Source organism: Aquilutibacter rugosus, from assembly GCF_036541335.1.
GTDB classification, from domain to species: domain Bacteria; phylum Pseudomonadota; class Gammaproteobacteria; order Xanthomonadales; family Xanthomonadaceae; genus Aquilutibacter; species Aquilutibacter rugosus.
Map to the genome: position 1 here is coordinate 452245 of NZ_JAZHBO010000002.1, position 57671 is coordinate 509915.

The following is a 57671-nucleotide window of genomic DNA, read 5'->3' on the forward strand; positions in this document are numbered from 1 at the left end:
CAAGGACGTGTTGCTGCTCGACGTGACCCCGCTGTCGCTGGGTATCGAAACGATGGGTGGTGTGTTCACCAAGATCATTGAAAAGAACACCACGATTCCGACCAAGGCTTCGCAAGTGTTTTCGACCGCCGCTGACAATCAGCCGGAAGTGACCGTGCACGTGCTGCAAGGTGAGCGCGAACAGGCCAAGTTCAACAAGTCGCTGGCTTCGTTCAACCTGTCCGGTATCGAACCGGCACCGCGTGGTATGCCGCAAATCGAAGTGACGTTTGACATTGACGCCAACGGCATCGTGCACGTAACTGCCAAGGACAAGAAGACCGGCAAGGAACAGAAGGTCGAGATCAAGGCCGGTTCGGGTCTGTCGGATGACGAAATCAAGAGCATGATTAGCGACGCCGAAGCCAACCGCGAAGAAGACCTCAAGTTCCAGGAACTGGTCGGCGCGCGTAACCAGGCCGACGCACTGGTGCACAGCGTCCGTCAGGTGATCTCGGAACAGGGTTCGAACCTGCAGGCTGATCTGCTGGGTCGTGCCGAAACCGCCATCGCCGATGTCGAAACGGCGATGAAGGGTGACGACAAGGCTCAGATCGAAGCCAAGTCGAAGCAACTCGAAACCGTGGCACAGGAACTGTTCCAGGCGACGCAGGCTGCTGCCGGTGCCGCTGAAGGTGCGGGCGATGCGGCCTCGGCCGGCGATGACGTGGTGGACGCCGAGTTCACTGAAGTCAAGGACGACAACAATAAGGCGTAATAACCGCGCATGAGCAAGCGAGATTACTACGAGGTCTTGGGCGTCTCCAAGGGCGCCTCAGAGACTGAACTCAAGACCGCGTATCGCCGCTGTGCAATGAAGCATCACCCGGACCGCAATCCGGGTGATGCTGTTGCCGATGCCAATTTCAAGGAGTGCAAAGAGGCATACGAAGTGCTCTCCGACGCATCGAAACGTCAGGCCTATGATGCCCACGGTCATGCGGCCTTTGAGCACGGTGCAGGTGGCTTTGGCGGCGCGGGCGGTTTTGGCGGCGCCGATTTCGGCGACATCTTTGGCGACTTGTTCGGCAACATCTTCGGTCAGGGCGGCTCGCGTGGGCCGGTTCGCGGTCAGGATCTAGGCTTTCGTCTGAACTTAACGCTCGAGGAAGCCATCAACGGTGTCGAGCGTGAAATCGAAGTGCCGAGCATGCAGTCCTGTGATCCGTGCAACGGCTCGGGTTCGGCCGACGGCAAGATCGAGACCTGTTCGCAATGCGCCGGTCGCGGTCAGGTCATCATGCAGCGCGGTCCGTTCCGCATGCAGCAACCGTGCCCGTCATGTGGCGGCAGCGGCAAATCCATCGTCACGCCGTGCAATGAATGTCATGGTCAAGGTCGCGTCCGTAAGGTCAAGACGCTCAAGGTCAATGTGCCGGCAGGTGTTGACGATGGCGATCGCATTCGTCTAGCAGGCGAGGGCGAGGCCGGTCCGCAAGGTGCGCCTCCGGGCGATCTGCTGGTCGAGGTCGCGGTCCGCAAGCACGATGTGTTCCAGCGCGATGGCGATGATCTGCACTGCGAGGTGCCGATTCGTATTTCGCAGGCCGCGTTGGGCGATGTGATCACGATCCCGACGCTCGATGGCCGTGCCGAACTGCGGATTCCCGCAGAAACGCAAACGGGCAAGATTTTCCGTCTGCGCGAAAAGGGCGTGAAGTCGGTGCGTTCGTATCACAAGGGCGATTTGTATTGCCATGTGGTCGTCGAAACGCCGATCAATCTGACACCGGAGCAGCGCGAATTGCTGGAGAAATTCGAGGCGACGTTTGTCGGTGAAGAGGCGGCTCGACGCCATTCGCCCAAGTCCTCGACGCTGATTGACGGGGTCAAGGGCATCTGGGATCGCATGACGTCCTAACCTGACTTATGCTGTAGAGCATGAGCTCAAACCCTGCTAACGATCTCCAAGTCGATCGTCCAATTCGAGTCCTGATTCACGGTGCCTCCGGGCGTATGGGTCAGGCCTTGCTGCGTCTGCTGCCCGAGTTTCCTTCGCTGCAGTTGGTCGCAACCCCGGGGCGCGGTGAACTGTCTGCGGCGGCTGATTTTGATGTCGCCGTGGACTTCTCCCTGCCCGAAGCGCTACCGCCCCTGCTGCAGCGTTGTCGCGAGCAGGGCGCTGCTCTGGTGACCGGCACCACCGGCCTCGATGCCTCGGCTCGGCAGGCGCTGGAATCGCTCGCTGCACAGGTGCCGGTGCTATGGGCCAGCAATTTCTCGTTGGGCGTTGCCGTGATGGATCGCCTGGTCGAGGAGGCCTCGGCGGTGCTGACGCCGGCCGGATGGCAGTGCGACATCATCGAACAGCATCATATTCACAAGAAAGATGCGCCGAGCGGCACGGCGCTGACGCTGGGTGCCTCTGCAGAGCGTGCCGGCGCCGAAGTCCGCTACGCGGCACTGAGGGCAGGGGACATCGTCGGCGAACACACGGTGCAATTTGCCGGAGTCGGCGAGCGCATCGAACTGATTCATCGTGCAAGCAGCCGCGATATTTTTGCTCGCGGCGCTCTGTGGTGCGCAACGCGCGTGGCCGTGGCGCCCGCCGGAATGCATACGATTCGCAGCCTGTTATTTCCGGCCTAGAGTGCCCAAAAACGGGCTGTGCACCATAGCGATTTGCAGGCGCTTCCTGTAGAATCGTTTCTCGCCTCCATCCGATTGCCGCACTGCCATCCGGTCGTGTGGCCGATGGTACAGGCGGTTGCCGCAGCCAGGTGCCGCCCAACCCCCGCAGTCCACATTTCAAGGCGATTTCCGTGACCGAACCCGCAATCCTAGCGCTCGAAGATGGCACCATTTTCGAGGGCGTTTCCGTAGGCGCCGCCGGACTTTCCACCGGTGAAGTCGTGTTCAATACCGCATTGACCGGGTATCAGGAGGTGGTAACGGATCCGTCCTATGCGCGCCAACTGGTGACGCTGACTTATCCGCATATCGGCAATACGGGTTGCACCCCGCAAGATGACGAAGCCGCCAGCATCTGGGCCTCAGGCCTGATCGTCCGCGATGTACCGCGTCTGCACAGCAACTACCGCGCCACCACGCCGCTGCCCGAGTGGCTTCGGCAAAACGGCGTCGTCGCCATCGCTGATATTGATACCCGCAAGCTGACGCGCATTCTGCGTGACAAGGGCGCCCAGAACGGTGCGCTGATGGCCGGCCCGGGTGCCAACGCCGACGAGGCCTTGGCCGCCGCCCGTAACTTCCCCGGCCTTAAGGGCATGGACCTGGCCAAGGTGGTGACCACCCAGTCGCAGTATTCCTGGACCGAGGGCAGCCTCGATCTGGATACCGATGAGTTTGCCCAGAGCCCCGGCACCTATCATGTGGTCGCGTATGACTTTGGCGTCAAGACCAATATCCTGCGCATGCTGGCCGATCGCGGTTGCCGCCTGACGGTAGTGCCGGCGACTACGCCTGCTGGCGATGTGCTGGCCATGAATCCCGATGGCGTGTTCCTGTCCAACGGTCCCGGCGATCCGGAGCCTTGCGATTACGCCATCGCTGCCATTCGTGAATTGCTGAGTGCGCGCGTGCCGTTGTTCGGTATCTGCCTGGGTCACCAGCTGCTGGGTCTGGCCAGCGGCGCCAAGACCATGAAAATGCCGCATGGCCATCACGGTGCGAACCACCCGGTGCAGGATCTGGCAAACGGCCGCGTCATGATCACTTCGCAAAACCACGGTTTCTGCATTGATGAAAGCACCTTGCCTGCAGAGATCGAAGTGACGCATCGTTCACTATTCGACGGCACCAATCAGGGCATTGCACTGACGCAGGCACCGGCTTTCAGTTTCCAAGGCCACCCCGAAGCCAGCCCCGGTCCGCACGATGTGGCAGGTCTATTTGATCGCTTTATCGAAATCATCCAAACCCACAAGCAAGGACGCTAACTCCCTATGATCCGGATCTCCGTCAAATCGCTGGCTGCTGTGCTGCTGGGCCTTTTGTTGCCGCTGGTAACGGCGATTGCCGCGCCGCGCATCCCGATTGGCGATTTCTTTAAGGATCCGGAATTCACGGGCGTCTCGATGTCGCCGACGGGTGAGTACATCACGGTCGCAACGCCGGTCAACAACCGCACCGTGCTGGCTTCATTCCGTGTTGCGGACATGAAGAAAATGGCGGGCTGGGAGTTCGGTGATCGCAGCCACGTCGATCGCGTGGTGTGGGTTGGCGACGATCGCTTCATCATGTACGTGAGCTACAAGGAAGGCCGCTACGATCTCGAAGGTCAGGGCGGCGTGGCCTTTGCCGCCAATGTCGACGGCAGTCAGCGCATCGAAATCGGCAATGGCATTTATTACAACATCGTGGACACCACGCCCGATGATCCCAAGACCATTCTGGTCGAACGTTCCGCCCCCGATGCGTTCCTGTCCAAGTTGAACGTTTACACGGGCAATGTCGTGCCGGTCGCTACGGCTCCGTTGCGTCCGGGGCGCTTTCTGGTAGATGGCTCGCAGAATGTCCGCTTTGCCGTCGGCAACAAAGATGGCACGCGTACCTATACGCTCAAGCGCGAGAACGGCACCTGGAAAGAAATTGCATCGTCCGAAATGGGCGAAGGCGCCGCTACGCCGGTCCGCCTAACGGCCGATGGCCAGCATGCGTACTTTCTGATCAGCGATAAGGGCGAGCCCGATCGGGTCGTGCTGCGCAACATGGCCGACGGTAAGGATGAAGTGCTGATCCCGTCGCAAACGGTTGACCCCGACGGGTTTGTCCGTAGTGCAGACCGCAAGGAAATCCTGATGGCGCACTACAGCGACGGGCTGCCGGAATACAAGTTCATCAACAAGAACCATCCGGAATCCAAGACCTACGCCAGCCTGATCAACAGCTTTCCGGACAAGGCCGTGTCGTTCGGTGGCATTAGCCGCGATGGCCGTCGCGTGTTGTTCACCACCTACAGCGATACCGATCCGGGTTCGTACTATCTGTTCGACCGCGACACCGGCAAGGCCACCTTCCTGCTGAGCTCGATGGAGTGGATTCGCCCGGAAACCATGGCCGAGTCCACGCCGATCTCGTACAAGGCCCGTGACGGTGAAATCATTCACGGCTATCTGACCATGCCGCGCGGTGTGGAGCATCGCAATCTGCCGCTGATCATGCATCCGCACGGCGGCCCGCACGGTCCGCGTGACAACTGGGGCTTTGATCCCGAGGTCCAGTACCTGGCCAATCTCGGCTATGCGGTTCTGCAGCCGAACTTCCGCGGTTCGGGCGGCTACGGCAATGCCTTCGAACGCAAGGGCTACCGTCAATGGGGCCTGAAAATGATCGATGACATGACCGACGGCGTGCGTTGGGCTGTCGCTCAAGGCTTTGCCGATCCCAAGCGTGTCTGCTCCTACGGTGCCTCGTACGGCGGATACGCGGCGTTGCAGTCGGTAGTGCGTGAGCCCGACATGTACAAATGTGCCATCGGCTATGTTGGTGTCTACAACATGGATCTGTGGCTGCAGGACAGCGATGTCGCAGATCGCAAGGCCGGGCGTGCGTATCAGCGTCGTGTGTTCCCCGAAGACCGCGCCTCACGCAACGCACAGTCGGCGGGCTACAACATTGATCGCATCAAGGTGCCAGTCATGCTGGTCCACGGTTTCGAGGACAAGCGCGTACCTGTATCGCAATACGAGTTCCTGAAAAAGGAACTCGAAAAGGCCGGCAAGCCGGCCGAGGTGACCATCGTGGAACGCAAGGAAGGCCACGGCTTCTATGCCTACGATGCTCAAATTAATCTGTACACCAAGATGGCGGCCTTTTTGCGCAAGCATTTGGGCGCAACCGCCAGCAACCCGTAATCAGCACATTATTCGGAATCGAGATGCCAAAGCGTACTGACCTAAAGACCATCCTGATCATCGGCGCCGGTCCGATTGTGATCGGACAGGCCTGCGAATTTGACTATTCGGGTGCCCAAGCCTGTAAGGCGCTGCGCGACGAGGGCTATCGTGTGGTGCTGGTCAACAGCAATCCCGCGACCATCATGACCGACCCGGAGATGGCCGACGCCGTCTATATCGAGCCGATCAACTGGCAGACGGTCGAAAAAATCATTGCCAAGGAGCGCCCCGATGCGTTGCTGCCGACCATGGGCGGACAGACCGCGCTGAACTGCGCACTGGACCTGGCCGATAACGGCGTTCTCGAAAAGTACTCGGTCGAACTGATCGGCGCCTCGCGCGACGCCATTCGCATGGCCGAAGATCGTGAACTGTTCCGCGTTGCCATGCAGGACATTGGTCTTGACTGTCCCAAGGCCGAAGTTGCACGCACCTACGAAGAGGCCGTCGTCATCCAGGCCAAGGTCGGCTATCCGACCATCATTCGCCCTTCGTTTACCTTAGGCGGCACCGGTGGCGGTATCGCTTACAACAAGGAAGAATTCGAAGAGATTGCCAACCGCGGTCTCGAACTGTCTCCGGTTTCGGAGATTCTGGTCGAAGAGTCCGTTCTTGGCTGGAAGGAATTCGAGATGGAAGTGGTTCGCGACACAGCGGATAACTGCATCATCGTCTGCTCCATTGAAAACTTTGACGCCATGGGCGTGCATACCGGCGACTCGATCACTGTTGCCCCGGCGCAAACCCTGACCGACAAGGAATATCAGCGCCTGCGCGATGCTTCGATCGCCGTGCTGCGCAAGATCGGTGTGGATACCGGCGGCTCCAACGTCCAGTTCGGTATCAATCCGCGCAACGGTCGCGTCGTCGTGATCGAAATGAATCCGCGGGTCTCGCGTTCGTCGGCACTGGCATCGAAGGCCACCGGTTTCCCGATCGCCAAGATCGCTGCCAAGCTCGCAGTGGGTTACACGCTCGATGAGCTGCGCAATGAGATCACCGGTGGTGCCACGCCGGCCTCGTTCGAGCCGTCCATCGACTACGTCGTCACCAAGATTCCGCGCTTTGCGTTCGAGAAATTCCCGCAGGCCGATGCGCGTCTGACCACGCAAATGAAGTCGGTAGGCGAGGTGATGGCCATGGGTCGCACCTTCCAGGAATCGCTGCAAAAGGCGCTGCGCGGCCTTGAAATCGGCAAGGTCGGACTCGACCCCACCGGTTTGGATATTGAGAGCGATGAAGATCTCGACGAACTGAAGTACGAACTGAAGGCACCGGGTCCCGAACGGATCTTCTACATCGCCGATGCATTCCGCTCCGGCATGGACATGGAAACGGTTCATCGTCACAGCTCGGTCGATCCGTGGTTCCTGGATCAGATCGAAGGCATCATCGAGGTTGAGCGCGATCTCGAATCTCAAGGACTGGCCAACATGGACTCCCGCCGCATGCGTCAGCTCAAGCGCATGGGCTTCTCCGATGCACGCATCGCGCAGCTGACCCGTTCCGATGAGACCGCAGTGCGTACTTTGCGTCACGCGCTCAACGTGCGTCCTGTGTACAAGCGTGTCGACTCCTGCGCCGCCGAATTTGCGACCGCGACGGCATACATGTATTCGACCTATGAGGACGAATGCGAGTCCGCGCCGACCGATCGCCGCAAAATCATGGTGCTCGGCGGCGGACCGAACCGCATCGGCCAGGGCATTGAGTTCGACTACTGCTGTGTGCATGCGGCCTTGGCGCTGCGCGAAGACGGCTTTGAAACCATCATGGTCAACTGCAATCCCGAGACCGTGTCCACCGACTACGACACCTCGGATCGTCTGTACTTTGAGCCGCTGACGCTCGAAGACGTGCTCGAAATTGCCCATCTCGAAAAGCCCTACGGCGTGATCGTGCAGTACGGCGGTCAAACGCCGCTCAAGTTGGCCAAGGCACTTGAGGCCAATGGCGTGCCGGTGATCGGCACCTCGCCGGACAGTATCGATCTGGCCGAAGACCGCGAACGCTTCCAGCAGTTGGTCAATGAGCTGGGTCTGGCACAACCGCTGAACCGCACCGCTCGCAACCCCGAAGACGCACTGAACCTCGCTTCGCAGATTGGCTATCCGCTGGTCGTACGTCCTTCGTACGTGCTCGGTGGCCGTGCGATGGAAATCGTGCATTCCGATGCCGATCTGACGCGTTACATCCGCGATGCTGTGCAAGTCTCCAACGATTCACCGGTGCTGCTTGATCGCTTCCTGGACAATGCCGTCGAGGTCGACGTAGACGTCATTGCCGACAAGGATGGCAATGTGCTGATCGGCGGCGTGATGGAACATATCGAAGAAGCGGGTGTGCACTCGGGCGACTCGTCGTGTTCGCTGCCGCCGTATTCGCTGTCTCCTGAAGTGCAGGCCAAGTTGCGTGAGCAAGTCGTGGCATTGGCCAAGGCGCTCAACGTTGTCGGTCTGATGAACACTCAGTTCGCCGTGACCTTTGATGAGCAAGGCAAGGACACGGTCTATCTGATCGAAGTCAATCCGCGCGCGTCGCGCACCGTGCCGTATGTGTCCAAGGCCACCGGTCTGTCGCTGGCCAAGATTGCCGCACGCTGCATGGCCGGTATGACTCTGGCCGAGCAGGGTACCAAGCGCGAAGTCGTACCGCCGTATTACTCGGTGAAGGAGGCGATCTTCCCGTTTGCCAAATTCCAGAACGTGGATCCGATTCTGGGCCCGGAAATGCGTTCGACCGGTGAGGTCATGGGCGTGGGTGATTCCTTCCCCGCGGCGATTGCACGCGCGCAGGAAGCCGCCGGAATCCGTGCCATTCCTGCGACCGGTAAGGTGTTCATCTCGGTTCGCGACCCGGACAAGCAGCGCGTGTTGCCGATTGCCGCCAAGTTGGCCGAAAAGGGCTACGATCTGGTCGCAACCGAAGGCACTCGCGAGGTTCTGGTCAAAGCCGGTCTGCCCTGCGAGCACGTCAACAAAGTGACCGAAGGCCGTCCGCACATCGTGGATCTGATCAAGAACGAAGAGATCGTGTACATCATCAATACGACCGAGGGCCGCATGGCCATCAACGATTCGTTCTCGATCCGTCGTGAGGCGCTGCAGCACCGTGTGACCTATTCCACGACCGTGAACGGTGCGCGCGCTTTTGTTGATGCGATGGAGTTCCGCGGAACCGGTTCCGTGTATTCACTGCAGGAACTGCACAAGCAGCTGCATACGCCGGCGTAACCCTAATTTTTCAATACTGATAACACAGGGTGCGTTTGGCGCCCGGGAGATGATTTGCCATGGCACAAGTGCCAATTACTGCCAAGGGCGCGCAACGTTTGCGCGCCGAACTCGAAGAACTGAAGTCCGTCCAGCGTCCGGCGATCATCGCCGCGATTGCAGAGGCACGTGAGCACGGCGATCTCAAGGAAAACGCCGAGTATCATGCCGCCCGCGAACAGCAGGGCTTTGTCGAGGGGCGCATCAAGCAGCTCGAAGGCGATCTGTCGCACGCGCAAATCATTGATACCGCCACTTTGAATGCCGGTAGCCGGGTTGTTTTTGGCGCCCATGTTGAGCTCATTGATATGGACTCTGACGAAACGACCAAGTACCAGATCGTTGGCGATCTCGAGGCCGACATCAAGAACGGACTGATCGCCGTGTCTTCGCCGGTAGCGCGTGCGCTGATCGGCAAGAACGAGGGCGATGCCGTCACCATCACCGTGCCGGGCGGTACGCGCGAATTCGAGATCACACAGGTTAGCTACGGCGACTGATATGTGGACCGTGCTGCTGCCACCCACTGATGTCATGCACGGCGAGTTCTCACCACGCATGCAGCAGCGGCAGCGTCGCGGTCAACGCCGTCCGTTCTACGGCTGGCTGCGAACCGCAGATCACCCGCACCCGCTGCCCGAAGCCAACTGGCCTGTCATTGCGGGCGGTCTGCTGCGTGACGAGGGGATTCACGCTCAGCCCGGCGATCGCTGGCTGCGACTGGATCCGTCGAGCGCCACGGTGGACATCAACGGGATTCGCTTGCTCGCCTTCGGCGAGATGATGCGTCTGTCAGCTGACGAGCATTTGGGTTTGCGTGCAGCGCTGCAGGACCTGGTGCGTGATGCGGGCTTTGAGCTGCATTGGTCGCAACCCGAGCGCGCCTATCTGTTGGCAGGGTCCGAAGCGCCCGCAAGTGTCGAGATGATTCCGACGGCCGAAATTCTCGGCGAGGATCTGCTCGAGTATCTGCCCGGTGACGGTCGCAGCCAGGATTCGCGTCGCTGGCGACTGTATCTGACGGACTGGCAAATGCAGTTGCATGAGCATCCGGTCAATCAACGTCGGCGCCGGAATGGCCTTCCTGCGGTGAATTTACTTTGGCCCTGGGAACAGCAGCAGACCTCGTTGAATGCGGTATTGCACGAGCCCTTGCCGTTGATGTCACCCGATGCCGACTGGCGGGCGGTGTGGACCTGGGCCGGCGGGCAAGCGGGCGAGCGTCCGACCGCTGCGGAGCTGGTAGCCGGTGGTGTGCAGCCGGGTTTGGTGGATCTACGGGATCTTCGACGGGCGGCCAGCCTTGAACGCGATTGGTTGGTGCCACTGCTCGAGGCAGGGTCCGGTCGTCTGCGCTTGGTGAGTGCCGAGCAGTCCATACGCCTTGGCCGGTTCGACCGCTTTAAAGTCTGGCGCTAACTGCATTTTGCGCGGGGTTTATAGGCGCATCTGTTAAACTACTTGATTCTATTTTTTGTATTGCGTGACATGATCGAGTTGAATCCTGTCCGTCAGCGAATTGCCGATCTGCGTGAGCGGACGGAATCGCTGAGGGGGTACCTTTGACTTCGACAGCAAAGTCGAACGTCTAGAAGAAGTCAATCGCGAACTGGAGAGCCCCGATGTCTGGAATGACGCCGAACGGGCCCAGTCGCTGGGTCGTGAGCGTGCCTCGCTCGATCGGGTCGTCAGCGGCCTGAACGAACTGAGAGACGGTTTGAACGGCGCGGACGAGTTGCTTGAACTGGCCGAAATGGAATCCGACGAGGACACCGCACTGGCCGTCGTTGATGATCTCGATCGATTCACCAAGCACATCGAGCAGCTCGAGTTCCGCCGCATGTTCAGCGGCGAAATGGACTCCGCCAATGCCTTCGTTGATATCCAGGCCGGCGCCGGCGGTACCGAGGCACAGGATTGGGCCGAAATTCTGCTGCGCATGTATCTGCGCTGGGGCGAATCGCGCGGCTGGAAGGTCGAGCTGATGGAAGCCTCGGGCGGTGACGTGGCCGGCATCAAGTCCGCAACGCTCCGTGTCGAAGGCGAGTACGCCTACGGTTGGCTAAAGACAGAGACCGGTGTGCATCGTCTGGTCCGCAAGTCGCCGTTCGATAGCGACAACCGTCGCCATACCTCGTTTACTTCGCTGTTTGTCTCACCCGAGATCGACGACAAAATCGAGATTGACATCAACCCGGCCGACCTTAAGACGGACGTTTATCGCGCTTCGGGTGCTGGCGGTCAGCACGTTAATAAAACCGAATCGGCAGTGCGGATCACGCACATCCCCAGTGGCATCGTGGTGGCCTGTCAGACCGAACGTTCGCAGCACGCTAACCGCGATCGCGCCATGAAAATGCTGGCGGCCAAGTTGTACGAAATGGAACTGCTCAAGCGCAGCGCAGAAAAAGACGCGCTCGAGGCCACCAAGTCCGATATCGGCTGGGGCTCGCAGATCCGTAACTATGTTTTAGACCAATCGCGCATCAAGGATCTGCGTACCGGCATCGAACGCACGGATACGCAAAAGGTTCTCGATGGCGATCTCGATGAATTTGTCGAAGCCAGCCTGAAAATGGGCCTCGATGTCGGCTCCAAGCGCCCGGACCAGCTATGACCAGTAACTCTGAAACCAATGACAACCGCCCGGCAGCCGCTGCCGATGAGAACCAGCTGATCGCCGAGCGCCGTCGCAAGTTGGGCGAGCTGCGCGAGCAGGGCGTGGCCTTCCCCAATGATTTCCGTCGTGAGGATTACGCCGGCGATCTGCAGGCGCAGTATGCGGACGTCGAACAATGGTCCGCAGAGGCTCTGGAGCAGCAGGCACATCGTGTGCAACTGGCCGGCCGTATGTTACTCAAGCGCGTAATGGGCAAAGCCAGCTTTGCACAGATTCGCGATGAGAGCGGCCCGATCCAGCTGTTCCTGCAAGCCAATGCACTGGGCGATGCCTACACGGCATTCAAAACCTGGGACGTCGGGGATATTGTCGCAGCCGAGGGCGTACTGACCCGCACCAAGACCGGCGAACTGTCAGTCAAGGTCGACAGCCTGCGTCTGCTGACCAAGTCGCTGCGTCCCTTGCCGGATAAGTTCCATGGCCTGAGCGACGTGGAACAGCGCTACCGTCAGCGTTATGTCGATCTGATCGTCACGCCCGAAGCGCGCGATGTCTTTATCAAACGTTCGCAGATCATCCGGGCGATGCGCGAATGGCTTGATACCCGACGCTTCCTCGAGGTCGAGACGCCGATGATGCATTACATCCCCGGTGGCGCGACGGCCAAGCCCTTTACCACCCACCACAATGCGCTGGATCTCGATCTGTACCTGCGCGTCGCGCCGGAACTGTACCTGAAGCGCCTCGTCGTGGGCGGTATGGAGCGCGTCTACGAGATCAATCGCAACTTCCGTAACGAGGGCGTCTCGACTCGCCACAACCCCGAGTTCACCATGATGGAACTGTACGAGGCCTATGCCACGTACAACGAGATCATGGACCTCACCGAAAACCTGATGCGCGATGTGGCGCAGTCGGTGTTCGGCGATACGCAAGTGGAGTGGGAGGGTCGCAGCATTGACTTGGGTCCCAAGTTCCGCCGTTGGTCCATGATCGACGCCGTGCTCGAGCTCAACCCCGAGATCCATGCCGATGACATCCGCAACGCCGAGGCGATGCGCGCTCACTGCGCTCGCCTGGGCATCAAGGTCAAGCCGGGCTACGGTTGGGGCAAGCTGCTGCTGGAGATCTTCGAAGCCACAGTCGAGGAAACGCTGATCCAGCCGACCTTCATTACGGAACACCCGGTCGAAGTGTCGCCGTTGGCTCGCGCTCGCGATCACGATCCGGAAGTCACCGATCGCTTCGAACTGTTTATCGGCGGCAAGGAAATGGCTAACGGTTTCTCCGAGCTCAACGATCCCGAAGATCAGGCCGCGCGTTTCATGGCCCAAGTCGATGCCAAGGATGCCGGTGATGATGAGGCGATGCACTTCGATGCCGATTATATTCGTGCACTCGAGGTCGGTTTGCCGCCGACGGGTGGCCTGGGTATCGGTATTGATCGCTTTGTGATGCTGCTGACCGGCTCTGCATCCATTCGCGATGTACTGCTGTTCCCGTACATGCGTCCGCAAGCCGGTTAAGACCGGATCTCGACCGCAAGACCAAAGAAAAACCGCCCGATGGAATCGGGCGGTTTTTTTACAGGCCAGACAGGCTTGCGAGCGCGCGGGTTACTGCTTAGCCAGTTCGCGCTCACGCAGCTCACGGTGCAGAATCTTGCCGACGTTGGTCTTGGGCAGTTCGGTCACGAACTCGACATGACGTGGACGCTTGTAGCCCGTCAGACTGCCGTGCGCGTATTCCTTGACTTGTGCCTCGGTTATCGAAGGATCCTTACGGACCACAAAGAGCTTGACCGCCTCGCCGGAATGCTCATCTGGCACGCCGATTGCAGCCGCTTCGAGAATGCCGGGCATCGCGACCATCACGCCTTCGATTTCATTCGGGTATACATTGAAACCGGAGACCAGAATCATGTCCTTTTTACGGTCAACGATATAGAAGTAGCCTGCTTCGTCCATGCGGGCAATATCTCCCGTACGCAGCCAGCCGTCGGCCGACAGTACCTTTGCAGTTTCTTCCGGACGTTGCCAGTATTCCTTCATGACCTGAGGGCCCTTAATGCAGAGCTCACCCGGGTTGCCGGTAGGAACCTCATTGCCTTCCTCATCGATGATGCGGGCGTCGGTCGAAGGAATGGGCAAGCCAATAGCGCCGTTGTATTCGGCCAGCGTGACCGGATTGATCACTGCAGCCGGCGAGGTTTCGGTCAGACCGTAGGCTTCGACTAGCGTGCAGCCCGTGGTCTTCTTCCAGCGTTCTGCTACGGCGCGCTGCACGGCCATGCCCCCGCCCAGGCTGATATGCAGTCGTGAGAAATCGAGCTCGCTGAAACCGGCCGTATTCAGCAGTCCGTTGAACAGTGTGTTCACGCCGGTGATTGCGGTGAAGTTGGATTTCTTCAGTTCTTTAATAAAGCCCGGCATATCGCGCGGATTGGTGATCATCCAGTTCAGACCGCCGAACTTCATAAATACCAGGCTGTTCGCCGTCAGTGCAAAGATGTGATACAGCGGCAAGGCGGTGATGATGATTTCCTTGCCCATTTCGACATTCCGTCCGACCCAGGCCGACGCCTGTTGCATATTGGCGATCATGTTGCGATGGGTCAGCACAGCACCTTTGGCCACACCGGTAGTGCCGCCGGTGTACTGCAGGAAAGCAGTGTCACCGTGTTCAACCTTCGGGCGCGAACAGTTCTGTGCTTTTCCGGCCGCCAGTGCATCGTTAAAACGAATCGCACCCGGGATCGAGTAGGCCGGCACCATCTTCTTGATGCGTTTGACGACGAAGTTGACGATGGGTCGCTTCAGGCCGCTGAGCTGATCACCAAGACCCGACGTGATGATGTGCGGTACCTTGAGTTCTTTCAGCACCGTCTCTACCGTGGCACCAAAGTTGTCCAGCACTACAACGGCTTTAGCACCCGAGTCCTGCAGCTGATGCTTGAGTTCGCGCGGCGTATATAGCGGGTTGGTATTGACCACTACCAGACCGGCACGCAAGGCACCGAACAGCGCAATCGGATACTGCAGACAGTTCGGCATCATCAGCACGATGCGATCGCCTTTCTTCAACCCGAGCTTGCACTCCAGAAACGCAGCAAACTGCGCTACCCGCTGATCCAGTTCCGTATAGGTAAGCGTTGTACCCATGTTGTGGAAGGCCGGACGGTCTGCGTAGTTGCGTACCGCCTCATCGAATACATCGTTGACGCTGCTGAACTCATTGAGATCAATTTCAGCGGGGACGCCTTCCGGATAACTGGAAAGCCAAGGTTTAGAGTCCGTCATAATGCGGGGCTGTTCCTTGCAGGAGAAAGTGGATTTTCGGCCGAATTCGACACGTATTGCAGTGAGATTACGGTACCCGTCCGCATTTATCAACAGTTAACATACGGGCTTGTACAGCGTTGCAACGCAACATTTACGCGCGTGATGCGAGTTGCCGCAGGACATATTGCAGAATGCCGCCATGACGGAAGTACTCGACTTCCTTTGGTGTCAGCAGCAGTACCTGCGCCGGAAACTGCACGGTCTCACCTGAAGCCCGCGTCGCGGTCACCGTGACCCGGTTGGCAGTGCCATCACCCAGGCCAATGATGTCGATGCGTTCGCTGCCATCAAGCTGATACGTGTCGGCTGTGGCGCCATCGGCAAACTGCAGCGGCAACACGCCCATGCCCACCAGGTTGGAACGGTGGATGCGCTCAAACGACTCGGCGAGTACTGCTTTGACGCCTAGCAGATTCGTTCCCTTAGCAGCCCAGTCGCGTGATGAGCCCGTACCGTATTCCTTGCCGGCAATGACCACTAGCGGCGTACCGGTCTCGCGATACCGGGTGGCCGCATCAAAGATGGCCATCGCAGTGCCTTTGTTATCGTCGCCGTAGAACAGGGTGTTGCCACCTTCTGCGCCGCCCATCATGCGATTGCGCAAGCGGATGTTGGCAAAGGTGCCGCGCACCATGACCTCATCGTTGCCGCGTCGTGAGCCGTACGAGTTGAAGTCGGTCGGCGCCACGCCACGCTCCTGCAGGTAGCGGCCTGCCGGTGAATCGGCTTTGATATTACCGGCCGGCGAAATGTGGTCGGTGGTGATGCTATCGCCGAACAGACCAAGGATTCGTGCGCCCTGAATATCCTGCACCGGATCGGTTTCCATGCGCATGCCCGCAAAATACGGCGGGTTCTTGATATAGGTGGAATTGGCATCCCAGGCAAAGCGTTCGCTAGTGGGCGAGGCGATGTCATTCCAGCGCGCGTCTCCCTTGAACACATCGGCATAGTTGCCGCGGAACATGCCGGAGTTGATGGTATCGCGGATGAGTGCATCGATCTCCGCCGACGTTGGCCACAGATCACGCAGATAGACCGGTTGACCGTCGGCATCGGTGGCAATCGCATCCTTGGTCAAATCAATATCAATCGTGCCGGCAATGGCATAAGCCACAACCAGCGGCGGCGAGGCCAGATAATTGAGCTTGACCTCAGGGTGGATGCGGCCTTCGAAATTGCGGTTACCCGAGAGCACACCGGCGACGGCCAGATCGTTCTCGGCAATGGCGCGTGACACTGCATCGGGCAAGGGACCGGAGTTGCCGATACAGGTGGTGCAGCCATAGCCGACCAGGTAGAAGCCCAGTGCCTCAAGCTCGGTCAGCAGGCCGGCTTTGGTCAGATAGTCCGTGACGACTTTGGAGCCGGGGGCCAATGAGGTCTTGACCCACGGTTTGGCCTTGATGCCCAGGCGATGAGCATTGCGTGCGACCAGGCCCGCCGCCAGCATCACTGCAGGGTTCGAGGTGTTGGTGCAGGAGGTAATGGCTGCAATGACCACAGCGCCATCGCCAATGTCGGTCTCAACGCCGTTGATGGTCAGGCGACTGCGCGGTGGCTTGGCGAGATGATTACTTTGCGGTTGGGCACCGCCTTCGTCGAGCAGTGTTTCGGAGTCGCAGCTCTTGTCCTTACGGACGGCGGTATGGGCGCCGACGTTATCAAGGAAATTCTGCTGCATCGCCGATAGCGCAACACGGTCCTGCGGACGCTTTGGCCCTGCCAACGATGGCTCGACCGTGCTCATATCAAGCGACAAGGTGGCTGAGTATTGCGCAGCCTGCATCCCCGGTTCATGCCACAGACCTTGCGCGCGTGCGTACGCTTCGACAAATTCGATGTGTTCGGAATCGCGGCCCGAGGTTTTCAGATAGGCGATGGCTTCGGCATCGATCGGGAAGATGCCGCAGGTGGCGCCGTATTCCGGAGCCATATTGGCAATGGTGGCGCGATCAGCCAAGGGCAGATGCTGCAGACCGTCACCGAAGAACTCAACGAATTTGCCGACCACGCCGTGGGCGCGCAACATCTGCGTGACCGTCAGTACCAGGTCGGTGGCGGTCGTGCCTTCGCGCAATTGACCGCGCAGTTCAAAGCCAACCACTTGCGGGATCAGCATGGAGGAGGGCTGTCCGAGCATGGCGGCCTCGGCCTCAATACCGCCGACGCCCCAGCCCAGCACGCCAATGCCGTTAATCATCGTGGTGTGCGAATCGGTGCCGAACACGGTATCCGGGAAGGCCAGCGTGGTGCCGTTGACCTCACGGCGCATGATGACGCGGGCCAGATACTCAAGATTGACCTGGTGCACGATGCCGGTCTCGGGCGGCACCACCTTGAAGTCATTCAAGGCAGTCTGTCCCCACTTGAGGAACGCATAGCGCTCGGCATTGCGCTCGAACTCGATGGTGGCATTGAGGTCTTTGGCATCGCCGCGACCATACACATCGACTTGAACCGAGTGGTCGATTACCAGTTCGGACGGAATCAGCGGGTTGATTTGCGCCGCATTGCCGCCGAGTTCAACAACCGCATCGCGCATTGCCGCCAGATCGACAACGCACGGCACACCGGTGAAGTCCTGCAGCACCACTCGCGCAGGCATGAAGGCAATTTCCTGCTCGGATGCAGCCGTCGGATTCCATTGCGCCACCGCGCGGATATGATCGGCGCTGACGGTCATGCCGTCGTCTTCGTGACGTAGCAGATTCTCGAGCAGAATCTTCATGGAATAGGGCAGTCGCGAAATGTCGAACTGTTCCCCCAGTGCGGGCAACGAATAGTACCCGGAGGTGATGCTAGCTACGCGCAGTTCGCGCAGAGTATTGAAGGTATCGCGCATGGAAATCTCCGTCAGAATCGGGGGCTTTACGCATGATAGCGCGAGCCGTGTTTACTGGGCGGTAAGAGTGAGTCGGCACTGGCGAGAAATTGCCGAATCTGGCAAAATAGATGGGTTAAGCGGCGCCTGTCGCCGCCTCCGTCAGAGAAAGGAAACGACATGCTTCAAGCTTACCGTCAACACGTTGCGGATCGCGCCGCAATGGGTGTTCCGCCGCTGCCCCTGACCGCTCAGCAAACGAGCGAACTGGTCGGCCTGATCAAGAATCCGCCGGCCGGTGAGGGCGAATACCTGCTGGATTTGCTGACTAATCGTGTGCCTGCCGGTGTCGATGACGCCGCCTTCGTCAAGGCCTCGTATTTGGCCGCTATTGCCAAGGGCACTGAAACCAATCCGCTGATCTCGCGTACGCGTGCGACCGAACTGCTGGGCACCATGCTCGGCGGTTACAACGTCGCTCCGCTGATTGAGCTGCTGCCCGATGCCGAAGTCGGCACCGTCGCCGCCGATGCACTCAAGCACACCTTGCTGGTGTTCGATGCATTCCACGATGTGCAGGAGCTGGCCAAGTCGGGCAATGCCAATGCCAAGGCCGTGCTGCAATCCTGGGCCGATGCCGAGTGGTTCACCTCACGTCCCGAAGTGCCGCACGCGCTGACCGTTACGGTCTTCAAAGTCCCCGGCGAAACCAATACCGACGACCTGTCGCCGGCCCCCGATGCCACCACGCGTCCTGACATTCCGTTGCACGCGCTGGCCATGCTCAAGAACAAGCGTGAAAACGCTCCGTTCGTGCCGGAACAGGATGGCGTCCGCGGTCCCATCCAAGCTCTGCAGGATCTGAAGGACAAGGGCCACATGGTTGCCTACGTGGGCGACGTGGTCGGTACCGGTTCCTCGCGCAAGTCGGCTACCAACTCAGTGCTGTGGTGGACCGGTGATGACATTCCGTTCATTCCGAACAAGCGCTTCGGCGGTGTCTGTCTGGGTAGCAAGATCGCCCCTATCTTTTACAACACCATGGAAGACGCCGGCGCCCTGCCGATCGAACTCGATGTCTCCGACATGAACATGGGTGATGTCATTGAGTTGCGTCCTTACGATGGCGTCGCCCTCAAAGACGGCAAGGAAATCGCCAAGTTCGAACTCAAGTCCGAAGTCCTGCTGGACGAAGTGCGCGCCGGTGGCCGTATTCCGCTGATCATCGGTCGCGGTCTGACGGCCAAGGCCCGCGAAGCTCTGGGCCTGCCGGCTTCGGATCTGTTCCGTCTGCCGCACAACCCGGCCGATTCGGGCAAGGGCTACACGCTGGCTCAAAAGATGGTCGGCAAGGCCTGCGGTCTACCTGAAGGCAAGGGCGTCCGTCCGGGCACCTACTGCGAACCGCGCATGACCTCGGTCGGCTCGCAAGACACCACCGGTCCGATGACCCGCGACGAACTGAAGGATCTGGCTTGCCTCGGCTTCAGCGCCGATCTGGTGATGCAGTCGTTCTGCCACACTGCTGCTTATCCCAAGCCCGTTGACGTGATCACGCATCACACGCTGCCGGACTTCATCTCCAACCGCGGCGGTATTTCGCTGCGTCCGGGCGATGGCATCATCCACAGCTGGTTGAACCGCATGCTGCTGCCCGACACGGTCGGTACCGGCGGTGACTCGCACACCCGTTTCCCCATTGGTATTTCGTTCCCGGCCGGTTCGGGTCTGGTCGCATTCGCCGCAGCCACCGGTGTCATGCCGCTGGACATGCCGGAATCCGTGCTGGTTCGCTTCAAGGGCGAGATGCAACCGGGCGTCACCCTGCGTGACCTGGTCAATGCCATCCCGCTGTATGCCATCAAGCAGGACCTGCTGACGGTTGCCAAGCAAGGTAAAAAGAACATCTTCTCGGGCCGCATCCTCGAGATCGAAGGCCTGCCGCAACTCAAGATCGAACAAGCCTTCGAACTGACCGATGCCTCGGCCGAACGTTCGGCTGCCGGTTGTACAGTCAAGCTCGACAAGGAACCGATCATTGAATACCTCAACAGCAACATCGCGCTGCTGCGCTGGATGATTGCCGAGGGCTATTCCGATCCGCGTTCGCTGCAACGTCGTATCGACGCCATGGAAGCCTGGGTTGCCAATCCGCAACTCATGGAAGGCGATGCCGATGCCGAATACGCTGCCGTGATCGAAATTGATCTCAACGAAATCGTCGAGCCGATCGTGGCTTGCCCGAACGATCCCGATGACGTCAAGACGCTGTCCGATGTCGCCGGCAGCAAGATCGACGAAGTGTTCATCGGCTCGTGCATGACCAACATCGGTCACTTCCGCGCTGCTGCCAAGCTGCTCAACGGCGAGCGTGATATCCCGACCCGTCTGTGGGTCGCTCCGCCGACCAAGATGGACGCATCCGAACTGACCGACGAAGGCGTTTACGCCACCTTTGGTACCGCCGGTGCCCGTATGGAAATGCCGGGTTGCTCCTTGTGCATGGGCAACCAGGCACAGGCTCGCGAAGGCGCTACGGTGTTCTCGACCTCGACCCGTAACTTCCCGAACCGTCTGGGCCGCAACACCAACGTGTATCTGGGCTCGGCCGAACTGGCTGCCATCTGCTCGCGTCTGGGCCGCATCCCGACCCGCGAAGAGTACATGGCTGAAATCGAAGTAGTGAATCAGCAAGGTGCTGAGATCTACCGTTACATGAACTTCGATCAGATCCCGGAGTACCGTGATGCCGTGAGCAAGGTTGCATAACCCGACTCGCTAATTCGCGATAGGATAGGGCCATGAAGCGCATACCCAATGCCTTGATGGCCCTTTTCTTTGCAGCACGTTCTGATGATTGGGCTGCCGTGTCGACCGTTTCCCGCTTGTGACAATGCGGCGCAGACCGCTGGGTAACAGTGGTATCTCACTTACTGAGATTGGTTTCGGGGCTTCCGGGTTCTGGGGGGACTCCCGTTTTCCGGAACTCATGGCCGGCAAGGTGCTGCACGCCGTTGCCGACGCGGGCATTCGCTTTATTGATACCGGCCGCAATTACAGCGGCTTTCATGCGGAGCCGCGCTTAGGCCGCTTGCTGCAACCGATTTTTCGCCAAGTACCGCGGGATCAGTGGATCCTCTCATCCAAGGGCGGCACGCTAACGCCGGCCGGCGCACTCAGCAATCTCTGGACTCGCGAGCGTAAAGATTTCTCACTGGCCAATATTCAAGCGGGCATCGAGCAGTCGATTGCAAACCTGCAATGCGGCTATCTGGATCTGTACTTCCTGCATGGATTCACGCAGGCCGATGCCAACGATGAACTGTTGCGCGGTCTGCAGAACCTGCGGGCTAACGGCCGTATTCGTGCCATCGGCGTGAACACGCATACCGAGGCGGACATGCAGTGGCTGTGTGCGCATCGCGATGTGTTTGATGTCGCGCTGATTGACTACAGTCCTGCTGCACGCCATCGCGAAGCCATCATCGCGCGGATGCATCAGGCCGGACTCGGCGTCATCGCCGGCACCGTGCTGGCGCAAGGCCATGTGTTGCCGCCACGCCGCGTGCGCAGTCAAAAGGATCTCTGGTATCTGGCGCGTGCGTCGCTGAAGCCGTCAGCACGTCGCCTGTCCGAGGCCGCAGGGCCCGTTCGCGAGATCCTATCCGCGCAGAGTGAGATGACGCCCGCCCAGGCGGCCTTCGCTTACGTGCTGGAGAATGCAGCGATCAGCAGCGCGGTGTTCGGCAGCGCCGATGTCGCACACGTCCGTGAGATTGCCTACGCCTCAGGCAAACAGCTGTCGCCCGAACTTATGGCAGCGATTCGTCGATCCTGACCAGCGTACGGCCCAAGGAGCCTCCGGCCAGCATGCGTTCAAACACGGAGGGCAGGGTTTCTAGAGTGACCTCCTGCGTGCACATGGCGTCGAGTTGCCTAGGCTTCCAAGGGCCCGCCAGACGCTCCCAGATCGCATCGCGAATGTCTCTGGCGGTTCCGGCCGAGGCGACACCCAGCAGACTCACACCGCGGATGATAAACGGCATCACGGTGATGGGCAGATCGGCAGTAGCCGCAAGGCCGGCCGAGGCGACATTGCCGTAATGTGCGGTCTGGGCGATCAGGCTTGCCAGCATCGGGCCACCGACATTATCCAAGCCACCGCCAAAGCGTGCGGATTCCATCGGGCGTTGGGTGTTCAGTGCCTCACGTCCGACGATCTCGGTCGCACCCAGCGAGCGCAGATAATCGGCCTGTTCGGGCTTGCCGCTAATTGCGCATACATCGAATCCGGCCTGACTGAAGATGGCACAAGCCATGGATCCCACGCCGCCGGTAGCGCCGGTCACGGCCAGCGGCCCCATCGTCGGGGATTGACGGTTTTCGATCATGCGAAACAATGCCAGCGCTGCCGTAAAACCGGCGGTGCCGAGAATCATCGCCTCGCGCAGAGTCATGCCCTCGGGCAAACGGATCGTCCATTCCGACTGCAGACGAGCAAACTGCGCGTAACCGCCGTCGCGCGTTTCACTGAGACCGCTACCGGTGCACAGGACGGCATCGCCTTCGCGGAACTGCGGATCGCTTGATGCAACCACATAACCCGCCACATCAATACCGCCGTTTAAAGGAAACTGACGTAGGATCTTGCCGCGACCGGTACCGGCGAGCGCATCCTTGTAGTTCACCGACGAATAGGCAACGCGAATCACCACCTCGCCGGGGCTGAGCTGGTCAATTGTCATCGGCTCGAGACCGGCGCGGTAGCCCTGTTCGTCGCTGTGAATGCGGAAGGCATTGAATGTCGTCATGGCATGAGGCTCCGAAACGTTTTAGCGCAGGTTGGCGTCGCGGCGTTTGCCATCGAGCCATTTGTCCACCCGAATGGGCTGATAGGCATCCATCCATTGCAGCAACTCGGGCAGGGAGTCGCCGAAATACAGATCGTTACGCTGTTCGGGATGCAGGAAGCCCTCGGCCACCATGTGATCCAGCATGTCCCGCAGCGGCGCCCAGTAATTGTTGACGTTCCAGAAGGCGCATGGTTTGTCGGCGATGCCGATCTGGCGCCAGGTCAGCATCTCGAACATTTCGTCGAGGGTGCCAAAACCGCCGGGCATGGCAATGAAGCCGTCGGCGATGTCGAACATGCGCATTTTGCGGGCGTGCATGGTCTCCACGACTTCGAGGCGGGTGAGTCCGTTGTGCGCAACTTCCCATTGCATCAGCGATTCCGGGATGACACCGATGACTTCGCTACCGGCCATTAAGGCCGCGTCGGCGACCGTACCCATCAGGCCAACATTGCCGCCGCCGTAGACCAGCTGACGCGCCTGTTGGCCCAGCACGGTGCCAAGTTCGGTAGCTGCCTTTGTATAACGCGGATCGCGGCCGGAATTGCTGCCGCAGTACACGCAGATGCTCTGGATCATGATTTCTGCTCTCTCAAAAACAATGGGCCCGTCCGTTGCCGGAAAGGCCCATGTTGAACTCAGCGTTGAACAACGCGCTTAGTTAGCTTTGTGAATCGCACGCTTGGCGACGGCCATGGCCGCGTCGTGAATCGCTTCGGACATGGACGGGTGCGCATGGCAGATGCGGGCCAGGTCATCGGCAGAGCCGCTGAATTCCATGGTCAGCACGCCTTCGTGCACGAGTTCCGACACCATGGCGCCGACCAGGTGCAGACCCAGGACGCGATCGGTTTCGGCATGAGCAATCACCTTGGCGAAACCGGCGGGTTCGGCCATTGCGACAGCGCGGCCAACGGCGGCGAACGGGAAGCTACCGACCTTGTACGGGATGCCTTCGGCCTTGAGTTGCTCTTCGGTCTTACCGACCCATGCAATTTCCGGTTCGGTGTAAATCACCCACGGAATGGTGTCGAGGTTAACATGACCCGGCAGACCGGCGATCAGTTCGGCAACGGCGATGCCTTCCTCAAAGCCCTTGTGGGCCAGCATCGGACCGCGTACGCAGTCACCAACGGCCCAGACGCCATCAACGCCGGTGTGGTTGTGCTCATCGACCTCGATCTGGCCGCGGTCATTGACCTTGACGGCGCAGTCTTCGGCCAGCAGGCCCTTGGTCGCGGCACGACGGCCCACGGCAACCAGCAGCTTATCGACCACCAGGGTCTGTTCGCCCTTGGCATCGGTGTAGCTGATGGTGACTTCCTTCTTGTTGCCCTTGCCGCTGATTTCGACCTTGGAGGCCTTGGCACCGACCAGGATCTCCAGACCTTGCTTCTTGAATTCGCGAGCAGCGGTCTTGGCGACTTCGGCATCGGCTGCGGCCAGGAAACTCGGGGCGGCTTCGAGCACCGTAACCTTGGAACCCAGTCGATTCCAGACCGAACCCAACTCCAGACCGATGACGCCGGCGCCGATGACGCCCAGTCGTTCAGGCGTGGATTCGAAATTCAGGGCGCCGACGTTATCCACGATGGTGTCGCCATCGAACTTGGCAAACGGCAGTTCAATGGAATCGGAACCTGCAGCAATAACGACATTGGTGCCTTTGAGTTCGACTTCGGAACCGTCATGCTGCTTGACCTTAACCACATTGCCGGCATGCAAAGTGCCGAAGCCGTAGAACGGCGTGATTTTGTTGGCCTTAAACAGCATGGCGATACCGCCGGTGAACTGCTTAACGATCTTGTCCTTGCGACCGATCATGGTCGGAACGTCGATCTTGGCATCGTTGAAGGCGATGCCGTGTTCGCCGAACAGGTGACCCATATTCCAGAACTGTCGGCTCGAATCGAGCAGAGCCTTGGACGGAATGCAGCCGACGCGCAAGCAGGTGCCGCCGAGTGCCGGTTGACCGTCCTTGCCCAGAGCCGCATCAATACATGCGACCTTGAGACCCAGTTGCGCCGCGCGAATAGCGGCGTGATAACCGGCAGGGCCGGCCCCGATGACGACGACGTCAAATTGCTGTTGTTCTACCATGATGCAGTCCTCTGATTACATGCCGAGCAGCATGCGTTCCGGGTTTTCAAGCTGGTTCTTGATATCAACCAGGAACTGTACGGCGTCCTTACCGTCAATGATGCGGTGATCGTACGACAGCGCGATGTACATCATCGGTGCGGCGATGACCTGACCGTTTTCGACAATGGCGCGCTCCTTGATGGCATGCATGCCCAGAATCGCGGATTGCGGCGGATTGACGATCGGGGTGGACATCAGCGAACCGAAGGTGCCGCCGTTGGTGATGGTGAATGTGCCACCTTGCAGATCGTCGAGCGTCAGCTTGCCGTCGCGGGCCTTGGTGGCGTAATCGCCGATGGCTTTTTCGATTTCGGCAAAGCCCATGTGTTCCACGCTACGTAGAACCGGCGTCACCAGACCGCGGTCGGTGGACACGGCGATAGAGATATCGGCATATCCGTAGTAGATGATGTCGTTGCCGTCGACCGAGGCATTGACGATCGGATACTTGCGCAGGGCATTAGCAGCTGCCTTGGCAAAGAAGCTCATGAAGCCGAGCTTGACGCCATGATCCTTCTGGAACTGTTCGCCCAGTTGCTTGCGCATTTGCATGACCTTGGACAGGTTCACCTCGTTGAACGAGGTCAGCATCGCGATCGAGTCCTTGGACTGCATCAGGCGCTCGGCAATGCGAGTACGCATGCGGGTCATCGGTACGCGTTCTTCAGGACGGGCACCGCCCTTGACGCCCGGGGTCTTGCCAGTCGCAAAGTTAACGATGTCTTCCTTAGTGACGGCACCGCGACGGCCCGTGCCTTGCACGTCGGCAGGGTTGGTGCCGGTGGTGATGGCTTCGAAACGGGCGCCCGGCGGCAGCGTGCTGACGCCTGCAGCAGAGGAGTTCACCGGTGCCGGAGTGGTGCTGGCCGGTGCGGCGGCCTGGGCCTTGGCGGCGTCGGCCTTCGGTTGCACTTCCTGTGCGCCGGCGGCAGGTTGCGCGTCTGCGGCGGCAGGTGCCGGAGCGGCGGCGCCTTCTTCGATCACGGCAATGACTTGTTGAGAATTGACGGTAGCGCCTTCCTCAAATTTCAGTTCCTTGATCACGCCGTCGGCCGGAGCCGGCACTTCGAGGACGACCTTATCGGTCTCCAGGTCAACGATGTTTTCGTCGCGCTTGACGGCATCGCCGACTTTCTTATGCCAAGTGGCAATGGTGGCGTCCGACACGGACTCGGGCAAAACGGGGACTTTGATTTCGATGCTCATGGGTTGGGTCCTGTGTGGAACTTATTCGTCTAAATCGTTTTCGTTCACGTCGCCGGTCAATGCGGCGGCCAGCAAGGCCGCCTGTTCGGCTACGTGATCGCTGAGGTGGCCAACGGCCGGCGAGGAGGAGCGGACGCGACCGGCATAACCCAGGGCGCGCGAACCGGCACAGGCCAGCAGATGATGGCGAATCTGATACCACGCACCTTGGTTCATCGGTTCTTCCTGGCACCAGACCATTTCGGTAGCGCTCGGATACTTGTCGAGCTCTGCCTGCAGTGCGGCACGCGGGAACGGATAAAGCTGTTCCACACGCACGATGGCGATGTCTTCGGCACCGGCCTTGTCGGCGGCTTCGATCAGATCGTAATAGACCTTACCGCCGCAGACCACGACGCGCCGCACCTTCTTGCGGGCAGCGGCCGTGTCCTTGATACGCGTGTCGCCAATCACCGTGCGGAAGCCGCCGTCGGCCATGTCATCGAGACTGGAGACAGCGAGCTTATGGCGCAGCAGCGACTTGGGTGTCATGACCACCAGCGGTTTGCGGGTCGTCATGAGCATTTGCCGGCGAATCATGTGATAGGCCTGTGCCGGAGTGGTCGGCGTGCAGACAATCATGTTGTTGAGTGCACACAGCTGCAGGTAACGCTCCAGGCGTGCCGAGCTGTGTTCCGGACCTTGGCCTTCGTAACCGTGTGGCAGGAACAGAGCGAGACCGCTGAGGCGTCCCCACTTGGCTTCGCCGGAGGACAGGAACTGGTCGACCACCACTTGCGCGCCGTTGGCGAAGTCACCGAACTGCGCTTCCCAGATATCGAGCGTGTTGGGATCGGTGCTCGAGTAGCCGTATTCAAAGGCCATCACAGCCTCTTCGGACAGCAGTGAGTCGATGATGGTGACCTGATTGGGGTTCGTAACCAGACGACGCAGCGGCAGCACGTATTCGTCGTTGGTTTGCTCATGCAGGATGGCATGGCGGTGGAAGAACGTACCGCGACCGCAGTCCTGACCCACCAGACGCAGACGGAAGCCCTGATCGATCAGCGTCGCGTATGCCAGATTCTCAGCGAAGCCCCAGTCGCCCGGCAGTTCGCCGGCGGTCATCTTACGACGATCGTCGTAGATCTTGGCGACGCGCGGATGCAGCTTGAGGTTGTCCGGCACGGCGTTGATCAGCGTGGCGAGTTCAGTCAGCTTGGCCTTAGGCACGCCGGCATCAAAGCCATCGGTCATCTTGCCTTGCAGCAGGCTCTTCCAGGTGGCAGCCAGTTCGTCGTGTTCGACTTCGGCCAGTTCCGTGGTGCGTTCACCTGCATCCAACTTATCGCGGTAAGCATCGGCCATGGCGGCAAAGTCGTTGGCACCGATGACGCCCTCGGCGACCAGACGCTCTGCGTACAGTTCGGCCGGGCGCTTGTGGGCACGAATCACGCGGTACATGACCGGTTGCGTTGCTGCCGGTTCGTCGGCCTCGTTGTGACCGTTGCGGCGATAGCAGACCAGATCAATGACGACATCGCGACCGAAACGCTCACGGTAATCGAGTGCGATTTCCGTTGCGAACAGCACGGCTTCGGGGTCATCACCGTTGACGTGGAACACCGGCGCATTGACCATGCGGGCCACGTCGGTGCAATATGGGGTAGAGCGGGCGTCTTCGGTGTACGACGTGGTGAAGCCGATCTGGTTATTGATCACGATGTGCACAATGCCGCCGACCTTAAAGCCGCGCGCCTGTGACATCTGGAACAGTTCCATATTCACGCCTTGGCCCGCGAAGGCCGCGTCGCCGTGAATCAGCACACCCATGACCTGCTGCTGTGCTTTCTCGGTGCGACGATCCTGACGCGAACGTACCGAACCGGCGACCACCGGATTGACGATTTCCAGGTGCGACGGGTTGAAGGCCAGCGCCAGATGCACCGGACCACCTGGGGAAACGACATCGGCCGAGAAGCCCATGTGATATTTGACGTCACCGGCGTTGGCCACCGGATCGTGCTCGAACTTGCCTTCGAACTCATCGAACAGCTTGCGCGGCGGCTTGCCGAGCGTATTGACCAGCACATTGAGGCGACCGCGGTGGGCCATGCCCAACACGATTTCCTGCACGCCCTTGCTGCCGGAGCGGGCGATCAGATCGTCGAGCATCGGGATCAGTGCGTCACCGCCTTCGAGCGAGAAGCGCTTTTGACCCACGTACTTGGTGCCCAGATAACGCTCCAGACCATCGGCAGCAACCAGACGCTCGAGGATGCGTTTCTTCTGTTCAGGGGTGCGCGAATAGCGGCCTTCGCCACCGGCCTTTTCGATGCGGTCAATAAGCCAATAGCGCTGTTCGGTGTCATCAATGTGCATGAACTCGGCGCCGATGGAGCCGGTATAGGCCTTGTCCATCCAGGCGATGAGATCGCGGAGCTTCATTTGCTCGCGGCCACCGATACCACCCGTAGCAAACTCGGTGTCCAAGTCGGCGGCGGAAAGATTGTGGAATTCGAGCGTCAGATCCTGCGCGGTGGACTTTTGCCACAGGCCCAGCGGATCAATATTGGCGAACAGATGACCACGCGCGCGGTAGGCGTGAATCAGGCGGCCGACGTTGTACTGGGCGGAGTTCTCGCCGGTGGCAGCGCCACGCGAGCTGCCGGCACCGGCAGCGGCGGGCTTGCCGGCGGAGCGAGCTGCGGCACGGACCTCCTCGATCACGGCCGAATGCGGGATGTCACCCGCTTCGCGGCCCTTCAGGCCATCGAAGTATTGACGCCATTGGGCATCGACACTGTCGGGATCGACGAGCCATGACTCGTACAAATCATCAATAAAGGCGGCGTTGGCGCCGAGCTGCGAGGATTGCCGGAACTGCTTGAGGAGACTGTCCACGTCGGATTTTTTTATCAGCTTTATGAGATCAGAATTTGCGCCTGCATGGCGGTGCAGCAGGCGATTCAGAATTATACCCCACAGGCGCGCTGAATGGCCCGCCTACGGGCGTTCCAGCACGTATTGACCTGCGGCAAACAATTGAACCACGGCTTGCTGTGCATCGGCAGGCAGTTCGCTCCAGGTGCGGCGGTCGAGTGTCTTTAGGCCTGCCAAGCGCGCGGCACCGGCGGGGTGGATCGTGAGCGCTTCGCCATTAAAGAACAGTTGCGCCTGGTCGGCACTGACTTGTCGCCACGCCATATTCGACCATGGGTGGCGCTGCAATCGCAAGCCGCCACCCAAGGCGATATCAATCGCCGTACGGTCGGGCTGCTCTTCGGACGGCACGATGTCACCCGGATTGCGATAAGCCGTAATGAAGCGACCGAACCAATCCTCGAGGGCGCCATCGGGCGACTCCAGCAGAGCCTTCATGGCCTGGCGCACGCGATGAAGCGCCGCGGCATCAATCTCACGCGGATCGGTCGGCGGTTGCAGGTCCGGATCGGTATAGCGGTGTTCTTCGCCGAGCTCGATGGTCAGGCGATCGGCAAAGTCACCAATCAGATCGGCCTGACTCGGCGCGCGCATGCCGACCGAATAGGTCAGACAGGGATTCAGGGCCACACCGTGATGTGGCACCTCGGGCGGCAGATACAGCATGTCGCCGGGATTCAAGGTCCAGGCGTGCGTTGCATTGAACTGACGCAGCAACTTTAACTCCACGTCGTCGCGGAAGGCCAGATCGGGCAGGGTACCGTTCATGGCCATGGATGCATCAATCTCCCAGCGCCGCTGACCCAGCCCCTGCAGCAGGAACACATCGTAATGATCGACGTGTGCACCGACATTGCCGCCGGTCGCTGCGAACGAGATCATGATGTCGTCAATGCGCCAGCGCGGCAGAAAGGCAAACGCATCGAGCAGGGCCGCGACTTCGGCATCCCACTTGTCCACATCCTGGACCAGCAGCGTCCAGTTCTGTTCGCCAAGGCCCGGGAACTTCTCTTCGGGGAAGGGACCGTGCTCAACCTGCCATTGCGTGCCCTCGGCATTGTGTTGAATCAGACGCGAAAGTGCCAGTTCCTCGCAGGCGAGACCCGCCAGATCCTCGGGTTCCAGCGGCGACTCAAAGCCCGGAAACGCATTGCGAATCAGCAGCGGCCGCTTTTGCCAGTAATCGCGCAGAAACTCGGCGGGCGTCATACCCAAGGGCTGATGCGCGCCGGCATCCACCTCGAGCGGCAATGCAGCTGTCACGCTCAGATATCCTGCGCGAGTTCGCGGGCCAGACCGATGTAGTTGCCGGGCGACAGATCCAGCAGGCGCTGCTTGGCGTCGGCCGGAATGGCCTGCGCTTCGATAAAGACCTTCAGGCTGTCCGGCGTAATGCCCTGGCCGCGTGTCAGGTCCTTGAGCTTTTCATAGGGATTTTCGATGCCATAGCGGCGCATGACCGTCTGGATGGCCTCACCCAGGACCTCCCACGACTGGTCGAGGTCGGTCGCGAGACGATCTTCGTTGAGGCTGAGTTTGCCCAGGCCACGCTGCAACGCGTCGTAACCGATGACCGAATGACCAAAACCAACACCAAGAGCACGCAGCACGGTGGAGTCGGTCAAGTCGCGTTGCCAACGGCTAATTGGCAGCTTGTGTGCAAAATGTTCCAGCAGTGCCGTGGCGATGCCCAGATTGCCTTCGGCATTTTCAAAGTCAATCGGATTGACCTTATGCGGCATGGTCGAAGAGCCGACCTCGCCGGCGCGCAGCGCCTGCTTAAAGTAACCTTGCGAAATATAGCCCCATACGTCGCGGCTAAAATCAATCAGGATCGTGTTGATACGGCGTTGCACGTCGCAATACTCAGCGATGCCGTCGTGCGGTTCGATCTGCGTAGTGTACGGCTGCCAGCTCAGACCCAGCGAATTCACAAAGATCTTGGAGAAGGCGCGCCAGTCGACTTCGGGGTAGGCAATCTGATGCGCATTGAAGTTGCCGACGGCACCGTTGATCTTGCCCGGCACCGGCAGCTCGGCAAACACCAGGCGTTGACGCTGCAAGCGGGCAACGACGTTGGCCAGTTCCTTGCCGACGGTAGTGGGGGATGCCGTTTGGCCATGGGTACGCGCCAGCATTGGTACAGCAGCAAACTCATGGGCCATGTCGCGCAGCTTGGCGATCAGGGCATCGAGCTGCGGCAGCAGCACCTGATCACGGGCGCCCTTGAGCATCAGCGAGTAGCTGAGATTATTGATGTCTTCGGAAGTGCAGGCGAAATGGACAAACTCCAGCTTGGGAGCCAGCTCGGCATCGTCACGCAGGGCCTCTTTGATCAGGTACTCGACCGCTTTCACATCGTGATTGGTGGTGCGTTCGATTTCCTTGACCCGCACGGCCTGTTTGATCGAGAGGCCATCGGCAAACGCACGCAGGCGACCGATCTGCGCATCGGTAAAGGCGGGCAGTTCCGTAATGCCATCCTCGGCGGCGAGCGCAATCAGCCACTCCACTTCGACCTTGACACGGGCCTGGATCAGTCCGAACTCCGAGAACATGGGACGCAGCGCGTCGACCTTGCCTGCATACCGGCCGTCCAGGGGCGACAGCGCCAGCAGTTGAGACTCGATCACGGAAAACGCAGACATGATGACTTCCTTAACAGTGGATGTGGTGCAATTTCGGGACTCCATTGTAACGCCCTGTCGGGATGCCTCGGCTCGGCTATTCTGAAATTGATATCCGCACGGGAACCCGCCATGACCAAGGCCAAGAACAACGTCCGCATCGAGTCCGACAGCATGGGCCCGCTCGAAGTCCCGGCCACGGCGCTGTGGGGCGCAAGTACCCAACGGGCGATCCGGAACTTCCGTTTCTCCGGACAGGGCATCCCGCGGCCCCTGATTCGTTCGCTAGGGCTGATTAAGGCCTGCGCTGCCGCAGTCAATGCCGAGCATGGACACCTGCGCAAGGGGCCGGCACGGGCGATTGAGGTGGCGGCAATGGCCGTCGCTCGCGGTGATCACGACGATCAGTTCCCGGTGGATCTGTATCAGACCGGCTCGGGCACTTCGAGCAACATGAATGCCAATGAGGTCATTGCGCATCTGGCCAGCCGCAGCGGCCGCTATTCGGTGCATCCCAATGATCACGTGAACTTCGGTCAGTCCTCGAACGATGTGATCCCGACCGCGATCCGTATTGCCATCCGTCTGACCACCGACGAAGACCTGCTGCCGTCCTTAAAGCATCTGCGCCGTGTGATTACCCGTCGTGCGCGGCAACTCACCAAGGTGGCCAAGACGGGCCGGACTCATCTCATGGATGCCGTGCCGCTGACGTTTGCTCAGGAGTTCGGCACTTGGGCCGCGCAGCTGTCCAGCGCCACAGATCGGATCGAAGACACGCTCAAACGCGTTCGGCGCCTGCCCATTGGTGGCACTGCCATCGGCACGGAACTCAATAGTGACATCCGCTTTGGTCACGCCATGGCCAAAGCCTTGAACACCGCGACCGGCCTGATCTTTGAGTCCGCTGACAACAAGTTCGAAGGCATTGCCGCGCAGGACGATCTGGTCGAGTTCTCCGGTCAGCTCAATGCGCTGGCCGTTGCCTTGATGAAGATTGCCAATGACCTGCGCTGGATGAACTCCGGTCCCTTATCGGGTTTGGGCGAGATCGAATTGCCTGCACTGCAACCGGGCAGCTCCATCATGCCGGGCAAGGTCAATCCGGTGATCCCGGAGGCCGTGTCCATGATCTGCGCTCGTGTCATGGGTTCCCATCACTCGGTGAGCATTGCCGGCCAGAGCGGCAATTTCCAGCTCAACGTCATGTTGCCGCTGCTGGCAGGTGAATTACTCGAGAGCATTCGTCTGTTGAGCAATGCAATGCGTCAACTCGCGGACGATGCGATCGCCGGTCTGGTCATCCGCCATGACGATGTGGCTCACGCAATGAACCGCAACCCGATCCTGGTAACGGCTCTGAATCCGGTCATCGGATATGAAAACGCCGCTCGCATTGCCAAGAAGGCCTATGCAGAGCGGCGTCCGGTGTTGGATGTGGCTCGCGAACTGACCGACCTCAAAGAGGCCGATCTGATTCGTCTGCTGGATCCTACTGAGTTGACGAAGGGTGGTCTGTAGCATCCTTTTCCGCAAAATCACGCTCGATATCGACCGGGTCGCAGCGATCGCCTTCGCCGACATAAGGCCTAAATTCCGCAACCTGTGCGCCTAGCTGCTGACGCGTGGTCTGCATCGCATTCGTGGATTTGCAAATGGCAATCGCAGCCGGCTTGATGCGCTCTTTGACGGTGCTTTCGATGTGCTTTTCGAACTCGGCTTCGCGCTTGGGATCATCACCCTTAAGAATGGAGCTGATCGCCAGACGGACGCCCTGTGATACCGCGGTCGATGCAACACCCACGGCGTCACCGGCAATGCTGACGGCATCGCCAGCGACTTGCTTGCCCTGCTGATGCATGGTCGCAGCCAGTTGTTGCTGTTGCGCGGTCAGTGTCACCGGCTTGCCGTCGATGCTCAACTTGCCATCGGCGGAAACCAGCGCCTCGGGCTGACCATCGGCCTTCAGGACCAGATTGTCGTCCTTAAAGCGAATGTTGTCGCCATGGATCTCAATGCCGTCACTGATCTTTTCGTTAACCTTGGATTCAACGGCGGTTCGGACATCGTCGCTCTTCTGATTCGGAACCTTGGCGTCAGAGCAACCCGCAAACGTACCGATCAGCGCGGAGGCGAGTAATGCATTTGCAAATACCTGTTTCATTAGTCTTGTTCCTTGGTGAAAGGGATTACAGGGCGCCGGCATGGCGACGTTGGCGGATGGCCAGACTGATCATGCCGACACCGGCAATCACACCGGCCCACAGCTCAGGCTTGAGTAGCAGGCGATAGACTTCGCCCAGAACCGGCAGCGAGTAGGGCATCAGGTCACTGTGTCCCATGATGTCGATTTCACCCAGGGCCGGCACAAAGCTTCCCGGCACGATACCCGGCAGGATGCGATACACAATGTGATGGAAATAGTTTTCCGTGATGGCACTGGAGGCGCCGAGCGAGCTACCCGATTCAATCCAGACAATGATCAGACCCAGCAGCAAGGGCAGGCCGATAGCCCACAGCAGCGGAACGCGCTTGGCATAGGCCGAGCAGAGCAACAGCCAGCCGGCAGCGGGAAGGGCCCACAGTGCATGCAGGGGCAAACCGGCAAACACGCTGGCAATCACGCCGAGCGGATTACTGTGCTGCCAGATCATCAGTGGCGAGATGCCGACAAACATGCAGGCCACGCTAGCGAGTGCGGCATACACGAGTACCAGTGCCGCACTGACCAACATCGCAACACCGGGAATGATCACCAGGGCCATCACCGCTTTACTCAGCACCGTGTCACGATCGGACACCGGCATGGATTTCCAGAACAGTAAGCTGCGGTCTTTGCGCTCATCGTAAATAGCGCCGATGCAGTAGAAGAACGCGACAATACCAGCCAACAGCAAGGGCCACATAGAGGCCGCGTAGTAGAGCATATCGAGCCCCTTGCCACCGGCGGCCAAATCGCTGCTGCTGAGTTTGGTGACCACACCGCTGAGGCTGTCTACCGTGAATTCCATGTGCTGGCCGTTGATCGTGACATCGCCGGCCCGATCATGGAAGCGCGCATAGGTCACAGCCGAAGTTACTGCCGTTACCAGCACCTGGACGGCGGCAAGGATTGCGGGAGCCCAGACAACGGCGCCCTTGTGTTCCCAGATCTCACGCTTCAGTAGCGTCAGGAACCGGGAATTACGTTTCGTTGCACGAGCCACAGGTCGTTCATTGAGTGCGACGGCATTCATGCGACTTCTCCTTTCAGGGTAGCGACAAACAAGTCAGCGACGCTCGGCGTGCGGACTTCGCCAAGGTTGGCGAGCGCGGCGCGGTCGGCGCCGTCGAATACGAAAATGGACTTGCCAAAGGGCATGGACTGCTCACTAATGGGTTTAAGTGCACGGGCTGCTTCGACTTGATCAGCCGAGGTCAGCACTTGCGTATACCGGTCGCCCATCACATCGAGCGGCGTTTGCAGTGCGATCCTGCCGTGATCGATGAAGATGACGTCAGTCAGAATCGATTCCACTTCTTCCACCTGGTGGGTGGTGATCAGGATGGTCTTGTCCTCGTCGAAATAGTCTTCGAGCAGGCGCTTATAGAACTGCTTGCGGTGCAGGATATCTAGGCCGAGCGTGGGCTCATCGAGAACCAGCAGCCTGGCGTCGATGGCCATGACCAGCGCCAGATGCAACTGCACGATCATGCCCTTGGACATTTCCGAGACCTTCATGTCCTGGTGAATGGTGGCCTGGTCCAGAAAGCGCAGGCACTTGGCACGGTCAAACCGGGGGTGGACGCCTTCGACATAGTCAATGACCTGGCGGGTACGAATCCAGCGGGGCAGCACGGCAACGTCAGCAATAAAGCAGACGTTCTCCATCAGCTGTTCGCGCGAAGTGCGCGGATCCAGGCCGAACACGCGTAAATCGCCTTCGAAATCCTGCAGACCGAGCAGCGAATTCAGCAGCGTGGTCTTGCCGGCACCGTTGGGCCCGATCAGACCGACAATGCGACCCGGCTCGATAGCGAAGTTAATGGAATCCAGCGCGCGGCGGTCCTTATAGCGTTTGGTGACGCCACGGCCGACAATCAGATCAGCGGAAGCAGTTTGGAGGTCATTCATGGCCGGGTTTTCCAAAGCGTTGTTGGGAGTCTTGCAGCAAAGAGGCGGGATCAATACCAAGCTGGTGCATGCGCTCCAGAGTATGCGGCCATTCAACGGTCAGGAAGTGCTCGCGCTCAGCGCTGAGCAATTTGCCGGTGGCCGACTCGGTGACAAACATGCCGATACCGCGTCGCTTTTCTACCAGGCCTTCCTGTACCAGTTCCTGGTACGAGCGGCTGACAGTGATGGGGTTGACCTGATAATCCGAGGCGACTTGGCGCACGGAGGGCAGGGCATCGCCCGGTTTCAGTTCACCGGAAAGCATCATCGCAATAATCCGTTGCTTGAGTTGAAGAAAGATGGGGGCACTGTCGTTCCATTGGACGGCGCTCATGAGCGGGGCTCCTTACGGAAATCAAAGAAGGGCATCCGGACGCCGGAAGGCGAGCGTCGAGTCGAACGGCTTTCGACTAGCGGCTGCGCATCCAGGTTCAGAGCCAGCCGTGCGCGTTGCACGGCGGTGGGACGTGCGGACGTCGAGACAGAGGTGGCCTGGGCCATCGTCCGTACGCCCGATCGTGCGGTAGCAGGTGCGGCCACAGCAGCGGCAGCAGCAGCCCACACTAGTAGCGTTCCTGCCAGCGCCGTTACACTGTGTTGACCGAAAGTGATCATTTGGGACCCGTTGTATTGAGGTGGTGTTGTAGGCAACTATAACACCGAATCAGATGCCCGCAATAGGTCTGAAGTCATGCCATGGAGTTTTGAACCTGAACGGTCTCTTCACGGCACCTTGATCCCACCCGATTGGCGTCTGACAATGGGGAACTTTCATTTGCTGCAACCTTTTCGGAGTGATTCGCTTGCGTTCTCCCCTCTGTTCGGCCGTCGGACTCGTGACTTTGGCCACGCTGTTCGCCGCTACGCCCGTCCCGGCGCAGACTTCTGCGGCCAAAGCCGCTTCTGCAACTGCAACTACTAAGAGTTCCAATTCCATGCACAGCTATGCCGTCGGGCAAAATATCGCGGCCAAACTGGGCCACCTGGGTACCTTCGTCAATGGCGATACGCTGGTCAAACTGCTAGGCGAACATCTCGATGGCAAAGCTCCGCGCATTGATGCGGTTCGCGGCGAACAGATCTTTATGCAGATCGCCGACAAGCCCGAGATCAAAACGCTACCGGCCGGGATTACCCCCGACGATGTCGCTGCTGTCGCTGCCGGTTATCTGATCGGACCGAGCCTCAATGCGGTCAAGAATGATGTGTCGCTCGACGATGTGTATCGCGGCGTGCGAACGACCCTTGCCGGTAAGCCGGAGTTGTCCGATGCCAAACTGCGTGAACAGCTGAGTCAGTTTGCAGCACTAATGCAACAGCGCTCGGCAGAACGCAATGCCAAGGCTGCTGAGACTAATAAAGCCGAGGGCACTGCCTTCCTGACGAAAAACAAAGCGGTAGCCGGCGTCAAAGTAACGGCATCGGGCCTGCAATATATCGCTCTGCGTGAGGGTAACGGTCCGCGGCCGACGCCTTCGCAAAAAGTACGCGTCCATTACGAAGGCCGTCTGATTAACGGTACCGTTTTCGATAGCTCGTATAAGCGCAACGATCCTGCGGAATTCCGCCTTGATCAGGTGATTAAGGGCTGGACTGAAGGTCTGGGTCTGATGCCGGTCGGCAGCAAGTACCGCCTGTTTATTCCGTCCGATCTAGCTTACGGCGCGACCCCTCGCCCGGGTGGCCCGATCGGCCCTAATGCGACGCTGATCTTTGACGTCGAACTGCTCAATATCGTGCCGAACTGATCGGCGCTACACCCCGGAGATTTTTGCTACATGAAATTGAATGTGTTTCACGCCGCGACGCTCTCGCTGGCACTGCTGGGCGGCTTGGCTGCCTGCGACAAGACCGATAAGACCAAAACCGACGACAAGACCGCGACGGCTGCCGAGGGTGTGGCAGACATTAAGGGTCTGGGCAATGAAAAGGAACAGTACGGTTACGTGCTGGGCCGTGACATGGCCGAATCGCTCAAGCCGGGCAAGGACGAAATCGATATGGACGCCTTGGTTAAAGGGCTGAAGTCGGGTTTTGCCGGTGACAAATCGCTGGTGACTGACGAGCAGGCATCGAACATTCGCGAACGTCTGAGCGAAAAGATGCAGGCCAAGCAAATCGCTGAAATGATGGCCGCTTCCAAGCGCAATGCAGAGCAGGGGGCTAAGTTCCTGGCTGAAAACGGCAAGAAGCCGGGCATCGTGACGACGCCGTCGGGCCTGCAGTACCAGGTGATCCAGGAAGGTACCGGTGACAAGATCAAGCCGAACGACGTCGTGCAAATGCATTACAAGGGTTCGCTGATTGACGGTAAGGTCTTCGACAATTCGCAAGATCACGGTAACAAGCCGGCTCTGTTCCAACCGACAGCCGTGGTCCCGGGCCTGCGCGAAGCCATGGGCCTGATGCGCGTTGGCGGCAAGTACAAGCTGTTCATTCCGGCCAACCTGGCATACGGCGAGCAAGGCACGCCGGGCGGTCCGATTCCGCCGAATGCAACCCTGCTATTTGACATTGAAGTGGTCGGTCTCGGCGTTCCCAAGGACGCGCAGATGCCGCAACGCTAAGTCGCTATAATGGCGACAACACGGCGGTCAGCGACTTGCTGGCCGCCGTTTTTTATTGAATCCTGTAGGGGCACGCATGCGAGCAACGATTTTCGGTACGGGTTATGTGGGGTTGGTTACCGGCACTTGTCTGGCCGAGGTCGGCCATGTGGTGACTTGTGTTGATGTCGACCGTCAGAAGATCGAGGGCCTGAAGAACGGCAACATTCCGATCTATGAGCCCGGCCTTGAATCCATGGTTACCGGCAACCACGCTGAGGACCGTCTGCATTTCACCACCGATGCTGCAGCCGCAATCGCCGATGCCGAAGTCATTTTTATCGCGGTAGGCACGCCACCCGATGAAGACGGCAGTGCCGATCTGCAGTATGTTCTCGCTGTCGCCAACACCATCGGTGAGCATCTGCAACGGCCCGCAGTGGTCGTCAATAAATCAACGGTGCCGGTCGGAACTGCAGACAAAGTTCACGCCACCATTGCCAAGGCACTCGCAGCCCGCAGTGCCGATATCGCTTTCAGCGTCTGTTCAAACCCCGAGTTCCTCAAGGAAGGCGACGCTGTCAACGACTGCATGCGCCCTGATCGCATTGTGATCGGTTCCGATGACGAGTCGGCCATTCGTGTACTTAAACGTCTGTACGCGCCGTTCAATCGTCAGCACGAACGTTTCGTGGTGATGGATGTGCGTTCGGCCGAACTGACAAAGTACGCAGCCAACGCCATGCTGGCCACCAAGATTTCCTTCATGAATGAAATGGCCAATATTGCCGAGCGTGTCGGTGCGGACATCGAACATGTGCGCAAAGGGATCGGCTCGGATCCGCGGATTGGCTGGCACTTTATTTATCCGGGCGCCGGTTACGGTGGTTCCTGTTTCCCGAAGGATGTGCAGGCACTGAGCCGTATCGCCAAGTCGGTTGATCTCGACGCCGAACTGCTGACCGCCGTTGAATCGGTGAACGATCGCCAGAAGAATCATCTGTTCGATCTGATGGTCAGGCATTACGGCTCTGCCGATGCATTGCGCGGCAAGCGTGTTGCCGTATGGGGCCTGGCATTTAAGCCCAATACCGACGACATGCGCGAGGCCTCATCGCTGCGGCTGTTATCGCATCTGCTCGATGCAGGCGCCCAGGTCACGGCTTACGACCCCGAAGCCATGGATGAAACCCGTCGCATTATGGGTGATCGTCATGGCTTTGAGCTGGCCGCCAGTGCGATTGATGCCCTGAGCGATGCGCACTGTCTGGTCGTGGTCACGGAGTGGAAACAATTCCGCGCGCCGCGCTTTGACCGCCTGCAATCGCAGCTCAAAGATGCAGTCGTGTTTGACGGCCGCAACATGTACGACCCGGAAGAAGTCGAAGGGGCAGGGGTTGCCTACTACGGTATTGGCCGTGGTCGCTCGGTTGAGCGCACGGACTCCTGATGAGCGACGATCTCATCCGGCGCTTGGCGGACCTTGAATCGCGTATTGCGTTTCAGGAGCATCATCTCGAAGAGCTCAGCGACGCGCTCGCCGATGCCCGCGCCACCGAGGCCCGCAATGCCTTGCTCTTGCACCGCCTGACCGAAGACCTGCGCCAGCTGCGCCTGACCCTGGCCTCGGCTCCGGTTACAGGGGATGGGGGAGCGGAGCCACCGCCGCCACATTATTGATTGGCCGTTGCAAAACTCTTGGCAAACCGAATTGCTTGAGATATCATAGTCAACTCGATTTCGGGGTATAGCTCAGCCTGGTAGAGCGCTACGTTCGGGACGTAGAGGTCGTAGGTTCGAATCCTGTTACCCCGACCAACACCAAAAGGCCGCCTAGCAATAGGCGGCCTTTTATTTTGTCCGCACCTCTGTCCACCATTCGACTTCGAAGTGGCGGACCGCCGACTCATAGCTGCGCCGCGTGTTGGCGCGGGTGGCGGCTTCGAGGTAGCGGTCAACGCTGCTCATGGGATCACCGCGTGGGGAGCGCCTGGGCATAGGCATTGGTGATCGGGTAGCGCCGTTCGCGTCCGAACGCCCGGCGCGAGATCTTCGGTCCCGGCGCCGCCTGCTGCCGCTTCCATTCGTGGCGGCGTACCAGGTCCAGCACCGGGTCGACCACGGAGGCGGCGAACCCGGCCGCCAGGATCTCCTCGCGTGATTGCTCCTGGTCGATGTGACGGAACAGGATCGCGTCGAGCACATCGTACGGCGGCAACGTGTCCTGGTCGATCTGGTGCTCGCGCAACTCCGCCGTCGGCGGCCGTGCGATCACCTCGGGCGGGATCACCGGCGTGCCGCCCACGGTGTTGCGCCAGCGTGCCAACGCGATCACCTCGGTTTTGTATGCATCCTTGAGTGGGGCGTAGCCGCCGCACATGTCGCCGTAGATCGTGGTGTAGCCGACCGCGTACTCGCTCTTGTTGCCGGTGGTCAGGAGCAAGCCGCCAAGCTTATTGCTCAGCGCCATAAGCACCGCGCCGCGCGTGCGCGACTGCAGGTTTTCCTCGGTCGCATCGACCGTCCTGCCGGCGAACAGATCGCTCAGCGTGTCGAGATAGCCTTGGAACGGGGCGTCGATCGGCACGGTCCGCAGCGCCACACCTAAGGTCGCGCACTGCGCCGCAGCCAGGTCGTCGCTCAACGCGCTGGTGAACCGCGACGGTAGACGCACCGCGGTGACGCGGCCGGCGCCCAACGCATCCACGGCCATGGCCAGCACCACCGCCGAGTCCAGCCCACCCGACAAGCCGACCCAGACCCGATCGAAGCCGTTCTTGCGGCAATAGTCGTGCAGCCCGCGCACAATCGCGCGCCAGGCGACGGCGTCACGGCCGACGTCGGTATCGATCGGCCAGGCTACCGGCGTGAAGGAGCGCGCAACAGGATCGAAGTCGGCAGCCAGCACATGTTCCTCGAAGGCGATGGCGGCCGGGTGCACCTGCCCATCGGCATCGGCCAGCAAGGAGGCGCCGTCGAACACGATCGCATCCTGACCGCCGACGAGGTTGACGTAGGCGAGCGCAACCTGATTGTCGCGGGCACGCTCAGATAGCAGCGCGTCGCGCTCGGCATGCTTGTCGCGCTCGAATGGCGAGGCGTTGGGGACTAGGATCAGCTGCGCGCCAGTGGCGGCGGTTTCAACCGTGGGCTCCAGCCCCCACAGGTCCTGGCAGATCAGCAATCCCACGGTGACGCCGTGAACCTCGAACACGCACGCACCACCGTCCGGATCGACCGTGAAATAGCGGCGCTCGTCGAATACCGCATAGTTGGGCAGGTCGCGTTTGCGGTAGGTCGCTGCGACGGCTCCGTCGCGCAGCACGCTCACAGCGTTGTAGACCACCGCCCCGACGGCTTCCGGCCAACCCACCACGGCCACGACGCCGGTGACCTCTTGTGCGATGCGGTGCAACGTGGCGGCGCAATCGGCCAGGAACTGCGGCCGCAGCAGCAGGTCCTCGGGCGGATAGCCGCTGAGTGTGAGTTCCGGAAACAGCACCAGATCGGCGCGGTAACGATCGCGCGCCTCGGCGATCCGTGCGGCAATGCGCTGGGCATTGCCGGAGATGTCCCCGACGGGAAAATCCGCCTGGACCAAGGCGATGCGTAGACTCATGCGGGCCGCCGTGTCCGCGACGCGCCCGGCGATTTGGTGCGGCTCGCCGGCGGCGGTTCGCGCAAGGTGGCCAGGATCGAACATTGGCCGCGGGCGCCGCCCGAACACGCGTTGATCGTGCGGTCCAATTCGCGGGCGATGCGGTTGAGTTCGCGGACCTTGCTGCGGACATCGGCCAGGTGCTCGCGTGCGATGGCATCGATCTCGGCGCAGGACAACGTGCGGTTGTGCTCCAGCCGCAACAGGCTGCGGATCTCGTCCAAGCTGAAGCCCAGGTTGCGGCTGCGGATGATGAAGCGCAGCCGATCCACCTCCTCGTCGCGGTACTCGCGGTAACCGCTGGCGGTCCGGTGCGGTTTGGGCATGAGTCCCACGCGCTCGTAGTAGCGGATGGTTTCCAGATGGCAGCCGCTGGATTCGGCCGCTTCGCTGATCTTCATCGTCGCCTCTTGACTCTATAGCAGCTACGGAGTTTACCCTGTGGTGCCTACGGGCGCTATACCCTGCAAAAGGGAGGCCGCCATGCCAGGAAATGCAGCCACTTGACCCTGTAGGTGGTACGAGGTTTACCCTGTGCAGCTGCAACTGGTTCCCATTCCCGTTTTCGACCCTCTCCCCCTTAGGCACTCTCCGTGACGAACTCCTTCTGCCGTGGCTTGCTGATCGCTCTGTTGGCCTCGCTATGCCTGCCGGTCTTTGCGGCCCCGGCGACGCCGGTGAATCCACGCCAGACCTGGCAATTGCTGGACTATGTGGCCGTCGACTACAGCGCGGCCGTGCAAGCCGGCCGCGTCGTGTCCGAGGCCGAGTACGCGGAGATGCGCGAGTTTGCAGGCGCCGTGCAGAGCCAATTGGCCGTGCTGCCGACCACGCCGGGCCAAGCTGCGCTGATTGGCCAGGCGGATCAACTGGTCGCAGCCGTCGAGGGCAAGGCCGACGCCGGGCACGTCGCTGCGTTGGCGCACCAGTTGGCCGACGGCCTGCTGGCCAGCTATCCGGTGGGCGCCGTGCCGGCGACGCCGCCTGATCCGGCCCGCGGAGCACACCTGTACGCCGCGCAGTGTGCCGCCTGCCACGGCCCGTCGGGCGCCGGCGACGGCCCGGCCGCCGCGAGCCTAGACCCGCCGCCGATCGCCTTCACCGATGGCACCCGCGCCGCCCGGCGCACGCCCTTCGCGTTGTACGAGGCGATCTCGCAAGGCATCCAGGGCACGGCCATGACGAGCTTCGCGTCGCTGCCCGACGCGGATCGCTGGGCGTTGGCGTTCCATGTCGGCAGCTTGTCGCATTCGCCGGAGATGCGGACCGAGGGTGAAACCCTGTGGCGCGAGGATTCCGCCTGGCGCCAGCGCATTCCCACGCTGGAAGCGCTGACCCGTACCAGCGAGGCGGACCTGGTGGCCGCCGGCAGCCAGGCCGCCCAAGCGCGGGCCATCGTTGCCTATCTGCGTGCGCACCCGCAGGCGATGCAGAGCCCAGCGTCGGATGCGACGGTCGGGCCATTCGCGCTGGCCCGGCAACGCATGGCCGAGAGTCTCAGTGCCTACGAGGCCGGCGACGCCTTGCAGGCGAAGACCGCCGCCTTGTCGGCGTATCTGGACGGCGTGGAGCCGGTCGAACCCACGCTCGCCGCCCGCGACAACGCCCTGATGCGGGAGCTCGAAACGACGATGGCGCGCTATCGCGACATGATCGGCCGGCGCGTGCCGGTGGCCGACGCGACCGCGCAGGCCGCGCAGGTCACCAAACTCTTCGACCGCGCCGAGGGCGTGCTGCAGGACGCGCATACCGATCGCACCACGGCGTTCCTCGGCAGCTTCACCATCCTGCTCCGCGAAGGCATCGAGGCGCTGTTGATCGTGATCGGCATGATCGCCTTCCTGCGCAAGGCCGAGCGCCGCGAGGCCCTGCCGGCGGTGCACGCGGGCTGGATCGGCGCGTTGCTGGCCGGCGTGGCGACCTGGGCGATCGCGACCCACCTGGTCGATGTGAGCGGCGCCAATCGTGAGGTGACCGAGGGCGTCTCTGCATTGTTTGCCGCCGCGGTGCTGCTGAGCGTGGGCATCTGGATGCACCAGAAGAGCCTGGCCGGCCGCTGGCAGCAGTACCTGCACGCCAAGGTCTCGGCGGCATTGACGCGACGCTCGGCGGTGTTCCTGTTCCTGCTGGCCTTCGTCGCCGTCTATCGCGAAGTGTTCGAAACCATCCTGTTCTTCATCGCGATGTGGAGCCAGGAAAACAGCACCGCGATCCTGGGCGGACTGGTCGCCGGCAGCGTCGTGCTCGCCGCGGTCGCCTACTGGATGCTGCGCATGAGCAAGCGTTTGCCCATCGGCCAGTTCTTCTCGATCAGCTCGATCCTGATTGCGGTGCTCGCGGTCGTGCTGGTTGGCAAGGGCGTGGCGGCATTGCAGGAAGCCGGCTGGGTCGGCCAAGCCCTCGTTGCCGCGCCGCGGATCGACTGGCTGGGCGTGTATCCGTCCTGGCAGTCGCTGCTGGCCCAGTTGACTGTCGCGGTCATCGCCATGGGCGGTTTCTATTTCAATGCCCGCACCTCACGCGTGGCGGCCCAATGAGGCAGGGCCTCTGCCCAAGGATCTGACATGCACATACAAGGACTGATTCGTTACGGCAGTTACCCGGCGGTGATGGTGCCGGCGGCGTTGATGGTGCTGGCCGTCGCTGGTGGCGAGCCTCGCGCTATTCCCGTTCCTCGGCAAGGAGTTCATGCCGCAACTGCAGGAAGGCTCGATCATGTGGCGGATTACCGGCATCCCGTCGACCTCGCTCAACGAATCGATCCGCACCAGCAACACCATCGCTGCGGCGTTCAAGCAGTTCCCCGAGGTCGAGACTACGCTGGCGATGATCGGCCGCGCCGAGAAGGGCGAGACCGCCGACGTCAACTACATGGAGATCTACACCGCGCTCAAACCCGAGGACGAGTGGAAGTCGGGCCGCGACATCAAGCAGCTCGAAGCGGCCATGCAGGAGGCGCTGGAAAAGGTCGTGCCGAACGTGGTGCCCGGTTACACCCAGCCGATCCAGATGCGCGTGGAGGAATTGATTTCCGGCGTGCGCGCCACGCTGGCGCTCAAGCTTTACGGCGAAGACCTGGGCGAGCTCGACAAACTCAGCGGCCACATCAAGCGCGTGCTGGACAAGGTGCCTGGCGTGGCCGATCTCGCCTTGGAAGCTAACATCGGCAAGCCGCAGATCCGCATCGCGGTCAAACGTGACGAACTGGCCCGCCACGGCATGAACGCCGAGGAGGTGCTGACCATCGTCCGCAACGGACTGGGTGGCGAACCGGTGAGCGTATTACTCGATGGGGTCAAGCGCTTCGATATCGCGGTACGGCTGGATGACGCGACACGCGATTCGGTCGAGTCGTTGCGTCGCATCCCGCTACGCACAGCCACCGGTGCTTTGGTGCCGCTGTCGGAAGTCGCCGACATCAATGTGGCCGAAGGTTACTCGTTCGTCCGTCGTGAGCAACTGCAACGCTATGCGGTGATCCAGATGGACGTGCGAGGTCGCGATGTCGACGGTTTCGTCCAGGATGCTGAGGCGGCGATCAAGCAGCAGGTGAAGCTGCCGCCGGGGTACTGGATCGAGTGGGGCGGGGCGTTCGAGAACCAGCAGCGAGCCCTGGCGAAGCTGGCGCTGATCGTGCCGATCACGATCTTCTTCATCTTCGTGCTGCTCTATACCGCCTTCAACTCGGTCAAGTACGCCGCGTTGATTCTGGCCAACGTGCCGTTCGCCACCATCGGCGGCCTGCTGGCGTTGTTTGTCACCGGCCAGTACCTGTCGGTGCCTTCGGCGATCGGTTTTATCGCGGTGTTCGGCGTGGCGATGCTCAACGGCATCGTGCTGGTGAGCTTCCTCAACGAGCTGCGTGAGAAGGGGCTGTCGGTGCGCGAGGCAGTGGTGCAGGGCACGGCGCTGCGATTGCGACCGGTGTTGATGACCGCGAGCGTGGCGATCCTCGGCTTGGTGCCGATGCTGCTCTCCAGTGGCGTGGGTGCGGAAACCCAACGTCCGTTGGCGACGGTCGTGGTCGGCGGGTTGATCAGCTCGACGCTGCTCACCTTGATCCTGCTTCCGGTGTTGTACGAATGGCTTGAAAACCGCTCCGACCGCCAAGCGGCCGAGCACAACTCCCAGGAGACTGCGTCATGAAACAGATCAAGGCGTTCGTGCACCGCAATCGCGTCTCGGACTTGATCCACGCGCTGGAAGCCGCCGGCTTCCAGCGACTCAGCCTGTTCGATGTGAAAGGCCTGCTGCGCGCACTCAGTGCGCGCGAGCAGGAGTATTCGGTCGAGTTTGGCGACCAGGTGATCAGCGAAGTGCAGATGGAACTGTTCTGCGAGGACGCTGATGTCGATCGCGCGGCGGAGATCTTCCGCCGTGTCGGGCGCACCGGCCGGACGGATGCAGGCTGGATTTACGTCAGTCCCATCGATCAGTCGATCCCCATCAACGAAGTCCGTTGATCATGGGATTGGCCACGCAGGCGCGGCAGGTTTCGGTCGGTCGCGCCTGCTATAGTTGAACATCCGTCCATCGCAGGCCGATCGCAAAGGAAATCGAACATGACCCGCACCCACAATGCCGTCCGCGAATTCGTTCTGCCCGTGAGCATTGCGGTCGCCGCCGTCCTGCCGGCCACCTGTCTGCGCCTGACCGGTGGCAGTGCCGGTGCCGGGGGCGACGTAGCACTGTTCGGGTTGGCCATTCTGGCCGCAGGCTTCTTGCTGTCGTGGGGTGCGGAGGCAGCGGAGAAATATATCGCCACCGGTTTCGTGCTGGCCGTGGTCGCGCTGATTACCGTGCTGCCGGAGTACGCGGTCGACTTCTACTACGCCTACCGTGCCGGGCAGGATCCGGCCTCGGGTTACGTCGCGTATGCGGCGGCCAACATGACCGGCGCCAACCGCCTGCTGATCGGTCTGGCGTGGCCGTTGCTTGTAGGCCTGCACTGGTGGCGATCGCGACAGCGCGGGATCGCGTTGCAGTACGAAAATTCGGTCGAGATCGTGTTCCTCGCCCTGGCCAGCGCGTATGCCTTCGTCATCGTGCTGAAGGATCGCATCGGCGTATTCGACTTCCTGGTGCTGGGCGCGTTGTTCTGTGCGTATCTGTGGCGCACTTCGCGCGCCGACAACGAGGAAGAAGAGGAGGACGAAGAGCCCGGCCCGGGAGCTGTCATCGCACAACTGTCGCCCGCAAAGCGTTGGACGGTGATGGCCGTGATGAGCGTGTTGGCGGCCGGTGTGATCCTGTTGGCCGCCGAACCTTTCGCTGAATCGTTGGTCGCTTCCGGTCGACACCTGGGCATCGACGAGTTCCTGCTGATTCAGTGGCTGGCACCGCTGGCAAGCGAAGCACCCGCGGTCACGATTGCGATTCTGTTCGTGCTCGATGGCCGCGCCCGCGCCGGCTTGACCACCATGATCAGCGACAAGATCAACCAGTGGACCCTGCTGGTCGGCATGCTGCCGATCGCGATGAGCATCGGTGCCGGCGAATTGACCTCGCTGCCGCTGGACGCGCGCCAGCACGAGGAATTTTTCCTGACCGCTGCACAATCGATGTTCGCACTCGCGTTGCTGTTGCGGCTACGGCTGAGCATGTGGGGCGCGACCGCGCTGATCGTGCTGTTCCTGACCCAGCTCGGGCTCGCATTTTTCTATCAGGCCACTCCGGCGCGCGAGATCGCGGTCTTGACGGCCATGGCGTGGGTGTATCTGGTACTGACCGCCTTGTTGCTGGCACGAGATGCGCGGCGATTGCCGTCCATTCTGCGAGCCGCGCGGGAAGTTCGTCAGCCCGACGGCGGTTGACTTCGATGTCTGGAGCGCACCGCATTTACCCCAAACCCAATGCCCTTGGCTGGCTGATCGTGTCAGGCTTCGTGATCGCGGCTGATCAGTGGACTAAATACTGGGTGCTGATCTCACTGCCTGAGTACACCGCAGTTCCGGTCATCGAAGGTTGGTGGAACTGGTATCGCTCTTACAACACCGGTGCGGCGTTCAGCTTCCTCGCCGATGCACGCGGTTGGCAGAAGTATTTTTTTATCGTCTTGGCGCTGGGTATCACAGGGCTGCTCTGCAATTGGCTGCGCCAGACGTCGCGGCATGAATGGAAAGTCGCGTTGCCCTACGCGCTGATGATCGGCGGCGCGTTGAGCAATGTAATCGATCGATTGTTGCGTGGTCACGTGGTAGACTTCATCCAATGGCATTGGCGCGACCACTATTGGCCGGCATTCAATCTCAGCGATTCGGCGATTGTCATCGGCGCCATGGCTATTGCCTTGACCGGGTTGCGCGGGTCATCGCTCGGCAAGACGAAGTCGCGGCCATAGAAACTACACAAGACGCACAGCGGAGAACCTCATGAGTGCCGAGCAGTCGTATGACGTGATCATTATCGGCGGTGGCCCGGGCGGATACCCTGCCGCCATTCGTGCCGCGCAGTTGGGAATGAAGGTTGCGTGTATCGAGAACCGCAAGCGCATGGGCGGCACCTGCCTCAACATCGGCTGCATTCCCTCGAAGGCGCTGCTGGAATCGTCCGAGCGCTTTATGGCGGCCAAGACCGAGTTCACCACTCACGGCATCGAATTCGATGGCCTGCGGTTGAATCTCGCGAACTTGCTCGGGCATAAGGACAAGGTGGTCTCCGGGTTGGGTGACGGCATCGATTACCTGTTCCGCAAGCACAAGATCACGCGGTTGCTGGGCACCGGCTCGATCGCCGCGCCCGGGCAGGTGGAAGTGGCTGTCGCCGATGGCGCTCGCCAAACGCTCTTGGCCAAGTCAATCGTGATCGCGACCGGCTCCGAGGGCGCGACACTGCCGGATGTCCCGATCGATGAGGATCGCATCGCCTCCTCGACGGGCGCCTTGTCGTTCCCTGAGGTGCCCAAACACCTGGTGGTGATCGGTGCTGGCTATGTCGGCCTGGAACTGGGGTCGGTCTGGCAGCGTCTGGGCGCCGAAGTCACGGTGGTCGAATATTTGGACCGGATCACCCCGGGCATGGACAGCGAATTGGCCCAAGTCCTGCACAAGGTGCTGCAGCACCAAGGATTCGAGTTCCGGCTCTCGCAAAAGGTCACAGCGGCGCGAATCGAGGGCGACCATGTGGTCTTGTCGGTGGAACCTTCCAGCGGTGGCGCCAGCGAGCAACTCCAGGCCGACCGGGTGCTGGTGGCGGTGGGCCGTCGCCCGTATACGGAAGGACTGGGGCTGGAGGCGATCGGCGTCGAGCGCGATCGCAAAGGGTTCATCACCGTGGACGCGCACTGGCGCACGAATGTGGCTGGCATCTATGCGATTGGCGATGTGATCGGGGGACCGATGCTGGCGCACAAGGCCACCGAGGAGGGCATCGCTCTGATCGAGCAGCTCGCTGGTTTGCCGGGGCATGTCAATTACGACGCGATTCCCGCCATCGTCTACACGGCGCCTGAGGCGGCTTCGGTCGGCCAGTCCGAAGAGGCCCTCAAAGAAGCTGGGGTGAACTACAAAGTGGGCCGCTTTCCTTTCAATGCCAACAGTCGCGCTCGAGCCAAGGCGCAGACGGAGGGCTTGGCGAAGGTCCTGGCCGACGCCGAAACCGACCGAATCCTGGGCGTGCATATCCTCGGTCCCGAGGCCGGTTCGCTTATCCATGAGGCAGTGGTGGCCATGGAGTTCAGCGGTGCCGCCGACGATATCGCGCGCACTTGCCACGCCCATCCGACATTGCCCGAGGCGCTCAAGGAAGCGGCGATGGATGCCGGCGCATGGGCGATCCATATCGCGCGGTGAGCCTGCATCGTTGACAGACGAGGTCGTCAGTAACCCCCAGCTTGGGCTACTGCCCGAGACATATCGTGCGCCGTAGTGGCCGTTTTCATACTCACAAGAAGGGCGAAATAGCGGGGCAGACCCATCGGGCGGGATAATCCGCCATTATCCCGCCTAATTTTCAGGCTAATTTACAACCACCTGCTGTGTTGAAACAGTATGTAATTACATGGTATGTAATACATTATGAAATCGTCAGGAGACGATCATGGCGCGTGGCGGCTTGTACAAGAGCGACATCCAGAAGGCCCGCGACGCATTGCGGGCACAGGGCAAACACCCTTCGGTGGACGCAGTCCGGGTGGCGCTGGGCAACACCGGCTCCAAAACCACCATCCACCGCTACCTCAAGGAACTGGAGGAAGAGGAAGGGCAAGGACTGGGCGCCAAGGTCGCGGTCAGCGAAGCGCTGCAGGACTTGGTTGGCCGGCTGGCCGGGCGCTTGCATGACGAGGCCGAAGCGGTGGTCGTCGAGGCGCGCCAGCGCTTCGAGGCCCAGCTGCAGGAACGCAACCAGGCGTTGGAACGCCAGCAGCAGGAAGGCGCCGCGCTGAGCGCCCAACTGCAACGCACCGAAACCGCGTTGCAGGCGGAAAAAACCGACCACGCGTCGACGCGCCAGGCTTTGGCAGAGGCGACGATCTCGATCCGGCAACTGGAAGAGCGGATCGCCGGCCTGACCATGCGCCTGGCCGAGCACGAGGCCCACGCCCGATCCTTGGAAGAGAAGCACCAGCATGCCCGCGAGGCACTGGAGCACTACCGGACCTCGGTGAAGGAGCAGCGCGACCAGGAACAACGCCGGCACGAGCACCAGGTCCAGGAACTGCAGGTGGCACTGCGCCAGGCCAATGAGGCCCTGACCACCAAGAACCACGAACTGCTGCAGCTCAATCGCGACAACGGCCAGTGGCTCGAACGTCACGGTCGCCTGGAACGGCAATTGGCCCAGGTCCGCCAAGCGGCCCAAGCCCAACAACAGGAATTGGACGCGTTGCGACAGACAGCGGCGGAGCACCAGGCTCTGCAGGCACGGTGGGCCCAGGACCTCCAGGTATTGGAAGCCGCTCACACCGAGTTGACCGGCGCCCGCGCCGACGCCGCGAAGGAGCGGGAGCGCCGCGAGCAGGCCGAAGCAAAGGCGCTGCGCGCCGGCGTCCGGTTGGAGACGTTGGAGACGTTGCTCGCGCAATTGCGCCCGCAGGAAGGCAAGCCCGAAACCCCGGATCGATCGACAGTCTCATCCCGGGAGACTCCGAAGGCCTAGCCTGGGGACAGTAGCTTGGGGCAGGCATGTTGAAGCGACAGATCCACATGGAGGACAAGCTTTCGCTATGAATGCACTGCGTCTGGCACTCGATGCCGTCGTTGCCGCCGAGAGCGAGTACAAAACCCGCTGTCTCGTTGTCTGGCATGAACTGAAAGCCGCCGATCCCGCGCTCGCAGAGGAAATCCTGCGCTTGGGCTTCGATGAACCCACGGCAGCGCAGTGGGTGTGCAGTCCATTCCGGGAACTCGGCGATTCGCCCGCAGCGCTGGTGGCTGCCGGCCGCAGCACCGAAATCATGGACAGGGTCTATCGGACCATGCACGGGTTCATCGGCTGAAGCATCCCCGGGCATAGCGTGATCACTTGAAGATTGGAGCCAGTGACTTGAAGACCACCACGCCGCCGCGCATCACCCGACATATCCAGCAGCTGATCGAGAAAGTGGTTCCGGGCGGGGACCCTGTCTATCTGACGGTTCAACCCGAAGCCGGCGCGGTGGTCAACGAATGCTTCCCGAATGTGGAGGCGAAGATCGCGCGTGCCAGTGGACGCATGCTGTGCGGCTGGCAGATTTGGGAATGGCCGCATGTGATGGTCGAGGCGGAGTTTCATGCGGTCTGGGTTTCGCCCGAGGGTCAGCTCGTCGAGATCACGCCTAAGCCGCACGGCGAGGCCACGATCCTGTTCGTGCCCGACGCACGGCGCACGTATACCGGCACTGCGGTAGATAACGTCAGGTTGCCGGTGCGAGACGACTTGCTAGTTCGTCACTTCATCAAGGCGTCCGAGGCCATTGTCCAAGTGATGAATCGCGGCGAACGCGCCTCCCAATACGGGCAGGTCAGCGTTCCGGTGCACGAGATCGAGCCGTTGATGATGGCGCAGAGCTTTCTCGGCCATTCCATATCATCGGGCCTGCGCGACCATGATCCATGTCTGTGCGGAAGCGGCGGCAAGTACAAGCGGTGCCACGGGCGCAGCTTCGACCTCGTTTTCGGCCAATAGCTTCAGGCCAAAATCCCTTCACATCAGAAGGTTAGGTGCCGAACGGCTGTTTTTTGCATGAATCCCTGCCGACCCTCTAATAGTGTGAGTTAGTCCTGAGGAGATTTTCGAACATGACACCTTTAGTCCGATTTGCTATTGCCGGCCTATTGAGGTGCAGGGAAGCTCCACGCCGCTTCCGGACTAAAGGTGTGTGTTAGTACTAAAAAGATTTCCTAACACTTTTAGTCTCCTAAAACTCACACTTTTAGTCCGATCTCCTCGAGAATGCCCAGAATGGTGAGAATGGGTCGCTTTAGGCGGGGACGCGCTGCCATTACAGGCAATCTATTATTTCGCATAATGTATATTATGTAACCTTCCGAATGGAAAGCGGGCAATGCCACCGTTCCTGCAGTGTTTAGTATATCGGCGCCCTCATTCCACGCTCACATTAGGACCGATACATTAGGACCGATACATTGGCGAACGAGTCATAGAGCATAGGAACTCGAATGAAGGATGTACGCAGCGGCTATCCGTTCTGGTCCGTAAACGCGGGCCTGCCCATCGCATTTCCGCCACTCACGGCCGATGTCCGCACCGAAATCCTCATTCTGGGCGCCGGCATCACGGGAACCCTAATTGCCCAGGAATTGACCGATGCCGGACACCAGGCCCTGATAATTGACGGGCGCGATGTCGCTTGGGGCAGCACGTCGGCCTCAACCGCTTTGCTCCAATATGAAATTGACACGCCCATGACGGAGCTCGCCCGGCAATACGATGAGGCGACAGCGGTACTTGCATACCATTCATGCCTCGAGGCCTTAGATTTGCTAGAGGCACGAGCGGCAGATATCCCTGAGGCAGCATTCCGGCGTGCAGGCAGTCTGTATATTGCCAGCCACCGCCGCGCGGTCGACGCCATGCAGCAGGAGCTGAAATTGCGCAAGCAACATGACTTTGAAGTGCGGTGGCTAGATTCCGAGGACTTGCAGGATCGCTACGGCCTGGAAAACAGTCCCGCCGCCATCTTGTCTGCTCGCGCGGCCAGTATGGATCCTTATCGCTACACCTATGCCGCATTGTCCGGACTCCGACAACGAGGGGTAGCAGTACACGACCGCTCAAAGATCGTGAGTGTGCGCACCTTTGGCAGCCAATGCATCGCGCAAACAGAACACGGAACCACAATTACCGCAGACCACGTCATCGTCGCCACCGGCTACGCGGCAATCCGCCAGCTCGGAGTCAAGGTCGCCTCGTGCCGCAGTACCTACGCCTACGTCACGGAACCTAGCATCGATCCGCAAATCGAATGGATGCATGACACGCTGATGTGGGAATCCGCACGTCCGTATTTGTACACGCGTCGTACACCCGATGGCCGTTGCATGATTGGCGGTGAAGACGATGCGGTGGATAACGAAGCCAAGCGGTCAATGCTCCTGCCCGCCAATCTGAAGAAGCTACAACGGAAAATGCAGCATTATCTGCCCGAAACGGACTGGACGCCATCATTCAGTTGGGCGGGTACCTTTGCTGAAACGACCGATGGGCTGCCCTACTTTGGCAGCCACCCCAAACATGGCGAGCGGATCCACTTTGCCATGGGTTACGGCGGCAATGGCATCACCTACTCTATCCTCGGTGCTCAAGTTATTCGTGCTCACATTGAGGGCCGACGCCATCTGCTTTCCGATCTCTACGCGTTCGAGCGCACCGGCCACGCCTGAGGGATTCGGTATTGACGCCATCTTGGCGCCCAATCTGGCACCATCGACACATCTGCCTTATAACTTTTACCGCAATGAACGAGACCACTCCTGCACAAGTCGGTACGGTTGCCCGTGCTGCGCACATTCTCAAATTCCTCCTGAAGCACCGCAGCAGTGGTGTGTTCACAGGGTTGAATGTCGATGCGGCCGAGATTCAGGACGCCGCCGATATCTCCACCGATGGCCGCCCTGAGCAATTCGTTGAGGATCTTGAGGCGCTGGGCCCGGCCTTCGTCAAGATTGGTCAGGCATTGTCGACACGCCCGGACATGGTCCCGCAGGAATATCTGGTGGCCTTGGAACGCATCCAGGACAACGTGTCGCCATTACCGTTCGATGTGGTTCGTGAGTGCGTTGAACAGGAACTCGGCGTCAAGATCAGCAAGATCTTTACTCAGTTCGATGAGCAACCGCTGGCCTCGGCATCCATTGCGCAGGTACATCGAGCGACCTTGCGTGACGGTCGCCAAGTCGCCGTCAAAGTGCAGCGTCCGGATATCACCAATCTGATTCGGACCGACTTGGATATTCTTGCAGGTCTTGCCGATAAGGCCGACAAATGGACCGATATGGGCCGTCGCATTCGTTTCAGCGAATGGGTGCACGAATTCCGTAAATCACTGTTGGCCGAGCTCGATTATCGCCGCGAGGCTGAAAATCTCGAACGTTTCGGTCAGCACTTCGCCAGCGAGCCTTTGCTGGTGATTCCGCAGCCGAACTGGGATCTGAGCACGTCACGCGTTCTGACTATGGATCTGATCGATGGAGTCAAAGCCACCGACATCAGCGGTATGCGTCGCGCCGAAGAGCCCCTCGGTGACCTCGCAGCTGCCGTCATGCGCGGCTATCTGGATCAGGTCTTTGTACACGGTGAGATCCACGCCGACCCGCATCCGGGCAATCTGCTGGTCACACCGGATGCGCACATCGCCCTGCTCGATTTGGGCATGGTTGCGCACATTCCGCCTAAACGTCGTGAGCAGTTGCTTAAACTGCTGTTTGCAGCGGTAGATGGCCGCGGCGAAGATGTTGCCGCAGAGTCCGTTGCCATGGGTACGCGACTCGAGGATTTCGAACCCGACCGTTATCAGCGTGAAGTGGGACAACTTGTTGCGCGCTATCATTCGGCCAGCGGCAAACGTACGGTTTCCGAGGGCCGTCTCGTTCTCGATCTGACGTTACTGGGCACCGACTGCGGTCTGCGCACACCACCCGAGCTCTCCTTGCTGGGCAAGACCTTGCTGAATCTTGAGGCCGTCTGCGATGCACTGGATCCTGAGCTCGACGTGAAGGCTGTGGTCGAAGGCCATCTCGAGCACATCATGCGTCAGCGTATGAAACAGGCCTTCTCGCCCGCCAAACTGGCAACCGATGCGATGGAAATGCAGTCGCTGGTTAGCGGTGCGCCGCGAAAGCTATCCACCCTACTCACCTTGCTGGCAGAAAATCGCGTGCAGGTAAAAATGACGGGGCTGGAAGAATCGCATCTGATGGAAAACATGCAGAAGATCGCCAACCGGATCAGCACCGGCATCATCGTGGCGGCGCTGATTCTGGCTTCGGCGATGCTGATGCGCACCGAGACCGGTCCGCGGTTGCTGGGCTACCCTGCCCTGGCCTTTGTGCTGTTCGTGATTGCCGCGATTCTCGGCCTTGGCATTGTCATTAGCGCCATGCTGCGCGATCGCAAAGCGAAACCTACCGAGACTCGCGGCGTCGCTGACTAACTGACCCGCGCGCTGCGCTGAAGCGCTTACAGGTCGTTAAAGACGGTACCGATCAGCAGGAACAGAAATGCAATCGCAACCAGCCAGAATTCGAAGGGTCGGGCCTGCGGGAAGTAGCCGAACCGCGCCGCCAGTCCGGCACCGCCAAACAGAACGGACAGGAACCACATCGGAAAACTCGGGGCGGACAGACGCATAGCTGGACAGACCTATCGGATTGGAAACAGTCTCCGATTATGCGTCACTCGAGTCGGCATCGTCATCTAGCTTGCGCAAATAATCCAGTCGCTGGCCAATCTTGATCTCCAGACCGCGGTCGACCGGACGATACCAACCGGGCTCACTGAGTCCGTCGGGAAAGTAGGTTTCGCCGGCAGCGTAGGCTTGCGGCTCATCGTGCGCATAACGATAGGTCTTGCCGTAACCCAACTCACGCATCAGTGCGGTCGGCGCATTGCGCAGATGCGGCGGCACCTCACGCGTGCGATCCGTTTTAACGAATGCGGCAGCCGTTTTGTGAGCCATGTAGCCGGCATTACTCTTAGGAGCTACCGCCAGATAAATCACGGCCTGAGCCAATGCCAGTTCGCCCTCGGGGCTGCCCAGGCGCTCGTAGGTCGTGGCTGCATCGTTGGCAATTTGCATTGCACGCGGATCGGCCAGGCCGATGTCTTCCCAGGCCATCCGAACAATACGCCGCGCCAAGTACAGCGGGTCGGCGCCGCCATCGAGCATTCGCATTAACCAATACAACGCAGCATCGGGATGCGAGCCGCGCACGGATTTATGCAGTGCCGAAATCTGGTCGTAGAACAGATCCCCACCCTGATCAAAACGACGCAGTCCGCCGCTGATCGCCTTGCGCACGGAGTTGGCATCTAAGGGACCGTGGATCGACTGCAGTGCCTGCTCGAGCAAACCCAGGCTACGGCGTGCATCACCATCGGCCAAGCCTGCAATCGCAGTCAGCGCTTCGTCAGAGACTTCACGATCGGCGAACTCCCGCTGCACCGCGCGCTGTAAGACAGCCAGAACCGCATCGTCCTGCAAGGGCTTGAGTACATGCACTTGCGCACGCGAGAGCAAAGCCGAGTTGACCTCAAACGAAGGGTTCTCCGTGGTGGCACCGATAAAGGTGACCAGACCGGACTCAACAAACGGAAGCAATGCGTCCTGCTGCGCTTTGTTGAAACGATGAATCTCGTCGATAAACAGAATGGTGCCGCGACCGCGTTGCAGATTTCGAGTTGCCTGATCCATGGCCTCACGGATGTCCTTGACACCCCCTAGCACCGCCGAGATCGCAATGAACTCGCGATCGAACGCATTGGCCATCAGTCGCGCCAACGTGGTCTTACCTACGCCCGGTGGGCCCCACAGAATCATTGAGTGCGGAACGCCCGCATCGAACGCAGCGCGCAACGGCATGTCGGGACCCAGCAGATGATCCTGACCGACTACATCGGCAACGGTGGCGGGACGCATGCGCTCAGCCAATGGCGCATTGGGAGCACGATGAAATAGATCGGTCATCGCTACATTATCTCTCACAAAAAAACCGCGAGACACTAGGCCCCGCGGTTTGGCTTGCTGGGTTGATCGGTTAAGCGATCAGCCGCCGATTACATCCACACCCTTAGGCGGGGTAAAACGGAAGTTCGAGGCCGGAATGCTCAGGTTGCGCTTCCAGTTACTGAAACTAATGGTGGTGCGCTGGCCCAGACCATCGGTAAAGTCGAGACGTTGCAGCAGGCCCTTATTGAAGCCGAGCTTGGCCGAAGTGAATCCGCCGTCCACGCCCTTACGCGGCGTCAGCGACAGCCACTGCAAACCGCCAGAGGTGCCGGCCTCCTTGACGATGTACTGAGCATCCAGGCGCGACGGATTGATCAGCACGGCCAAAGGCGAGTTCGCCTCTTCGGCGCCTTGTTGACGCACCGTGACTTGCTGCAAGTCGGGCTCGTAGACCCAGATCTTAGTGCCGTCCGCCACAACCGTCTGCGGATACGGCTTGGT

46 protein-coding genes, 1 tRNA gene and 1 pseudogene (2 of these 48 only partly in view) are annotated in these 57671 nt (G+C 60.3%); 29 read left to right on the forward strand and 19 right to left on the reverse strand.

Annotated features, from left to right (window positions below):
• The 10 genes from dnaK to lysS all read left to right on the forward strand — a co-directional run.
• A protein-coding gene (gene dnaK / locus V3390_RS07385) for a molecular chaperone DnaK (RefSeq protein WP_331703968.1) crosses the window boundary here: on the forward strand, positions 1-757 show its final stretch. It extends 1160 nt beyond the left edge of the window; 757 of the gene's 1917 nt are visible here — the last part of the coding sequence; its start codon lies beyond the left edge, outside the window; the stop codon is at positions 755-757.
• 9 nt (positions 758-766) lie between these two features.
• Positions 767-1900 carry a molecular chaperone DnaJ gene (gene dnaJ, locus V3390_RS07390; RefSeq protein ID WP_331703969.1) on the forward strand — a complete coding sequence of 378 codons (1134 nt, stop codon included), beginning with the start codon at positions 767-769 and terminating at the stop codon, positions 1898-1900.
• Between the two features lie 20 nt (positions 1901-1920).
• On the forward strand, positions 1921-2628 hold the full coding sequence (locus V3390_RS07395) for a 4-hydroxy-tetrahydrodipicolinate reductase (protein WP_331703970.1): 708 nt from the start codon (positions 1921-1923) through the stop codon (positions 2626-2628).
• Positions 2629-2801: 173 nt separating this feature from the next.
• Positions 2802-3938, forward strand: coding sequence for a glutamine-hydrolyzing carbamoyl-phosphate synthase small subunit (carA, locus tag V3390_RS07400; RefSeq protein WP_331703971.1), 1137 nt, complete (start codon positions 2802-2804; stop codon positions 3936-3938).
• A 6-nt stretch (positions 3939-3944) separates the two neighbouring features.
• Complete coding sequence (locus tag V3390_RS07405) at positions 3945-5855, forward strand: S9 family peptidase (RefSeq protein ID WP_331703972.1); 1911 nt, start codon at positions 3945-3947, stop codon at positions 5853-5855.
• A 23-nt stretch (positions 5856-5878) separates the two neighbouring features.
• Complete coding sequence (carB, locus tag V3390_RS07410; RefSeq protein ID WP_331703973.1) at positions 5879-9130, forward strand: carbamoyl-phosphate synthase large subunit; 3252 nt, start codon at positions 5879-5881, stop codon at positions 9128-9130.
• Between the two features lie 59 nt (positions 9131-9189).
• Positions 9190-9669, forward strand: coding sequence for a transcription elongation factor GreA (gene greA, locus V3390_RS07415; protein WP_331688687.1), 480 nt, complete (start codon positions 9190-9192; stop codon positions 9667-9669).
• A gap of 1 nt (position 9670) precedes the next feature.
• Positions 9671-10588 carry a hypothetical protein gene (locus V3390_RS07420; RefSeq protein ID WP_331703974.1) on the forward strand — a complete coding sequence of 306 codons (918 nt, stop codon included), beginning with the start codon at positions 9671-9673 and terminating at the stop codon, positions 10586-10588.
• 69 nt (positions 10589-10657) lie between these two features.
• A protein-coding gene (gene prfB / locus V3390_RS07425) for a peptide chain release factor 2 (RefSeq protein ID WP_331703975.1) occupies positions 10658-11786 on the forward strand; the annotation gives its coding sequence in 2 pieces (ribosomal slippage) (positions 10658-10732 and positions 10734-11786; 1128 coding nt in all).
• Positions 11783-13315 carry a lysine--tRNA ligase gene (lysS, locus tag V3390_RS07430; protein WP_331688690.1) on the forward strand — a complete coding sequence of 511 codons (1533 nt, stop codon included), beginning with the start codon at positions 11783-11785 and terminating at the stop codon, positions 13313-13315. The genes prfB and lysS overlap by 4 nt, the downstream gene beginning before the upstream one ends.
• 90 nt (positions 13316-13405) lie before the next feature.
• Here the strand turns inward: lysS and V3390_RS07435 are convergent, their stop codons facing one another.
• Positions 13406-15088 (reverse strand): AMP-binding protein, encoded by a 1683-nt coding sequence (locus tag V3390_RS07435; protein WP_331703976.1) that lies wholly within the window; start codon positions 15086-15088, stop codon positions 13406-13408.
• A 133-nt stretch (positions 15089-15221) separates the two neighbouring features.
• Complete coding sequence (acnA, locus tag V3390_RS07440; RefSeq protein WP_331703977.1) at positions 15222-17975, reverse strand: aconitate hydratase AcnA; 2754 nt, start codon at positions 17973-17975, stop codon at positions 15222-15224.
• Positions 17976-18134: 159 nt separating this feature from the next.
• Here acnA and acnB point away from each other — a divergent pair, with 159 nt between their 5' ends.
• Positions 18135-20723: a bifunctional aconitate hydratase 2/2-methylisocitrate dehydratase gene (gene acnB / locus V3390_RS07445; RefSeq protein ID WP_331688693.1), complete on the forward strand. Its 2589-nt coding sequence runs from the start codon at positions 18135-18137 to the stop codon at positions 20721-20723.
• Between the two features lie 220 nt (positions 20724-20943).
• A complete protein-coding gene (locus tag V3390_RS07450) occupies positions 20944-21792 on the forward strand; it encodes an aldo/keto reductase (RefSeq protein WP_331703978.1) in 849 nt (282 codons plus the stop codon).
• On the opposite strand, the gene V3390_RS07455 is transcribed toward V3390_RS07450, so the two are convergent.
• The 7 genes from V3390_RS07455 to purB form a co-directional block, all read right to left on the reverse strand.
• Positions 21767-22765, reverse strand: coding sequence for a YhdH/YhfP family quinone oxidoreductase (locus V3390_RS07455; RefSeq protein ID WP_331703979.1), 999 nt, complete (start codon positions 22763-22765; stop codon positions 21767-21769). The two genes, V3390_RS07450 and V3390_RS07455, sit on opposite strands and share 26 nt — an antisense overlap.
• A gap of 21 nt (positions 22766-22786) precedes the next feature.
• Positions 22787-23383 (reverse strand): LOG family protein, encoded by a 597-nt coding sequence (locus tag V3390_RS07460; RefSeq protein ID WP_331688963.1) that lies wholly within the window; start codon positions 23381-23383, stop codon positions 22787-22789.
• A gap of 81 nt (positions 23384-23464) precedes the next feature.
• Complete coding sequence (gene lpdA / locus V3390_RS07465) at positions 23465-24907, reverse strand: dihydrolipoyl dehydrogenase (RefSeq protein ID WP_331703980.1); 1443 nt, start codon at positions 24905-24907, stop codon at positions 23465-23467.
• A 15-nt stretch (positions 24908-24922) separates the two neighbouring features.
• Entirely contained in the window at positions 24923-26155 is a 1233-nt protein-coding gene (sucB, locus tag V3390_RS07470) for a dihydrolipoyllysine-residue succinyltransferase (RefSeq protein ID WP_331703981.1), read from the reverse strand.
• A 21-nt stretch (positions 26156-26176) separates the two neighbouring features.
• A complete protein-coding gene (locus V3390_RS07475; protein ID WP_331703982.1) occupies positions 26177-29038 on the reverse strand; it encodes a 2-oxoglutarate dehydrogenase E1 component in 2862 nt (953 codons plus the stop codon).
• 102 nt (positions 29039-29140) lie between these two features.
• Positions 29141-30340: a cupin domain-containing protein gene (locus V3390_RS07480; RefSeq protein ID WP_331703983.1), complete on the reverse strand. Its 1200-nt coding sequence runs from the start codon at positions 30338-30340 to the stop codon at positions 29141-29143.
• A gap of 2 nt (positions 30341-30342) precedes the next feature.
• Complete coding sequence (gene purB, locus V3390_RS07485) at positions 30343-31710, reverse strand: adenylosuccinate lyase (RefSeq protein WP_331704337.1); 1368 nt, start codon at positions 31708-31710, stop codon at positions 30343-30345.
• A 126-nt stretch (positions 31711-31836) separates the two neighbouring features.
• Between purB and V3390_RS07490 the strand changes: the two genes are divergently transcribed.
• Positions 31837-33225, forward strand: a complete 1389-nt coding sequence (locus tag V3390_RS07490) for a class II fumarate hydratase (RefSeq protein ID WP_331703984.1) — start codon at positions 31837-31839, stop codon at positions 33223-33225.
• Here the strand turns inward: V3390_RS07490 and V3390_RS07495 are convergent.
• Genes V3390_RS07495 through V3390_RS07515 form a run of 5 tightly spaced genes read right to left on the reverse strand, consistent with a single transcriptional unit; the run spans position 33197 to position 36475 of the window.
• Positions 33197-33868, reverse strand: a complete 672-nt coding sequence (locus V3390_RS07495; RefSeq protein ID WP_331703985.1) for a DUF2884 family protein — start codon at positions 33866-33868, stop codon at positions 33197-33199. The two genes, V3390_RS07490 and V3390_RS07495, sit on opposite strands and share 29 nt — an antisense overlap.
• A 25-nt stretch (positions 33869-33893) precedes the next feature.
• Entirely contained in the window at positions 33894-34940 is a 1047-nt protein-coding gene (locus V3390_RS07500; protein ID WP_331688702.1) for a hypothetical protein, read from the reverse strand.
• Positions 34937-35818 (reverse strand): ABC transporter ATP-binding protein, encoded by an 882-nt coding sequence (locus V3390_RS07505; protein WP_331703986.1) that lies wholly within the window; start codon positions 35816-35818, stop codon positions 34937-34939. Before V3390_RS07505 ends, V3390_RS07500 begins: the two co-directional genes overlap by 4 nt.
• Entirely contained in the window at positions 35811-36194 is a 384-nt protein-coding gene (locus V3390_RS07510) for a GntR family transcriptional regulator (protein WP_331688704.1), read from the reverse strand. Before V3390_RS07510 ends, V3390_RS07505 begins: the two co-directional genes overlap by 8 nt.
• Complete coding sequence (locus V3390_RS07515; RefSeq protein WP_331703987.1) at positions 36191-36475, reverse strand: hypothetical protein; 285 nt, start codon at positions 36473-36475, stop codon at positions 36191-36193. Before V3390_RS07515 ends, V3390_RS07510 begins: the two co-directional genes overlap by 4 nt.
• Before the next feature lie 188 nt (positions 36476-36663).
• Here V3390_RS07515 and V3390_RS07520 point away from each other — a divergent pair, with 188 nt between their 5' ends.
• The 5 genes from V3390_RS07520 (at position 36664) to V3390_RS07540 (ending at position 40224) form a co-directional block, all read left to right on the forward strand.
• Positions 36664-37608, forward strand: coding sequence for an FKBP-type peptidyl-prolyl cis-trans isomerase (locus V3390_RS07520; RefSeq protein WP_331688706.1), 945 nt, complete (start codon positions 36664-36666; stop codon positions 37606-37608).
• Between the two features lie 30 nt (positions 37609-37638).
• Complete coding sequence (locus V3390_RS07525; protein WP_331703988.1) at positions 37639-38427, forward strand: FKBP-type peptidyl-prolyl cis-trans isomerase; 789 nt, start codon at positions 37639-37641, stop codon at positions 38425-38427.
• Positions 38428-38503: 76 nt separating this feature from the next.
• Positions 38504-39856, forward strand: coding sequence for a UDP-glucose dehydrogenase family protein (locus V3390_RS07530; RefSeq protein WP_331688708.1), 1353 nt, complete (start codon positions 38504-38506; stop codon positions 39854-39856).
• Positions 39856-40086 (forward strand): SlyX family protein, encoded by a 231-nt coding sequence (locus V3390_RS07535; protein WP_331688709.1) that lies wholly within the window; start codon positions 39856-39858, stop codon positions 40084-40086. The genes V3390_RS07530 and V3390_RS07535 overlap by 1 nt, the downstream gene beginning before the upstream one ends.
• 61 nt (positions 40087-40147) lie before the next feature.
• A tRNA-Pro gene (locus V3390_RS07540) sits at positions 40148-40224 on the forward strand.
• Positions 40225-40378: 154 nt separating this feature from the next.
• Here V3390_RS07540 and V3390_RS07545 read toward each other — a convergent pair.
• Both V3390_RS07545 and V3390_RS07550 read right to left on the reverse strand, forming a co-directional pair.
• Positions 40379-42025 (reverse strand): NAD+ synthase, encoded by a 1647-nt coding sequence (locus tag V3390_RS07545; RefSeq protein WP_331703989.1) that lies wholly within the window; start codon positions 42023-42025, stop codon positions 40379-40381.
• A complete protein-coding gene (locus tag V3390_RS07550; RefSeq protein ID WP_331703990.1) occupies positions 42022-42465 on the reverse strand; it encodes a MerR family transcriptional regulator in 444 nt (147 codons plus the stop codon). The genes V3390_RS07545 and V3390_RS07550 overlap by 4 nt, the downstream gene beginning before the upstream one ends.
• A 192-nt stretch (positions 42466-42657) precedes the next feature.
• On the opposite strand from V3390_RS07550, the gene V3390_RS07555 reads away from it, so the two are divergent.
• The 11 genes and pseudogenes from V3390_RS07555 (at position 42658) to V3390_RS07605 (ending at position 55655) form a co-directional block, all read left to right on the forward strand.
• Complete coding sequence (locus V3390_RS07555; RefSeq protein ID WP_331703991.1) at positions 42658-44601, forward strand: cytochrome c/FTR1 family iron permease; 1944 nt, start codon at positions 42658-42660, stop codon at positions 44599-44601.
• Between the two features lie 103 nt (positions 44602-44704).
• A pseudogene (locus V3390_RS07560) lies at positions 44705-46210 on the forward strand (efflux RND transporter permease subunit); the annotation flags it as partial.
• Positions 46207-46527 (forward strand): P-II family nitrogen regulator, encoded by a 321-nt coding sequence (locus tag V3390_RS07565; RefSeq protein WP_331703992.1) that lies wholly within the window; start codon positions 46207-46209, stop codon positions 46525-46527. The pseudogene V3390_RS07560 and the gene V3390_RS07565, both read left to right, overlap by 4 nt.
• 99 nt (positions 46528-46626) lie before the next feature.
• Complete coding sequence (locus V3390_RS07570) at positions 46627-47877, forward strand: sodium/calcium exchanger protein (protein ID WP_331703993.1); 1251 nt, start codon at positions 46627-46629, stop codon at positions 47875-47877.
• Between the two features lie 5 nt (positions 47878-47882).
• Complete coding sequence (lspA, locus tag V3390_RS07575; RefSeq protein WP_331703994.1) at positions 47883-48404, forward strand: signal peptidase II; 522 nt, start codon at positions 47883-47885, stop codon at positions 48402-48404.
• A 31-nt stretch (positions 48405-48435) separates the two neighbouring features.
• Positions 48436-49854, forward strand: a complete 1419-nt coding sequence (lpdA, locus tag V3390_RS07580) for a dihydrolipoyl dehydrogenase (protein WP_331703995.1) — start codon at positions 48436-48438, stop codon at positions 49852-49854.
• Positions 49855-50101: 247 nt separating this feature from the next.
• Positions 50102-51160 carry a DNA-binding protein gene (locus V3390_RS07585; protein WP_331703996.1) on the forward strand — a complete coding sequence of 353 codons (1059 nt, stop codon included), beginning with the start codon at positions 50102-50104 and terminating at the stop codon, positions 51158-51160.
• A 67-nt stretch (positions 51161-51227) separates the two neighbouring features.
• Positions 51228-51500 carry a hypothetical protein gene (locus V3390_RS07590; protein WP_331703997.1) on the forward strand — a complete coding sequence of 91 codons (273 nt, stop codon included), beginning with the start codon at positions 51228-51230 and terminating at the stop codon, positions 51498-51500.
• A 47-nt stretch (positions 51501-51547) separates the two neighbouring features.
• Positions 51548-52168: an SEC-C domain-containing protein gene (locus V3390_RS07595; RefSeq protein WP_331703998.1), complete on the forward strand. Its 621-nt coding sequence runs from the start codon at positions 51548-51550 to the stop codon at positions 52166-52168.
• 494 nt (positions 52169-52662) lie between these two features.
• Positions 52663-53886, forward strand: coding sequence for an NAD(P)/FAD-dependent oxidoreductase (locus V3390_RS07600; protein ID WP_331703999.1), 1224 nt, complete (start codon positions 52663-52665; stop codon positions 53884-53886).
• A gap of 74 nt (positions 53887-53960) precedes the next feature.
• A complete protein-coding gene (locus V3390_RS07605; protein ID WP_331704000.1) occupies positions 53961-55655 on the forward strand; it encodes an ABC1 kinase family protein in 1695 nt (564 codons plus the stop codon).
• Positions 55656-55681: 26 nt separating this feature from the next.
• On the opposite strand, the gene V3390_RS07610 is transcribed toward V3390_RS07605, so the two are convergent.
• The 3 genes from V3390_RS07610 to lolA all read right to left on the reverse strand — a co-directional run.
• A complete protein-coding gene (locus V3390_RS07610; protein WP_331688713.1) occupies positions 55682-55852 on the reverse strand; it encodes a hypothetical protein in 171 nt (56 codons plus the stop codon).
• Positions 55853-55889: 37 nt separating this feature from the next.
• Positions 55890-57188, reverse strand: coding sequence for a replication-associated recombination protein A (locus V3390_RS07615; protein ID WP_331704001.1), 1299 nt, complete (start codon positions 57186-57188; stop codon positions 55890-55892).
• A 78-nt stretch (positions 57189-57266) separates the two neighbouring features.
• A protein-coding gene (lolA, locus tag V3390_RS07620; RefSeq protein WP_331704002.1) for an outer membrane lipoprotein periplasmic chaperone LolA crosses the window boundary here: on the reverse strand, positions 57267-57671 show its 3' portion. The gene runs 237 nt beyond the window's last position; only the last 405 of its 642 coding nucleotides appear in the window; its start codon lies beyond the right edge, outside the window; its stop codon occupies positions 57267-57269.

Excerpts from the sequence above, each read along its gene's own strand:
- V3390_RS07420 (WP_331703974.1), top strand. The coding sequence starts at position 9,671 with ATGTGGACCGTGCTGCTGCCACCCACTGATGTCATGCACGGCGAGTTC.
- V3390_RS07590 (WP_331703997.1), top strand. The coding sequence starts at position 51,228 with ATGAATGCACTGCGTCTGGCACTCGATGCCGTCGTTGCCGCCGAGAGC.
- V3390_RS07550 (WP_331703990.1), bottom strand. The coding sequence starts at position 42,465 with ATGAAGATCAGCGAAGCGGCCGAATCCAGCGGCTGCCATCTGGAAACC.
- V3390_RS07610 (WP_331688713.1), bottom strand. The coding sequence starts at position 55,852 with ATGCGTCTGTCCGCCCCGAGTTTTCCGATGTGGTTCCTGTCCGTTCTG.
- V3390_RS07615 (WP_331704001.1), bottom strand. The coding sequence starts at position 57,188 with ATGACCGATCTATTTCATCGTGCTCCCAATGCGCCATTGGCTGAGCGC.
- V3390_RS07490 (WP_331703984.1), top strand. The coding sequence starts at position 31,837 with ATGACCAAGGCCAAGAACAACGTCCGCATCGAGTCCGACAGCATGGGC.
- V3390_RS07570 (WP_331703993.1), top strand. The coding sequence starts at position 46,627 with ATGACCCGCACCCACAATGCCGTCCGCGAATTCGTTCTGCCCGTGAGC.
- V3390_RS07450 (WP_331703978.1), top strand. The coding sequence starts at position 20,944 with ATGGCCGGCAAGGTGCTGCACGCCGTTGCCGACGCGGGCATTCGCTTT.
- carB (WP_331703973.1), top strand. The coding sequence starts at position 5,879 with ATGCCAAAGCGTACTGACCTAAAGACCATCCTGATCATCGGCGCCGGT.
- dnaJ (WP_331703969.1), top strand. The coding sequence starts at position 767 with ATGAGCAAGCGAGATTACTACGAGGTCTTGGGCGTCTCCAAGGGCGCC.
- lpdA (WP_331703995.1), top strand. The coding sequence starts at position 48,436 with ATGAGTGCCGAGCAGTCGTATGACGTGATCATTATCGGCGGTGGCCCG.
- V3390_RS07545 (WP_331703989.1), bottom strand. The coding sequence starts at position 42,025 with ATGAGTCTACGCATCGCCTTGGTCCAGGCGGATTTTCCCGTCGGGGAC.
- V3390_RS07525 (WP_331703988.1), top strand. The coding sequence starts at position 37,639 with ATGAAATTGAATGTGTTTCACGCCGCGACGCTCTCGCTGGCACTGCTG.
- V3390_RS07600 (WP_331703999.1), top strand. The coding sequence starts at position 52,663 with ATGAAGGATGTACGCAGCGGCTATCCGTTCTGGTCCGTAAACGCGGGC.
- greA (WP_331688687.1), top strand. The coding sequence starts at position 9,190 with ATGGCACAAGTGCCAATTACTGCCAAGGGCGCGCAACGTTTGCGCGCC.
- V3390_RS07505 (WP_331703986.1), bottom strand. The coding sequence starts at position 35,818 with ATGAATGACCTCCAAACTGCTTCCGCTGATCTGATTGTCGGCCGTGGC.
- lspA (WP_331703994.1), top strand. The coding sequence starts at position 47,883 with ATGTCTGGAGCGCACCGCATTTACCCCAAACCCAATGCCCTTGGCTGG.
- acnB (WP_331688693.1), top strand. The coding sequence starts at position 18,135 with ATGCTTCAAGCTTACCGTCAACACGTTGCGGATCGCGCCGCAATGGGT.
- V3390_RS07395 (WP_331703970.1), top strand. The coding sequence starts at position 1,921 with ATGAGCTCAAACCCTGCTAACGATCTCCAAGTCGATCGTCCAATTCGA.
- acnA (WP_331703977.1), bottom strand. The coding sequence starts at position 17,975 with ATGCGCGATACCTTCAATACTCTGCGCGAACTGCGCGTAGCTAGCATC.
- V3390_RS07405 (WP_331703972.1), top strand. The coding sequence starts at position 3,945 with ATGATCCGGATCTCCGTCAAATCGCTGGCTGCTGTGCTGCTGGGCCTT.
- V3390_RS07535 (WP_331688709.1), top strand. The coding sequence starts at position 39,856 with ATGAGCGACGATCTCATCCGGCGCTTGGCGGACCTTGAATCGCGTATT.
- sucB (WP_331703981.1), bottom strand. The coding sequence starts at position 26,155 with ATGAGCATCGAAATCAAAGTCCCCGTTTTGCCCGAGTCCGTGTCGGAC.
- lysS (WP_331688690.1), top strand. The coding sequence starts at position 11,783 with ATGACCAGTAACTCTGAAACCAATGACAACCGCCCGGCAGCCGCTGCC.
- V3390_RS07500 (WP_331688702.1), bottom strand. The coding sequence starts at position 34,940 with ATGAATGCCGTCGCACTCAATGAACGACCTGTGGCTCGTGCAACGAAA.
- V3390_RS07455 (WP_331703979.1), bottom strand. The coding sequence starts at position 22,765 with ATGACGACATTCAATGCCTTCCGCATTCACAGCGACGAACAGGGCTAC.
- V3390_RS07605 (WP_331704000.1), top strand. The coding sequence starts at position 53,961 with ATGAACGAGACCACTCCTGCACAAGTCGGTACGGTTGCCCGTGCTGCG.
- V3390_RS07510 (WP_331688704.1), bottom strand. The coding sequence starts at position 36,194 with ATGAGCGCCGTCCAATGGAACGACAGTGCCCCCATCTTTCTTCAACTC.
- V3390_RS07515 (WP_331703987.1), bottom strand. The coding sequence starts at position 36,475 with ATGATCACTTTCGGTCAACACAGTGTAACGGCGCTGGCAGGAACGCTA.
- V3390_RS07530 (WP_331688708.1), top strand. The coding sequence starts at position 38,504 with ATGCGAGCAACGATTTTCGGTACGGGTTATGTGGGGTTGGTTACCGGC.
- V3390_RS07565 (WP_331703992.1), top strand. The coding sequence starts at position 46,207 with ATGAAACAGATCAAGGCGTTCGTGCACCGCAATCGCGTCTCGGACTTG.
- V3390_RS07585 (WP_331703996.1), top strand. The coding sequence starts at position 50,102 with ATGGCGCGTGGCGGCTTGTACAAGAGCGACATCCAGAAGGCCCGCGAC.
- V3390_RS07435 (WP_331703976.1), bottom strand. The coding sequence starts at position 15,088 with ATGACGGACTCTAAACCTTGGCTTTCCAGTTATCCGGAAGGCGTCCCC.
- lpdA (WP_331703980.1), bottom strand. The coding sequence starts at position 24,907 with ATGGTAGAACAACAGCAATTTGACGTCGTCGTCATCGGGGCCGGCCCT.
- V3390_RS07495 (WP_331703985.1), bottom strand. The coding sequence starts at position 33,868 with ATGAAACAGGTATTTGCAAATGCATTACTCGCCTCCGCGCTGATCGGT.